Source organism: Cupriavidus sp. 8B (genome assembly GCF_054589115.1).
Genome location: NZ_BAAILO010000656.1, coordinates 1 through 41,303, shown reverse-complemented (window position 1 = coordinate 41,303; position 41,303 = coordinate 1). Strand labels below are relative to the sequence as shown.

At 64.3% G+C, this 41,303-nt stretch carries 38 protein-coding genes and 1 pseudogene; 18 read left to right on the top strand and 21 right to left on the bottom strand.

Annotated elements, in window-relative coordinates:
• The coding region (locus ACYP5B_RS52665; protein ID WP_459575441.1) for an acyl-CoA dehydrogenase family protein at positions 1 to 791 on the bottom strand (791 nt) is incomplete at its 3' end.
• 238 nt (positions 792 to 1,029) lie between these two features.
• Between ACYP5B_RS52665 and ACYP5B_RS52660 the strand changes: the two genes are divergently transcribed.
• The 7 genes and pseudogenes from ACYP5B_RS52660 to ACYP5B_RS52630 form a co-directional block, all read left to right on the top strand.
• Positions 1,030 to 1,965: an alpha/beta fold hydrolase gene (locus ACYP5B_RS52660; RefSeq protein ID WP_459575439.1), complete on the top strand. Its 936-nt coding sequence runs from the start codon at positions 1,030 to 1,032 to the stop codon at positions 1,963 to 1,965.
• Positions 1,962 to 2,636 carry an alpha/beta fold hydrolase gene (locus tag ACYP5B_RS52655; protein WP_318234562.1) on the top strand — a complete coding sequence of 225 codons (675 nt, stop codon included), beginning with the start codon at positions 1,962 to 1,964 and terminating at the stop codon, positions 2,634 to 2,636. Before ACYP5B_RS52660 ends, ACYP5B_RS52655 begins: the two co-directional genes overlap by 4 nt.
• Positions 2,633 to 3,970 carry an MFS transporter gene (locus tag ACYP5B_RS52650; protein ID WP_459575437.1) on the top strand — a complete coding sequence of 446 codons (1,338 nt, stop codon included), beginning with the start codon at positions 2,633 to 2,635 and terminating at the stop codon, positions 3,968 to 3,970. The genes ACYP5B_RS52655 and ACYP5B_RS52650 overlap by 4 nt, the downstream gene beginning before the upstream one ends.
• A 55-nt stretch (positions 3,971 to 4,025) precedes the next feature.
• A complete protein-coding gene (locus ACYP5B_RS52645; RefSeq protein ID WP_459575436.1) occupies positions 4,026 to 5,783 on the top strand; it encodes a long-chain-fatty-acid--CoA ligase in 1,758 nt (585 codons plus the stop codon).
• Positions 5,784 to 5,815: 32 nt separating this feature from the next.
• Positions 5,816 to 7,018: an acetyl-CoA C-acyltransferase gene (locus ACYP5B_RS52640; protein WP_400095413.1), complete on the top strand. Its 1,203-nt coding sequence runs from the start codon at positions 5,816 to 5,818 to the stop codon at positions 7,016 to 7,018.
• A gap of 65 nt (positions 7,019 to 7,083) precedes the next feature.
• Positions 7,084 to 9,165 (top strand): 3-hydroxyacyl-CoA dehydrogenase NAD-binding domain-containing protein, encoded by a 2,082-nt coding sequence (locus tag ACYP5B_RS52635; RefSeq protein WP_459575434.1) that lies wholly within the window; start codon positions 7,084 to 7,086, stop codon positions 9,163 to 9,165.
• Between the two features lie 37 nt (positions 9,166 to 9,202).
• Positions 9,203 to 9,325, top strand: a pseudogene (locus ACYP5B_RS52630) (SDR family oxidoreductase); the annotation flags it as partial.
• A gap of 142 nt (positions 9,326 to 9,467) precedes the next feature.
• Here ACYP5B_RS52630 and ACYP5B_RS52625 read toward each other — a convergent pair.
• The 7 genes from ACYP5B_RS52625 to ACYP5B_RS52595 all read right to left on the bottom strand — a co-directional run bounded on the left by ACYP5B_RS52625 (position 9,468) and on the right by ACYP5B_RS52595 (position 17,184).
• Positions 9,468 to 10,457 (bottom strand): lysylphosphatidylglycerol synthase domain-containing protein, encoded by a 990-nt coding sequence (locus ACYP5B_RS52625; protein WP_400095410.1) that lies wholly within the window; start codon positions 10,455 to 10,457, stop codon positions 9,468 to 9,470.
• Positions 10,454 to 11,308 (bottom strand): hopanoid biosynthesis-associated protein HpnK, encoded by an 855-nt coding sequence (hpnK, locus tag ACYP5B_RS52620; RefSeq protein WP_459575432.1) that lies wholly within the window; start codon positions 11,306 to 11,308, stop codon positions 10,454 to 10,456. Before hpnK ends, ACYP5B_RS52625 begins: the two co-directional genes overlap by 4 nt.
• 17 nt (positions 11,309 to 11,325) lie before the next feature.
• Positions 11,326 to 12,747, bottom strand: coding sequence for a hopanoid biosynthesis associated radical SAM protein HpnJ (hpnJ, locus tag ACYP5B_RS52615; protein ID WP_400095409.1), 1,422 nt, complete (start codon positions 12,745 to 12,747; stop codon positions 11,326 to 11,328).
• Positions 12,748 to 12,788: 41 nt separating this feature from the next.
• Positions 12,789 to 14,006, bottom strand: a complete 1,218-nt coding sequence (hpnI, locus tag ACYP5B_RS52610) for a bacteriohopanetetrol glucosamine biosynthesis glycosyltransferase HpnI (protein WP_459575429.1) — start codon at positions 14,004 to 14,006, stop codon at positions 12,789 to 12,791.
• A 244-nt stretch (positions 14,007 to 14,250) separates the two neighbouring features.
• Complete coding sequence (locus ACYP5B_RS52605) at positions 14,251 to 14,949, bottom strand: RraA family protein (RefSeq protein WP_459575428.1); 699 nt, start codon at positions 14,947 to 14,949, stop codon at positions 14,251 to 14,253.
• 12 nt (positions 14,950 to 14,961) lie between these two features.
• Complete coding sequence (locus ACYP5B_RS52600; RefSeq protein WP_318234550.1) at positions 14,962 to 15,936, bottom strand: Bug family tripartite tricarboxylate transporter substrate binding protein; 975 nt, start codon at positions 15,934 to 15,936, stop codon at positions 14,962 to 14,964.
• A 42-nt stretch (positions 15,937 to 15,978) separates the two neighbouring features.
• Positions 15,979 to 17,184, bottom strand: a complete 1,206-nt coding sequence (locus ACYP5B_RS52595) for a pyridoxal phosphate-dependent aminotransferase (protein ID WP_400095404.1) — start codon at positions 17,182 to 17,184, stop codon at positions 15,979 to 15,981.
• Between the two features lie 156 nt (positions 17,185 to 17,340).
• On the opposite strand from ACYP5B_RS52595, the gene ACYP5B_RS52590 reads away from it, so the two are divergent.
• Positions 17,341 to 18,258 (top strand): LysR family transcriptional regulator, encoded by a 918-nt coding sequence (locus tag ACYP5B_RS52590; RefSeq protein WP_400095403.1) that lies wholly within the window; start codon positions 17,341 to 17,343, stop codon positions 18,256 to 18,258.
• An 87-nt stretch (positions 18,259 to 18,345) separates the two neighbouring features.
• On the opposite strand, the gene ppc is transcribed toward ACYP5B_RS52590, so the two are convergent.
• From ppc to nac, 13 genes are all read right to left on the bottom strand, one after another.
• Positions 18,346 to 21,120 (bottom strand): phosphoenolpyruvate carboxylase, encoded by a 2,775-nt coding sequence (ppc, locus tag ACYP5B_RS52585; protein WP_459575425.1) that lies wholly within the window; start codon positions 21,118 to 21,120, stop codon positions 18,346 to 18,348.
• Positions 21,121 to 21,154: 34 nt separating this feature from the next.
• The gene (locus ACYP5B_RS52580) at positions 21,155 to 21,997 is read right to left on the bottom strand and encodes an ABC transporter substrate-binding protein (protein WP_318234546.1); all 843 of its coding nucleotides are present in this window, start codon (positions 21,995 to 21,997) and stop codon (positions 21,155 to 21,157) included.
• Between the two features lie 34 nt (positions 21,998 to 22,031).
• Positions 22,032 to 22,766 (bottom strand): amino acid ABC transporter ATP-binding protein, encoded by a 735-nt coding sequence (locus tag ACYP5B_RS52575; RefSeq protein ID WP_459575423.1) that lies wholly within the window; start codon positions 22,764 to 22,766, stop codon positions 22,032 to 22,034.
• Between the two features lie 24 nt (positions 22,767 to 22,790).
• Positions 22,791 to 23,537, bottom strand: coding sequence for an amino acid ABC transporter permease (locus ACYP5B_RS52570; protein ID WP_400095400.1), 747 nt, complete (start codon positions 23,535 to 23,537; stop codon positions 22,791 to 22,793).
• 3 nt (positions 23,538 to 23,540) lie between these two features.
• Positions 23,541 to 24,242, bottom strand: a complete 702-nt coding sequence (locus ACYP5B_RS52565; protein ID WP_318234543.1) for an amino acid ABC transporter permease — start codon at positions 24,240 to 24,242, stop codon at positions 23,541 to 23,543.
• 13 nt (positions 24,243 to 24,255) lie between these two features.
• The gene (locus ACYP5B_RS52560; protein WP_318234542.1) at positions 24,256 to 25,008 is read right to left on the bottom strand and encodes an SDR family oxidoreductase; all 753 of its coding nucleotides are present in this window, start codon (positions 25,006 to 25,008) and stop codon (positions 24,256 to 24,258) included.
• Positions 25,009 to 25,353: 345 nt separating this feature from the next.
• Positions 25,354 to 26,154 (bottom strand): LamB/YcsF family protein, encoded by an 801-nt coding sequence (locus tag ACYP5B_RS52555; RefSeq protein ID WP_459575421.1) that lies wholly within the window; start codon positions 26,152 to 26,154, stop codon positions 25,354 to 25,356.
• Between the two features lie 12 nt (positions 26,155 to 26,166).
• Positions 26,167 to 26,586, bottom strand: a complete 420-nt coding sequence (locus tag ACYP5B_RS52550; protein ID WP_459575419.1) for an acetyl-CoA carboxylase biotin carboxyl carrier protein — start codon at positions 26,584 to 26,586, stop codon at positions 26,167 to 26,169.
• A 1-nt stretch (position 26,587) separates the two neighbouring features.
• Entirely contained in the window at positions 26,588 to 27,580 is a 993-nt protein-coding gene (locus ACYP5B_RS52545) for a 5-oxoprolinase subunit C family protein (protein WP_459575417.1), read from the bottom strand.
• On the bottom strand, positions 27,577 to 28,236 hold the full coding sequence (gene pxpB, locus ACYP5B_RS52540; RefSeq protein WP_459575416.1) for a 5-oxoprolinase subunit PxpB: 660 nt from the start codon (positions 28,234 to 28,236) through the stop codon (positions 27,577 to 27,579). The genes ACYP5B_RS52545 and pxpB overlap by 4 nt, the downstream gene beginning before the upstream one ends.
• Positions 28,237 to 28,248: 12 nt before the next feature.
• Complete coding sequence (gene accC, locus ACYP5B_RS52535) at positions 28,249 to 29,616, bottom strand: acetyl-CoA carboxylase biotin carboxylase subunit (RefSeq protein ID WP_459575414.1); 1,368 nt, start codon at positions 29,614 to 29,616, stop codon at positions 28,249 to 28,251.
• 15 nt (positions 29,617 to 29,631) lie between these two features.
• Complete coding sequence (locus ACYP5B_RS52530; protein WP_459575412.1) at positions 29,632 to 29,856, bottom strand: acetyl-CoA carboxylase biotin carboxyl carrier protein; 225 nt, start codon at positions 29,854 to 29,856, stop codon at positions 29,632 to 29,634.
• A gap of 318 nt (positions 29,857 to 30,174) precedes the next feature.
• Entirely contained in the window at positions 30,175 to 31,116 is a 942-nt protein-coding gene (gene nac, locus ACYP5B_RS52525; RefSeq protein WP_459575410.1) for a nitrogen assimilation transcriptional regulator NAC, read from the bottom strand.
• Positions 31,117 to 31,310: 194 nt separating this feature from the next.
• Between nac and ACYP5B_RS52520 the strand changes: the two genes are divergently transcribed.
• From ACYP5B_RS52520 to ACYP5B_RS52475, 10 genes are all read left to right on the top strand, one after another.
• Complete coding sequence (locus ACYP5B_RS52520; protein ID WP_459575409.1) at positions 31,311 to 32,519, top strand: aspartate transaminase; 1,209 nt, start codon at positions 31,311 to 31,313, stop codon at positions 32,517 to 32,519.
• Positions 32,520 to 32,535: 16 nt separating this feature from the next.
• Positions 32,536 to 33,210 (top strand): RraA family protein, encoded by a 675-nt coding sequence (locus ACYP5B_RS52515; RefSeq protein WP_459575407.1) that lies wholly within the window; start codon positions 32,536 to 32,538, stop codon positions 33,208 to 33,210.
• 48 nt (positions 33,211 to 33,258) lie between these two features.
• Complete coding sequence (locus tag ACYP5B_RS52510) at positions 33,259 to 34,254, top strand: 2-hydroxyacid dehydrogenase (RefSeq protein WP_459575405.1); 996 nt, start codon at positions 33,259 to 33,261, stop codon at positions 34,252 to 34,254.
• Between the two features lie 8 nt (positions 34,255 to 34,262).
• On the top strand, positions 34,263 to 34,778 hold the full coding sequence (locus ACYP5B_RS52505) for a gluconokinase (RefSeq protein WP_459575404.1): 516 nt from the start codon (positions 34,263 to 34,265) through the stop codon (positions 34,776 to 34,778).
• A complete protein-coding gene (locus tag ACYP5B_RS52500) occupies positions 34,778 to 35,551 on the top strand; it encodes a glucose 1-dehydrogenase (protein WP_459575451.1) in 774 nt (257 codons plus the stop codon). The genes ACYP5B_RS52505 and ACYP5B_RS52500 overlap by 1 nt, the downstream gene beginning before the upstream one ends.
• Positions 35,552 to 35,567: 16 nt before the next feature.
• Entirely contained in the window at positions 35,568 to 36,602 is a 1,035-nt protein-coding gene (locus tag ACYP5B_RS52495; RefSeq protein ID WP_400095381.1) for an L-idonate 5-dehydrogenase, read from the top strand.
• A gap of 59 nt (positions 36,603 to 36,661) precedes the next feature.
• On the top strand, positions 36,662 to 37,792 hold the full coding sequence (locus tag ACYP5B_RS52490; RefSeq protein WP_459575403.1) for an NAD(P) transhydrogenase subunit alpha: 1,131 nt from the start codon (positions 36,662 to 36,664) through the stop codon (positions 37,790 to 37,792).
• Between the two features lie 11 nt (positions 37,793 to 37,803).
• Positions 37,804 to 38,127, top strand: a complete 324-nt coding sequence (locus ACYP5B_RS52485) for an NAD(P) transhydrogenase subunit alpha part 2 (protein WP_318234527.1) — start codon at positions 37,804 to 37,806, stop codon at positions 38,125 to 38,127.
• 11 nt (positions 38,128 to 38,138) lie between these two features.
• On the top strand, positions 38,139 to 39,563 hold the full coding sequence (locus tag ACYP5B_RS52480; RefSeq protein WP_459575449.1) for an NAD(P)(+) transhydrogenase (Re/Si-specific) subunit beta: 1,425 nt from the start codon (positions 38,139 to 38,141) through the stop codon (positions 39,561 to 39,563).
• Positions 39,564 to 39,945: 382 nt separating this feature from the next.
• Positions 39,946 to 41,052: a porin gene (locus ACYP5B_RS52475; protein ID WP_459575401.1), complete on the top strand. Its 1,107-nt coding sequence runs from the start codon at positions 39,946 to 39,948 to the stop codon at positions 41,050 to 41,052.
• Positions 41,053 to 41,303 lie beyond the last annotated feature (251 nt).

Genomic DNA, 41,303 nt, shown 5'->3' with positions numbered 1-41,303 from the left:
GGCGGGCGCTGGCCGCGCCCGCCGATGCCGCTGATCATCTCGCGCTCAAAGGTCAGCAGGTACTTGGCGATGGCCCAGCCGCCGTTTTGCTCGCCCACCAGGTTGGCGCGCGGCACCACCACATCGTCAAAGAAGGTCTCGCAGAACGGCGACTTGCCGGAGATCAACACGATGGGCCGCGCCGTCACGCCCGGCGTTTCCATGTCGAACAGCAGGAAGCTGATGCCGGTGTGCTTCTGCGCCGAAAAGTCGGTACGCACCAGGCAAAAGATCCAGTCCGCCTTGTCGGCGTATGAGGTCCACACCTTCTGCCCATTGACGACAAAGTGATCGCCGCGCTCGTCGGCGCGCGTTTGCAGCGAGGCCAGGTCCGACCCCGCGTTGGGCTCCGAGTACCCCTGGCACCAGCGGATCTCGCCACGGGCGATCTTGGGCAGATGCTCGCGCTTCTGCGCCTGCGAGCCAAACTTGAGCAAAGCCGGGCCAAGCATCCAGATGCCGAAGCTTTGCAGCGGCACCCGGCAGCCGAGCGCTTGCATTTCCTGGCGCAGCACCTTGGCCTGCTCGCGGGAGAGACCGCCGCCGCCATACTCGCGCGGCCACTCCGGCACCGTCCAGCCCTTCTCGCCCATGCGCGTGAGCCAGAGGCGCTGCGCCTCGGACTGGAAGCGGAACTTGCGCCCACCCCAGCAGATGTCGTCTTCGTTGCGCACGGGCTGCCGCATTTCGGGCGGGCATTGCGCTTCCAGCCAGGCACGTACCTCCTGCCGGAAGGTTTCCAGGTCATCCACGCTTGCCTCCTGTTTTTGGCTTGTCTTGTTTTGATTTGGTTTCGTTATATAAGCCCGACCCCGCAACGTCAATACTCCATTTCCTAAAACGGCAACAGAACACCGCAAGCAGCTCAAGAAGCGCGCACTGCCAGCATTTTCCGCCGATGTGATAGGATTCTCGAAAACATACCGTAACCACTAAACCGGCAAGAACACCAAGCCGGTCGGCGCCCGCGTGGCGCAACCAGGAGACAATGTGGAGGCTGAAGCCACCAGCGCGCCGCGCTGTGCCATCCCTGCCTTCCCCGGCGCCCGGGCGCCGGATCGCTCGCGCGCCGTCAGCGCGGACGGCATCCGCATCGCCGTCCATGAGTGGGGCCCGATCGACGCCACGCCGGTCCTGCTGGTGCATGGCGCCATGGATTTCGCGCGCACCTTCGATGTCTTCGCGCCGCTGCTGGCCGATGCCGGCTACCGTGTGGTGTCTTACGACCAGCGCGGCCACGGCGACTCCGAGCATGCCGACCTGTACAGCTGGGTCGCGGACGAACGGGACCTGCTGGCCGTGGCCGACTCGATCACGCGCGCGCCGCTGATCGCAATCGGCCATAGCAAGGGCGGCTCGTTGCTGGTGCATGCCATCCAGGCGCTGCCGCACCGGTTCACCCGCTTTGTCGCCATCGATGGCCTGCCCTTTCGCAATCCGCACGCGGACAGCGCCGTGCGCGACAAGAAATCGATGACCGCGCCCATCATCACGCGCTGGCTCGATACGCGCCGGCAAAGCCCGGGCCTCGCGCGCAAGCCCGGCACCCTTGAAGATCTCGCCCAGCGGCGCGCCCGGATGAACCCGAGGCTCGCCCATGCGTGGCTGTGCTACCTGGCCGCGCTCGGCGCGCGCCAGGATGCGGACGGCTGGCGCTGGAAGCTCGACCCGGTGATCGGCTCCTCCGGCTTTGGCCCCATGCGCGCGCGCTGGATGACCGACCGCCTGCCGGGCTTTCCCATTCCCATGCTGGCCATCTTCGGCACCGAGCGCGAGCCCATGGGATGGGATGCCACCGCGGCCGACCTGGCGCCGTACTTCCCGCCCTCGACCCAGGTGCAGGTAATGGCCGACACCGGGCACTTCATCCATATCGAGCGCCCGCGCGAGACCGCGGCGCTCATCCTGCCCTTCCTTCGTTCATGACCGTCTACCTGCGCCACAATCGCCTGCGCCTTGCCCTGCATCCGCTCAAGCCTGGCAGCGGGCCCGCGTTGCTGTTGCTGCACGGGCTTGGCGAGCGCTCGCCGGACACGCTGCCGGCGGAGTACGCCGGCTGGCCCGGCACCGTGCACGCGCTGGATTTCACCGGGCACGGGCTCTCGGACATGCCTCGCGGCGGCGGCTACAGCTGCGAGTTCCTGATGGCGGACGCGGATATCGCGCTGGCGCACCTGGGCCCGTCGACCGTGGCGGGGCGCGGGCTGGGCGGCTATATCGCCTTGCTGCTGGCCGGCGCGCGCCCGGAACAGGTGCGCGGCGCCATCCTGCGCGACGGCCCCGGCCTGGCCGGTGGCGGCACCGCCGCGCGCAATCCGTATATCCCGGTGGTCGACACCACGCGCACCGGGCCGCCCGACCCTTACGCCATTGCCGACCTGGCGACCGACGTACGCCCGCCAAGCTACGCGGCCAACTACGCGATGCTGGCCGCGCAGCATGCCGACACGCCGCAGCCGATCTCGATCTGCACCCGTGAGCGCCCGGATTGGCTGAAGGCGGTGACGGAACTGCTTTCGCTGGAGAAGGTGGAACTGGGCCAGGCGCTGCAACACTACGCATCCCAGGCGACCGTGCGCGGGGGCTCGCCGGCATGAAGGCGGAACTCGCCGCGAACGCCACCCTCGGCACAAATGCCGGACATGGCGATGCGCACGCGCTGGCGGAGCACAACTTCCACGCCCACGTAAAGCAGCACCTGCCGCGCAACGCGCGGGCCTACCTGATCCACGGCATGCTGGGCATGACCGGCTTCCGGCTGGTGACCGCCCCCACCTTCGTGCCGGCCTATATCTACCTGCTGTCCGGCTCCAAGCTGGTGGTGGGATGCGTGCTGTCCGCGCAGTACGCCGGCATGGCGATGTCCTCCATCTGGGGCGCGACGCAGATCGAGCATCGCCAGCGCGTGATGCCGCTGATCTACCTGGTGGGCTGGCTGGTGCGCCTGCAGATCCTCGGCCTGGGCTTGTCCGCCTTCCTGCTTTCTGGCGACGGCGCACTGGCCGCCGCCGCCGTGTTCCTGCTGCTGTTCGGCCTGTTCAACGGCGTGCAGAACGTGACCTTCAACTACCTCACGTCCAAGATCATTCCGCTGGGGCGACGGGGCGCGCTGAGCGCGTTGCGCAATTTCCTCGGCGGGCTGATCGCCGCCGCCGTGGCCTATCTCGGCGGCCGCTTCCTGGTGGGCGGCAATGTGTTCGGCAATGGCTACGCCACCACCTTCCTCGCCGCCTTCGTGCTCACCAGCCTGGGCATCTCCGCGCTGACCCGCATGCGCGAGCCGGTGCTGCACGATGTGCGCGTGCAATCGGGCTTTCGCAAGCGCCTGCGCGAAGTCCCGGCGCTGCTGCGCGCGGACAAGCACTACGTGCGCTTCTTCGTTGCCCGCGCGCTGGTGGCGTTCAGCATGATGGCGGTGCCGTTCTACGCCATCTACGTTGGCAGCCATCTGCCGCTCTCTGGCGCCACACTTGGCTACCTGAGCATTGCCTACCTGCTGGCGCAGACCACCAGCAACCTGATCTGGGGCCGCCTGGCCGACCGCCACGGATATCGGCTGGTGTTCCTGTGCAGCATCGGGCTGTGGGTGCTGTCCACCGCCGCGCTGCTGCTTTGCAATGGCCTGGGCGCGTTCCTGCTGGTGTTCTGCGGGCTGGGCGCCAGCTTTGGCGGCTACTTCCTGTCCGCGGACAACTTTGCGCTGGAGTTCGGCAACCGGCGCGACCGTCCCATGCTGCTGGCCGTGTGCGATACAGCCACCTACGCGATGATGGCGTGCGGGCCCATCCTCGGCGGCATGCTGGCCCAGGGGGTGCGTTTCTCGCTGGTGTTCGTCGCGGCCATCGTGGTGATGAGCATCGCCTTTGTGCTCGCCCTGCGGGTGGAAGAGCCACGCCGCCGCCCGCGGCCGCAGCGGGAGGGCAACGAGTAGCGCCAACCTAAAGCGTACAGGCTCACCAGGCTCAAGAGAATAATCAGGAGACAGGATGACAACCAGGACCTACCCGGAATTCAGCACGCACTACCCGCTTGTGCTCACCACGATCATGAAGCGGCCGGTGCGCATGTACCCCAACGAGATCGGTGTCGTCTACCGCAACCACGTCACCGGGGCGTATTTCCGCTTTACCTGGATGCAGTGGTATCGGCGCGTGGCGCAGCTGGCCAACGGCCTGCGCGGCGAGCTCAAGGTACTCGCCGGCATGCCCGGGGAGCCTGGCGAGCGCATCGCCACGATGGCGCTCAACACCCACCGCCACCTTGAGCTGTACTACGGCGTGACAGGCATCGGCGCCACGCTGCACCCGATCAATGTCCGGCTTTCTCCGCAGCACATCGTCTACACCATCCGGCACGCGCAGGACAAGATCCTCTTTGTCGACGACACGCTGATGCCGCTGCTCGAAGGCATCTACGACCAGATCAAGGATGTGGTCGAGCTGGTGGTCTATATGTCGGACAAGCCGGGCCTGCCGCCGACCCGCATCCCCAACATCGTCGAGTACGAAACGCTGATCGCCCGCCAGGCCGACACCATCGACTGGCCCGTGCTGCACGAGGACGTCAACGCCACGCTGTGCTACACCACCGGCACCACGGGCCAGCCAAAAGGCGCCACCTTCACGCATCGCCAGCTCTACCTGCTGACGATCCACATGATGGCGCAGCTCGCCATCGGCAACACGCCGGACCATGATATCGCCGACGGCCTCGGCGCGCGCCTGGGCGAAGGCGCGGTGCCGTTGCTGAACACCCCCATGTTCCACATCCACGGCTGGGGCCAGCCCTTCGTCGCCGTCTACAGCGCGCAGAAGATCGTGCTGCACGGCACCTTTACCGTGCAGGGATTCTGCGAACTGGTGGAGCGCGAGAAGGTGACCTCGGTAGGGATCGTGGCGACCATCGCTGCCATGCTGCTCGAATACCCGGACCTGAAGCAATACGATCTCAGCAGCCTGGTGCGCGTTAGCGTTGGCGGCGGCGCGCTGCCGCTCGGGCTCAAGCGCAAGCTGGAAGCCCTGATCCCCACCTTCCGCATGAGCTCGGGCTACGGCATGACGGAGACCGCGCCCACCATCGTCGGCTCGTTCATCAAGAAGACCATGGTCCACCTGGACCGGGACGAGACCGATGCGGTGCTGGTCAAATCCGGGCTGCCGATCCTTGGCGTGGAGGTGGAGGTCGTGGACAACGCAGGCAAACCGGTGCCCCAGGACGACCACACGGTTGGCGAGATCGTGGTGCGCGCGCCCTGGACGACCGAGCAGTACTACCGCAACCCCGAGAAAAGCGCGGAGCTCTGGCAGGACGGCTGGCTGCATACCGGCGACATCGCCAAGGTGGATGCCGAGGGCTATATCACCATCGCCGACCGCATGAAGGACGTGATCCGCAGCGGCGCGGAGATGGTGCCCACGGTGCTGCTGGAGAACCTGATCGCGATGGCGGATTTCGTGCACGAGGCGACGGTGGTCGGCGTGCCCGACCCGGTGTGGGGCGAGAAGCCCCTGGCGCTGGTCAGCGTGCGCACCGGCTTCGAGGCCAGCGAGGACAGCGTCATCGATTTCCTGAAGGTACACGGCGTCGATACCGGCAAGATCACCAAGTGGATGCTGCCCAAGCTCGTCGCCATCACGCGGGACATCCCCAAGACCAGCGTAGGCAAGTACAACAAAAAGCAGATCCGCGATGACCTGGAACGATTCCTCGCCATCGCCAAGGACGTTTCGCACCGCCATGGTTAAGCATTCCATCCCAACACAGCAGGAGCATTCCAATGCGTGAAGCCGTCATCGTTTCCACCGCACGTACGCCGATCGGCAAGGCCCATCGCGGCGCGTTCAACAACACGCAGGCGCAGGAACTCGGCGCCCACGCCATCGCGCACGCCGTGCAGCGCGCCGGCATCGATCCGGCGGAGATCGCCGACGTGATCCTGGGCTGCGCGGTGCAGCAAGGCTCGAGCGGCGGCAACGTCGCGCGCCAGGCGCTGCTGCGCGCGGGGCTGCCCGTCACGGTGTCGGGGATGTCGATGGACCGCCAGTGCGCCTCCGGGCTGATGGCGATTGCCACGGCCGCCAAGCAGATCATCGTCGACGGCATGCAGGTTACCGTGGGCGGCGGGCTGGAGTCGATCTCGCTGGTCCAGAACGACAAGATCAACCGCTATCGCGCGCAGGATCCGCAGTTGGTGCAGACCCTGCCGCAGATCTACATGACGATGCTGGAGACCGCCGAGATCGTGGCGCAGCGCTATGGCGTGAGCCGCGAGGCCCAGGATGCGTACTCGCTGCAGTCGCAGCAGCGCACCGCCGCCGCGCAGGAAGCCGGCCGCTTCGACGCGGAGATCGTGCCGATCACCACCACCATGCTGGTCACCGACAAGGTCAGCGGCGCCGTGAGCGAGAAGCAGGTCACGCTGGCCAAGGACGAAGGCAACCGCCCCGGCACCACGCTGGCCGACCTGCAGGCGCTCAAGCCGGTGTTCAAGAACGGGCAGCGCGTGGCGCAGGGCAGCTTCATCACCGCCGGCAATGCCTCGCAGTTGTCCGACGGCGCGTCCGCCATGGTGCTGATGGAAGCCAAGGAAGCGGAACGCCGCGGCCTGCAGCCGCTGGGCGCATATCGCGGCATGGCCGTCGCGGGCTGCGATCCGGACGAGATGGGCATTGGCCCTGTGTTCGCCATTCCCAAGCTGCTCAAGCAGCACGGCTTGTCGATGAACGACATCGGCATCTGGGAGCTGAACGAGGCGTTCGCCAGCCAGGTCCTGCATATCCGCGACACGCTGGGCATTCCGAACGAGCGCCTGAACGTCTCCGGTGGCGCGATCTCCATTGGCCATCCCTACGGCATGTCCGGCGCGCGCATGAGCGGTCACCTGCTGCTGGAAGGCAAGCGCCGTGGCGCCAGGTTCGGCGTGGTGACGATGTGCATCGGCGGCGGCATGGGCGCGGCCGGGCTGTTCGAGATTTTCTGAGGCTGGCGATTGCGCTCGCTTCAAGCCGCCTACACTCACACACCGACACTCTGGAGTCCACACGCATGACCGCCATCAACGCAGTCGCAGATCTCGCCATTGAAGGCGACATCGCCATCCTTACGCTCAACTCGCCGCCGGTCAACGCCTTGTCCGCCGCCGTCCGCGCCGGCATTCTCGATGGCGTCAAGCTAGCCATCGCCGACAGCAACGTCAAGGGCATCGTCCTGACCTGCGCGGGCAAGACCTTTATCGCCGGCGCCGACATCACCGAGTTCGGCAAGCCGCAGGTTGGCCCGTCGCTGGCCGACGTGCAAGCCGCGATCGAAGGCTCGCCCAAGCCCGTGGTCGCGGCCATCCACGGCACCGCGCTGGGCGGCGGGCTGGAAGTCGCGCTGGTCTGCCACTATCGCGTGGCGGCTCGGTCGGCCAAATGCGGCCTGCCCGAAGTCAACCTCGGCCTGCTGCCCGGCGCCGGCGGCACGCAACGCCTGCCCCGCATCGTCGGCCCCGCCAAGGCGCTCGACATGGTGACCTCCGGCGCCCACATCGGCGCGGCCGCCGCCGCGGAGATGGGGCTGTTCGACCTGGTGACCGATGACGCCGCGCTGCGCGCCGACGCCATTGCCTTCGTCAAGCAGGTCAACGCCGAGCAGCGCCCGCTGCGCAAGGTGCGCGACCTCAACGAAAAGGTGGAAGCCGCGCGCGGCAAGCCGGAGCTGTTCGCCGAGTTCCGCCGCGCCAACGCCCGCAAGTTCCGTGGCTTCGACGCGCCCGAATACAACATCCGCTGCATCGAGGCCGCAGTCAACCTGCCGTTCGACGAAGGCATGAAGGTAGAGCGCAAGCTCTTCATGGAGTTGATGAACGGCACGCAATCCGCCGCGCAGCGCTATTACTTCTTCGCCTCGCGCCAGGTCTGGAACCTGCCCGACGTGCCGGCCGACACGCCGACCATCGACGTGAAGAAGGTGGGCATCATCGGCGCTGGCACCATGGGCGGTGGCATCGCCATGAACATGCTCAATGCCGGCATTCCCGTTGTCATCGTGGAAACCGCGCAGGAAGCACTGGACCGCGGCGTGCGCACCATCCGCGCCAACTACGACAACACCGCCAAGAAGGGCCGCATCACCGCCGCCGATGTCGACAAGCGCATGGCGCTGCTGACCCCGACGCTGGAGCTCGGCCAGCTGGCCGACGCCGACCTGGTGATCGAAGCCGTCTATGAAAACATGGACGTGAAGAAGGACATCTTCGGCAAGCTCGACAAGATCGTGAAGCAGGGCGCCATCCTGGCCACCAACACCTCCGCGCTCGACGTCAACGAGATCGCCTGCGCCACGTCGCGCCCGGAATCCGTGATCGGCCTGCATTTCTTCTCGCCGGCCAACGTCATGAAGTTGCTGGAAGTGGTGCGCGGCGACAAGACCGCCAAGCCCGTCATCCGCACCTCGATGGAGCTCGCCCGCAAGATCGGCAAGATCGCCGCGCTGGTGGGCGTGTGCCCGGGCTTTGTCGGCAACCGCATGCTCGCCCAACGCCAGCGCGAAGCGCAGAAGCTCGTGCTCGAAGGCGCGCTGCCGTGGGACGTCGACCGCGTGCTGTACAACTTCGGCTTCCCGATGGGCCCGTTCGCCATGAGCGACCTGGCCGGCCTGGACCTGGGCTGGATCCGCGAGAAGTCCAGCAGCTCCACGCTGCGCGAGATCCTGTGCGAGATGGACCGGCGCGGCCAGAAGACCGGCGCGGGCTACTACGACTACGACGAGAAGCGCAACGCCATCCCCTCGCCCGTGGTCGAGCAGATCATCCGCGACTTTGCCGCCAGGCAGGGCAAGACCAGCCGCGTGGTCTCCGAGCAAGAGATCCTGGAGCGCTGCGTCTACCCGATGATCAACGAAGGCGCGAAGATCCTGGAAGAAGGCAAGGCGATCCGCGCTTCCGACATCGATGTGGTCTGGGTGAACGGCTACGGCTGGCCGGTGTACCGGGGCGGCCCGATGTGCTACGCGGACACGATCGGGCTGGACAAGGTGCTGGCAGCCATGAAGAACTTCGAGGCTACGCTCGGCGCGGACTTCAAGCCGGCCAAGCTGCTGGAGGACCTGGTTGCGCAGGGCAAGAAGTTTGGCGACCTGAAGTAAGCCGTTGGGGCACTACCTGTAGGTGTGCCCCCCCTGGCCGCTACGCAGCGTGACCGCGTCGCAGGAATTCGCCGATGCCGTGGTGTTCTTCCTGTCGCAGTGGGCGCGGGCCGTCACTGGCCAGAACCTGATTGCGGATGGCGGCCTGGTGAAGGGCTAAGCCCCTTGCCCGGTCGTCAGCTGGCTTGCCAGGCGGTCGCGGGCAACCAGCGCGGAGCCTGCGGCCTGATGGGAGGCATGCCACCGGCGCGCTCTGCTACCGTGCCACGACTGCGCGACTACACTACCAGGCGGCTACGCGGCTACGCGGCTGCGCGCCGCCAGCGCCGCAGCTCCAGCCACTGCCAGGACAACAGTGCCGGAATGCCGAACAGCACCTCGCGCGCGCGCTTGACCAGCGCCAGCGACAACGCCACCTGAGGATCGACGCCTAGCAGGTGGCCAAGCAGCATCACTACCGCCTCTTGCACCCCAAGGCCGGCCGGCACGAAGAAGGCCACGTGACGCACTGCCTGGGTCAGCGACTCGATGGCCAGCGCCTGCCAGAACGGAACGGGATGGCCCAGCAGCCATAGCGCGAACCAGACCTCCGCCGCGCCCACAGCCAGGCCGGCGAACTGCCAGCACAGCGCGGCGAGCAGTTCGCTGCGGCGCGCATTCAGGGCTCGGATCTGCGCGTCCAGCCGCGCGCCATCGATCATGGCGACCAAGCGGTGGTCTGTCCCGAACAAGCGCCGCGCGGCGCCTTCGAGCCGCTCGAACAGCGCGCTGTGGCGCAGCGAGAGCGCAAACATCACGGGCACCGGCAAGGACAGCAGCAAGCCGGCCAGCACCGCCCAGGCCTGGCCGCCGCCACTACCAAGTGCCAGCAGCAACAGCACCACGCCGAGCGCGGAGAACAGGTACTGCGCGAACAGCGTCACCATGACTTCCACCACGATGCTGGCGGTCACGGCGGTGGTATCCGCGATGCGCAGGCGGCTCAGGCGGATGCCAACCAGCTCGCCACCCACGCCAACCGTAGGCAACAGGCGGTTGACCGCCTCGCGCACGGTGGCCACCCACCACAGGAAGGCAAGGCTGGCGGACTCATCGGGATCGGCCGAGGTCAGCAAGACCCGCCAGCCTTGCGCGTCCAGCAGCAGCGGCAGGCCGTGAAAGGGTACGAGCAACAGCAGGGCCCAGCCCGCCTGGCCAACCATGCGGCCAATGTCGGCCGCGCCTTGGTGCAGCACGAGCGCGGTCAGGGCGAGTATGCCGAGCAGGCCGGCCAGGTAGATCAGGCGCTTCATGCGGGAGCCAGGGCGCCGGGCGCGCCAAAGATGTCTGTGAAGCCGCCGCGGCGCACGCCGGCGCGCTCGAGCGCCTCGCGCACGCGGGGCGACAGCAGCGCGGCCAGCTCGTCGGCATGGCGATAGCCACGCATGCTGGGCGCCACCTCGGCACCGGAGACCACGCTGGGATGCAGGTAGATCTCGCCCACGCCCGCCGGCAGCTGAGCCAGCGCGGCCAGCAAGGCGGCTTCGTCCATGCCGCCGCTATTGGCGATGCCAAGCACGTAGTCGTTGTGGGCGATGCCGGCCAGGTCCAGCCGCCTGCGCAGCAAGGCCAGCCAGGGCCGCAGCAGCAGCGGAGCCGCAGGCTCGCTGGGCAGGCGCATGGCGTGCAGGCCGAACTCGCGGCCGATCTGCAAGATCAGGGACAGCACGGTGGGATGCAGGTGGAAATGCTTGTGCGTGTTCACGTGGTCCAGCGTCAGCCCGGTGGCCGCGAACGCCTCGAACTGGGCGCGGATCTCCGCGGCCAGCTGGCGCCGCACATGCGGCAGGAAGAAAAAGCGCAAGCCGTCGCGCGCCATGGCCGAGCCGAAGCGGCCGTGCGCATCCACCAGCGCCGGGATGGCAGCCGGAGCCAGCACGGCCGGGCCATCGGCCAGCACCACATGCAAGCCCACGCGCAAGCGCGGCAGGCGCCTGGCGCGCGCCACCGCGTCGGCGGCCGCGCTCGCGCCCACCATCAGGCTGGCGGCGTTCAGCACGCCGTCGCGGTGCGCCAGCTCCACCGCTTCGTTGACGCCGCCATGCAGGCCGAAATCGTCGGCGGTGATGATCAGGGCACGCCGCGCCGCAGGGTCAGACGCCACAGGATCGCGCGCCAGGGTCAGGCCTCATGCGAGCGCAGGAAGCGGAAGAACTCCACCCCTTCGCGCAGGCGGCGCTTCATCATGTCCCAGCTGCCCAGCATCTCGCGCACGATCTCCCAGATCTTGCCCGGACGGAAATAGAAGCGCTTATAGAAGGTCTCCACGCCGTGGTAGATCTCTTCCTTGGACAGGTGCGGGTAGCTGATCGCGGCGAGCTGCACGCCCTTGTCGTTGACCAGGTTGATCACCTTGTTGTCTTCCAGCCAGCCGTTGTCCACCGCCTGCCGGTACAGCGTGGTGCCGGGATACGGCGCGGCCAGCGAGACCTGGATGGTGTGCGGGTTGAGGTCCTTGGCGTACTGGATGGTTTTCGCGATGGTCTCGCGCGTCTCGCCCGGCAGGCCGAGGATGAAGGTGCCGTGGATGATGATGCCGAGCTTGCGGCAGTCCTCGGTGAAGCGGCGCGCGATATCCGTGCGCAGGCCCTTCTTGATATTGAGCAGGATCTGGTCGTCGCCAGACTCGTAGCCCACCAGCAGCAGGCGCAGGCCATTTTCCTTCATGATCTTGAGCGTGCTGTAGGGCACGTTGGCCTTGGCATTGCAGGACCACGTCACACCCAGCTTGCCCAGCTCGCGCGCGATCTCTTCCACGCGCGGCTTGAAATCCGTGAAGGTGTCGTCGTCGAACATGATCTCCTTGACCTCGGGCATGTTCTCCTTGATCCATTTGACCTCGGCGATCACATTCTCCGGGGATCGCGTGCGATAGCGGTGCCCGCCCACGGTCTGCGGCCACAGGCAGAAGGTGCACTTGGAGCGGCAGCCGCGCCCGGTATAGATCGAGACGTAGGGGTGCTTCAGGTAGCCGATGAAGTAGTTGTCGATCTTCAGGTCGCGCTGGTAGACCGGCGCCACGAAGGGCAGCTCGTCCATGTTCTCGATCATCGGGCGCGGGCCATTGTGCTCCTGCGAGCCGTCCGGCAGCTTGTAGCTCAGGCCAAGCACATCCTTGAGCGGCTTGCCGGCAGCCACCTCCTGGCAGGTGTAGTCGAACTCCTCGCGGCACACGAAATCGATGGCGGGGCTGGCGCCGAGCGTGCCGCTGGGATCGACCGCGGGCTTGGCGCCTACCATGCCGATCATCACGCCAGGGTGGCGAGCCTTGAGCTCCTCCGCGAACTTGGCGTCGGTGGGAAAGGACGGCGTGCTGGTGTGGATGATGACGAGTTCATAGCCGGCGGCGATATCCAGCGTTTCCTGCACGCCCAGGCCGTCGGCAGGCGCGTCGAGCACGCGGCTGCCCGGCACCAAGGCGGCGGGCTGCGCCAGCCACGTCGGGTACCAGAACGATTTGATCTCGCGCTTGGCCTGGTAGCGCGAGCCAGCGCCGCCGTCAAAGCCATCGAAGGAAGGCACCTGGAGGAACAAGGTTTTCATAGCAGCCTCGGGGGATTCAAGCCGTTTGTCGAAAGGGAAGACTAGCGTTCCGGCACGCCATTGTCCGTCCCCTCCGTCATCAAGGGAAGGGGGCGAAGCGTGGCGCCAGCACCCTGGTAAGGTTCCATGCCCGCGCGCGGCTGCGGCGGCGCGTCGGGGGTGGGAGGGTCGCGCACCGGCAATATCCGATCGCGCCAGCGCACCTGCGAACCGGCCAGGGCGACGGCCCACTCCACAATCAGCAGCGTATCGCGCAGCGGCGCCATCAGCGCGGCGCCGAGGCCGCCAGCCAGGATGCTGCGCGCCAACCCGCCCACCAGCACCGCGGCCAGCACAAGCGGCTGCGGCGAGAGCCAGGCGGCCAGCGCCAGCATTGGCCAGGTGAACGTGATGAAGGTGAAGGCGAAGCCAGCCGGGTTCAGCGAGCGGATGGTGCGCATCCACCGCAATTCATGCGCCCACAGCTCGGCAAGACTGGATTCCGTCACATCGGTGCTGACCATCTCATCCGACAGCACCGTATCCAGCCCCTGGCGCCGAACCAGCTCGCCCAGCCAGAAATCGTCGGCCAGCCGGTTAGAGAGCGCTTCGAACCCGCCAATTGCGGCCAGCGCGTCACGCCGCAGGGCAATGGTGGCGCCAAAGGAAAAACTGCGGGAGCCGCCCGCGTGGGCGACTCGCACCGATGGCGCAAACCACTGATCGATGAAGCCGACCCCCAGGCGCGACCAGAAGCCGCCGATCGGCTGGCCGCGATACAGGCAAGTCACCACACCGACCCGGGCATCGGCCAGGGGGGCGGTGACGCGGGCAAGATAGTCCGGCGCCACGGCAATGTCGCTATCGGCGACCACCAGCCATGCGTGACGCGCGCTGGCGCACAGATTGATCAGGTTGCTGGCCTTGAGATTGCTGCCATGCACCCGTGGATCGATGACCAGGTCGATCTGGCAGGCGGGAAAATCGGCGCGCAAGCGCTCCACCACGCCGATGGCCGGATCGTCGGCAGCACGCACACCAAACACGATCTGGTAGGCGGGGTGCTGTTGTCGGCACAAAGTGGCAAGGTTTTCGTAGAGACGGGGCTCGGCGCCGCAAAGCGGCTTGAGCACGGTCACCGGGCGAACGCTCGCACTATCCGGGACTACCCCGGCGGCCATAGGGCCGGGCGAGGACCTTCGGCTGACCCATGCCGCCACCACGGCATATGCTGCCGAGAGCCATGCCACTGCAGGACCAGCGAGCGCGTCCAACGTCATTTCGGCCAGCCCTCGTTTTAGGGTGTTGACTAAAGCCGTACGGTATAGCGTGAATACTTAAGGAAGTATTAAGAGGAAATATGACGCAGGGAAGTAATTTCGTCTACTAGGGAGATGGCCAATGGCGTGGGGACAACGTGGGGTACTCAAATTGAACAAAAAAGATATTGACAACAATTCTTGTTGATTTTATCTATATCGGAAGCGTCAGGGCCGGGGACCGGGCCCTGCCCGACCACTACGATCAGAGCGCCTCGCCCGCCTTGAGCACGCCCGCCACCTGCAAGGACGTGTTAAGCCAGGCGGGGCGCAACGCCTGGCCGGACCGGATGCCGTCGATCCGCTTACGCTCCGCCTCCACTTTCTCTGCTGCCAGACCGATCAGCCCAGCCACCTTGTCGCGCTCGACCACCACCACGCCGTCGGCGTCACCGATGACGAGGTCCCCTGGCCTGACGGTGACGCCCCCGCATTGAATCGGATGGTTCACGCGGCCGGGTACGAGCTTGGTGGGACCGTTTGGATTCGTGCCCACGCAATACATGGGAAAACCCAGCTCGACAATCTCGTCGGCGTCGCGCGATGCCGCGTCCAGCACCACCGCTGCCACGCCAAGCGCCTTGCACTGGTTCGTCATGATGCTGCCCATCAGCGCGCACGACTGATCGCCCTTCCCGTCCACCACGATCACATCGCCAGGCTTTGCGAGCGCCATGGCGGCGTGGATCATCAGGTTGTCGCCCGGCCGGACTTCGACCGTGAGCGCGGGCCCGCAGAAGCGGCTCGCGCGATCGAGCGGTGCGATGCGCCCGTGCATGCCGCCGCGGCGCCCCGCCACATCCGCGAAGATCGAGGCGGCGAACCGAGATGCTTGCGCGATCAGGTCCGGGCGAACGCGTTCGAAGTCCCGGACCATATCCGGCAGGTTGCTCTCGTTGTCCATGTCGGGTTCCTATCAATTCAGCGTGACGTTGGCTTCTTTGATCACGCTGACCCATTTGCGCTTATCGGAGACCAGGAACTCGCGGAATTTATCCGACGTGCTGCCAACCACCTCCATGCCGTCCTGGCTCAGGCGCTGTGCGATCTCCGGCTGGCGCAGCACCTGCGCCACGTCGTGCTGCAAGCGCGCGACCACGCTGGCGGGGGTACCCTTGGCCGCGCAAAGCCCGGTCCACGCCACGGGGTCAAACCCGGGTACGCCAGACTCCGCGAATGTCGGCACGTCGGGCAGCGACTGCAGGCGCTGCAGCGACGCCACGCCAAGCACGCGCAGCTTTCCGGATTTCGCGTAAGGCAGGGAACTGATGGGCTGGTCGAAGATCAGGGAGACCTGGCCGCCGAGCAGGTCCGTCATGGCCTGGCCCGTGCCCTTGTAAGGCACATGGACGATGTTGATGCCGGCGCGCAACTTGAGCATTTCGCCAGCGAGGTGGCCCGCCGTGCCATTGCCGGACGAAGCGAAGTTCAGCTTGCCCGGATTGGCCTTGGCGTAGGCAATCAGTTCCTTGACGTTGTGGATGGGCAGCGCTGCGTTGACCAGCGCGATGTACGGCGTGTTGGCAATCAGGGACACGGGAATGATGTCGGTCTGCGGATCGTAGCTGACCTTCTGCAAGGACGGCTGGATGGACAGCATCCCCGTGGTGCAGATCATCAGGGTGTGGCCATCGGCGGGGGCTTTCAGCATGGTATCGGCAGCGATGTTCCCGCCGGCGCCCGGGCGGTTGTCGATAAGCACCTGCTGGCCCAGGACCTCGGACAGCTTGGGCGCCAGCAGGCGGGCGACGATATCGTTCGAGCCACCAGGAGAAAAGCCCACAAGGATGCGGATCGGCCTCGAGGGATACGCGGGCTCGCCATGGGCGGCCGTGGCAAGCAGCGGCAAGCCCGCCGCGACGAGGCGAAGACACTTCAGCAGAAAGTTCATGGTGCGCCCTGGTGGATGGATGGAAGGAATGTCGTGCAATGCCTAGCGAATCAATGCTGCGGCTGCAGCCTCGATCCGGCGGCAGCCCTCGTCCAGCTGCGCCATGCTGGCGGCAAACGAAAGCCGGAAATGCGTATCGACGCCATAGGCGGAACCCTGCAGTACCGCGAGGTCCTGCGAGTCCAGCAACCAGTTGACCCAGTCGTCGCTGGACCGGATCACCGTGCCGCGCGGCGTGCGCGCGCCGATCAGCGATGCGCACGACGCAAAGACATAGAATGCGCCGGCCGGCGCCTGGCAGTGAATGCCGTCGACCTGCCCGAGCGCAGCAACGACCCTGTCCCGGCGCGCCTGGAAGACCGCCTTGTTGGCCGCGATGAAATCCTGCGGGCCATCCAGCGCAGCGATCGCCGCGGCCTGCGCCACCGAATTGGCGCCGGAGGTGCTTTGCGATTGCAGTTTCACCATCGCCTTGATGAGCGGCGCCGGCGCGCCGGCGTAGCCGATGCGCCAGCCCGTCATCGCGTAAGCCTTCGAGACGCCGTTGATGGTCAGCGTGCGCGCCTTCAATGAAGGAGCGGCTTGCACCAGCGTGACAAAGGTGGCGTTGTCGTAGGTGAGGTGCTCGTAGATGTCATCCGTCATCACCCAGACGTGCGGGTGACGCTCCAGGACCTCGGCAATGGCGACCAGCTCCGCGCGGGTATAGGCGGCACCGCTGGGGTTGTTCGGCGAATTGAGGATCAGCCAGCGGGTCCGCGCGGAGATGGCCCGCTCGAGATCCTCGGGCGTGAGCTTGAACCCGTTCTCCGGCTGGCACGCCACGAACACCGGGACGCCACCGGCAAACAACGTGATATCCGGGTACGACACCCAGTATGGCGCGGGCACGATGACCTCGTCGCCCTGCTGCACCGTGCACATGAGCGCATTGAAGATGACCTGCTTGGCGCCGGTGCTGACGATGATCTCGCTGGCCGCATAGTCGAGCCCGTTCTCCCGCTTGAATTTTTGCGCGACGGCGTGGCGCAGCTCGGCGGTGCCGCCCACATCGGTGTAGCGCGTCTTGCCGGCGTTCATCGCGGCCCAGGCTGCCTCCCGGATGTGAGCCGGCGTCTCGAAGTCCGGCTCGCCGGCAGTGAGGCCGATCACGTCGCGTCCCGCCGCGCGCAGCTCGCGCACGCGTTGTCCCGCCATGGAGCTGGGAGATGGCTTGATTCGGTTAAGTCTGTCGGTGAGCTGGAGCATGAAGCGTCGCCATGGAAAGGATCTTGGGAGAAAAGTATCCGCCACCCCGGCGCTCCGGCAAAACGAGAAATCGGATTGCGCAAGTATTCCATTTTTTCGTGAGGATGGCATCGTTGGTGCGAGAATATGTCGCCGCGCAGAACCATCGGAATTCAAATGTCTGTCACGTTCAAGCAACTCGAGGCCTTCTACTTCTGTGTGACGCATGCGTCCTTCAGCTCAGCGGCCACCAAGCTCCACGCAACGCAATCGGCCATGTCCAAGCGTGTTGGCGAGCTGGAGGCGGTCCTGGGCGTGCAACTCGTCCATCGCACGCCAAAGGGCCTCGTGCCCACGCATGCCGGAAGCCGGCTCCTGATCCTCGCCGAAGAAGCCATGCGGCTGCGCGAGCGGATCGATGCGGAGGTGGGACAGGTCGACAAGCTCACCGGGACCTACCGGATCGGTGTCACCGAGCTCATCGCACTGACCTGGCTGACCAAGCTGCTCAAGGAACTGAAGAACCGGCATCCGGAGCTTCAATTGGAGCCCGTGGTCGATGCGGGCATGAACCTGTTCGAGAGCCTGGAGGCAAACAAGATCGACCTGGCGATCCTGCCGGGCACGTTCTGGGGCGAAGCCTACAAGACGGTGGAGGTGGGCCGCGTGGAAGACCTGTGGATGGCAAGCCCTACCCTCGCGCTACCCGACAGGCCGCTGCAGCCGGAAGAATTTGCCCAGTATCCAGTGCTGGAGCAATCCATCGGGTCCGCGAAGAACACCTTTTACGGCGCCTGGCGCCGCGAGCATGGATTCAAGTTCAAGAAGGTATTTGCGACCAACAGCCTGACCGTATTAAGAGCGCTGACCATCGAAGGACTCGGCATCAGCCAGCTTGCGCTGGACTACTTTGCCGCCGATATCGAGCAAGGGCTCTTGCGCGTGGTGAAAAGCGACCCCATGCCGCCGCCGCTGGTTTATTCCGCCGTGTACCGGGACGATGCCTTCAGCGCGGCACTGGATGTCATAGCCGAGGTCAGCAGGCTGGTGTGCGATTTCTCGCGTGGCCCGCATGATCTTGCGGTTGCGCGGTGAGCGCATCGCGCGCACATTGAATCGCAGTGCGCATCCTGTCGGGGAGCGGCGCAATAGGATGCGCACGGCGCTCCGCGCACGCCTCTGTCACCCGGTGTTGCGCAGGCCTGCGGCCACGCCATTGATTGACAGATGAATGCCACGTTGCACTCGCTCGTTCGCGGGATCGCCATCCACACTGTTCCGATAACGCCGCATCAGCTCCACCTGCAGGTGGTTAAGCGGATCGAGGTAGGGGAAACGGTGCTCGATCGAGCGCGCCAACGTGGGGTTATCGGACAGGCGCCGCTCTTCACCGGTAATTTGATATAGCGCCCGACCAGTGCGTGCGTACTCGTCCTGGATCAGCCCGAAGATCGTCTGACCCAGATGCTGGTCCTCGACCAACTCCGCGTATCGGGATGCGATGCCGAGGTCCGTTTTGGCCAGCACCATGTCCAGATTGGAAAGCATGGTGCGAAAGAACGGCCATTCTGCCTCCATGCGCCGAAGCAGCGATAAACGATCGGCATAGCCATTGCTGCCCAAGTCTCCCAGGTAGCGGTCAATCCCGCTCCCAAACCCGTACCAGCCCGGTATTGCAACACGGCACTGGCCCCAACTGAAGCCCCACGGGATGGCACGCAAATCCCCAATCGTCCAACTTGCCTTACGGGAGGCTGGCCGTGAGCCAATGTTGAGATCGGAAATCTCCCGGATTGGCGTCGCGGTGAAAAAGTAGTCAGAAAAGCCAGGGGTTTCATAGACCAGCTTTCTGTAGGCCATCATGCTGGCTTCGGATATCGCGGCCGCGGCCTGCAGGAAGATCGTGGGCGCGTCCTTTGAAGTCGGTAAAAGTGTCGCCTCCATGGTGGCGGCTACCAGGGTTTCCAGGTTGCGTATGCCGATCTCCGGATTGGTGTACTTGGAAGCGATCACCTCACCCTGCTCCGTCAATCGTATCTGGCCGCCTACCGTGCCAGGCGGCTGAGCCAGAATAGCCTGGTACTGTGGCCCGCCGCCACGGCCCACCGTACCGCCACGGCCGTGAAAAAGCCGCAGCGTGATCCCGTGCATTGCCTTCAGGGCATCGAAATGCTCCACCAATGCCAACTCCGCCGTGTATAGCTCCCAGTTGCTGGTGAAAAAGCCACCGTCTTTGTTGCTGTCGCTGTAGCCCAGCATGATGTCCTGCTCGGCCCCGGAACGCTTCACCAGGTCAGTGACACCAGGCAACGCATAGAAGGCCCGCATGATGGAAGCCGCATTGCGCAGGTCAGCAATCGTCTCGAACAGCGGCGTTACGATAAGGTCACAGGTTGCCGTCGGACTATCGAGCTCTCCGCGCATCAGCCCCGCTTCCTTCTGTAGCAGCAACACCTCCAGCAGGTCGCTGACGTCCCTGGTATGCGAGATGATGTAGTGCCGGATTGCGGGGCGGGCGTACCGCGCCAGAATCTCGCCGGCGGCTTCAAAAACCGCAAGCTCGGATCGAACCAGGTCCGAGTATTGCGCGCCCAACACCCGTAGCGGCCGAGCCTCCTTCAGCAGCCGCAGGAGCAAGATACGGCGGGAGGTCTCGTCGAGCGCCAGGTAATCGCTCTCCACCTGGGCCACCTTGAGGAGTTCCGCAAGCACGGCTTCGTGTTGCTCGGAACTCTGCCGCAGATCGACTGTGGCCAGGTGGAAACCGAAGACCTTCACAGCGCGCATCAGCGGCGCCAGGCGGGCCGCGATCAATGCCTCGCCCCGATGATCGCGCAGCGAGGACTCGATGATCCGCAAGTCAGCCAGGAAATCCTCGGCGCCGGCATAAGGGTTCTGGGGCGGCAGAGCGTGGCGTAGCGCTTCGGTGCCGGTACGCTCCCGCAGGGTCGCGGCCAAGCGAGAATACATGCCCGCCAAGGCGCGCCGGTAGGGTTCATCGTTGCGGTGCGGGTTTTGGTCCCCGGAGCGCTGGGCAAGCGCCGCCATCTCGTCCGTCACCGCAACCAGCATTTCGGACATCGATAGTTCGGCGCCAAGCAAGTGCACCTCCGTCAGGTAGTGGCGCAAGGCGGTCTCGGATTGCCGCGATAGTGCATAGCGAAGTGTTTGTGCATTGACGAACGGATTGCCATCCCGGTCGCCACCGATCCAGTTGCCCATGCGGAAAAAGGTGGCGATATCCTGGCCGGGCAGCGCCTTCTCGATGCTGCGATAAAGCCGCGGAACCTGAAGCAGGAAGGTGGAGCGGTAGTAGCCCAGCGCGTTCTCGATCTCATCCGCAACGGTGAGCTTGGTATAGCGCAACATCCGCGTCTGCCAGAGTTGCGTCACCCTTGCCCTCAGGCGTTCCTCGTTGTCGTCACGCTGAGCCTCGATGTGCAGTTGGTCTCGCTCCCTGACCAGGTCGGCGATGGCGCGCTCGGCATCCAGGATGCTCCTGCGCTGCACCTCGCTTGGATGCGCGGTAAGCACCGGCGAAATGTAGGCCCGGTTCAGCATGTTCGCAATGTCGGCGGCGCGCAGATCGGCCTGGGCTAGGCGCTTGAAGCTCAGGGCAAGGGAGCCAGTCTGCAAGTCGCCCCGGCGCTCATGAACATCGCGACGGCGCACATGGTGCTGGTCCTCCGCAATATTGGCCAGGTGCGAGAAGTAGCTGAATGCGCGGATCACGCTCAGCATCTGTTCGTTGGAGAGGCTCTTCAATAATTGGTCGAGTCTCTTGCCGGCGCCTTCGTCACGCTTGAGCCGGTATGCCACCGAGAGCTGGCGCACCCTCTCCACCAGATCGTAGACCTCCTTGCCTTCCTGCTCGCGGAGCACCTCGCCCAGGATACGCCCCAGCAAGCGAATGTCCTCAACGAGGGGGCGGTCCTTATCGGTAGCATCGTTCGTCATAGAGATAAGCGGGACTTGAGCGTCGAAAGTGATTTCAAGGAATGGGCGTGAATTTCAGTTCGCTCAAGGGGACGACCTTGTCTTCACGGACCATCTTGTATTCGGTGTTGGGGCCCAGCCACTTGTTCCAGAGCTGGTTGATCTCGCCTGCCTTGTCCATGGCCAGCAACGCCTCGTTCACCTTGGCCAGCAGCACCGGTTCGCCCTTCTTCATACCCACGCCGATCGGCTGATAGGTCATTGGCTCGGCGATCATCTTCAGCTCGATCCCACCGCTCTTCGACTGATTCACCAGCTTCGTGACCGTCATCGTGTTGGACACGATGCCCAATGCCTTGCCCTGCTGCACAGCCATATAGGCGGAGCCCGTATCCTGGAAGGTCACCGGGTCCGACCCGTTCATCTTGATCGACAACTCGGACGTCGAACCTTTGGCCGCCGCCAGGCGCTTTCCCTTGTAGTCGGCCTTGCTCGTGCCCGGATCGCTAGCCTTCACGGCTAGCATTTCCTTGGCGAGGTAGTAAGGATCGCTGAACTGGATCTGCTCCGCACGACCGAGCGTGTAGGCCAGATTCGCCACCGTCACGTCGACCCGACCCATCTTGACTTCGGGCACACGCGCCTCGACCGACAACGGGGTGATCTTGGCTACCACACCCAGGTGCTTTGCCAGCGTCTGGCACATCTCAACGTCAAAACCCACCATCTCCCGGGTTTTCGGATCCGGTGCAGCGAATGGAGGCACATCGGCGAAGGTGCCACAACGCAACTCCTTGTTCTTCTGTATCTCCGCCCATTGGTCGGCCAAGGCCGCAAAAGGAGCAGTGCCCAGGCAGGCGAGGACAGCCAGGCGTGCAGCGGTGGAATAAACCGACATATCAGACTCCTAAATATTAGGGAACAGGGATGATTCAATGCGAGCGCAGGTCCGACAAAAAGCGTTTTGCGCGGGGGTGCTGCGGGTCACGAAAGAAGGCATTCGGCTCGGCGACTTCCAGGATGGAACCGGCGTCCATGAACCACACGCGGTCGGCGACCTCTCGTGCGAAGTTCATTTCGTGCGTCACGCACATCATGGTCATGCCTTCGTTTGCCAGACTACGCATCACGGCCAACACCTCGCCGACCATCTCCGGGTCGAGCGCGCTAGTTGGTTCGTCGAACAGCATGGCGGGTGGCTCCATTGCCAGGGCTCGCGCAATGGCCACTCGCTGCTGCTGGCCACCAGAGAGCTGCGTCGGATAGGCGTCCGCCTTGTTTGCCAAGCCAACCCGTTCCAGCAGCAGCATTGCCTTTTCCCGAGCCTCAGCGCGACGGACCCCGCGTACTCGCATGGGCGACAGCACGATGTTCTCGAGCACCGAAAGATGGGGAAAGAGGTTGAAGCTCTGAAACACAAAGCCAATATGGCTGCGCACCTTGTTGAGCGCGTCGCTACTCATTGGCGCATGTACGTTATTTCCGTCGAACAGTATCTCGCCGGACCTGATTTCCTCCAACCGGTTAACCGTGCGGATGAGGGTAGACTTGCCAGAACCTGAAGGCCCGCAGACGACAACGACTTCACCCTTCTTGACCTCCGCGTTGATATTGTTCAAGGCACAGTAGTCGCCGTACCATTTGCAGACATTAGAGAACTTGATCATGTCGATGACTCAATTAGTGAGCACTTATGGTTCAACGGCCAACGGTTGGGGAGCAATCGATGTCCGAGTGGAGGCTTTCCCTGCCCGCTTGGCCGCGATTCGAAGCTCCAGTTCGCGAGCTGCACGCGTCAAGCTCCAGCACACAACGAAATAAATCACCGCCAGCAGGAAGAAGACATGGAAGGGCTTGGTCAGCAGCGCATTGTTGATCTGATTGGCCGCGAAAGTCAGCTCTGGCACATTGATCACGTAGCCAAGCGTTGTTTCCTTGATGGTCGAGACGAACTGCGCCAGCATGCTCGGCAGCATGTTGTAAAGCGCTTGCGGAAGGATCACCAAGCGCATGGCCCCAAGGTAGCTATGCCCCAAAGCCCGCGCCGCCTCCATCTGCCCTTTCGGCAGTGCCTCGATACCGGCTCGCACCACCTCGCAAAGGTAAGCGCCTTCGTAGATGACCAGCGTGCACAGCATCGTGGTAAAGCCTGAAACGTTGTGCCCGATCAGCAGTGGAACGAGGAAGTACACCCACAGGATGATCATCAGCAGAGGCACTCCCCGCACCACATACACCAGTGCCGTGGCCGGAGCACGGAGCAAGCGCCAAGGCGACAGTCGCGCCAGCGCCAGCAGTACGCTCAGCGGAAACGCAAGCAGGATACCGAGCACCGATAGAATCAGCGTGCAAGCGATCCCGCCCAAGGGTCCATTCGGGTACTGGCCAATCAGCAGCAGCAACCAGTTTTCGCGCAGGATGTCGATCAGTGTCGTCATGGTTCACCTCCCTGCCACGACGCGGAAGCGGCGGGCCAGCCAAGCACCGGCGGCCATGATCAGGAGCGAGAAGGCCAGATACATTACTGTCGCAAGCAGGTAGGATTCGAAGGCGCGGAAACTGGTGTTCTCGATCTCCTTGACCGCATGGGTCATCTCCGATACGCCGATGGCCATCGCCAGGCTACTGTTCTTGAAGAGCGAAACGCTGTGGTTGATCAGTGCCGGCAGTGCATTGCGCACAGCCTGCGGCATCAGCACATAGCGCATGGCGCCAAGGAAGCTATTGCCGAGTGCCCGGGCGGCCTCCTCCTGCCCCGGGGGGATCGCGCGAAGGCCGGAGCGCAGGTCCTCGCTGAAGTAGGCTGCCTGGCACAAGCCTAGTGCGACGATGGAAAACAAGACCTCGGCGTGATGCTCTCCAACCCACGCCTGCATCGGGTCAGGCAGCAGGCTGGAGATGCCGAAGTACCAGAGCATCAGTTGGACCAACGTCGGCACGTTACAGTGGTACGAGACATAGCCGGCAACGAAGCGCTCCGCCAGCCGGTTGGGCGTCAGTCGCAGCGTCAGCAACAGGAAGGCCAGCGCCATCGCCAGCGCCCAGGAGCCGCCGGCGATCAACAGCGTCATCTTTACGCCCTCAATCAGCATACGGCTGAACTCGGGGTTCAGCAGGATCGCCATCAGATCGAAGCCATGCATGATTCAGCCCCGCTCAGTCTTGCAGTGGTTCGGGGCGCATCGTAGAGAGGCCGCCGGGCACCTGCAGCGTCGGCGTGATCTCCATGTGCCCGATATTGACGGCGACCGGCGCGGCAATGGCAAAGGCGATTGCATCGGCGATATCGGCGGCCTGCGGCAGCTCGAAGCCCTTGACGAAGCGCTCATAGGTTTCGGCACTGTCGCCATGCACATGGGCGAAGATGTCGGTGGCGACGCGCCCCGGGCAGATCTCGGTGACACGCACGCGCTTGCCGTAGGCATCGATGCGCAATTGCCGCGACAGCATGCTCACCGCTGCCTTGGTCGCGTGATAGGTGGAGTTGCCGCCGAAATTGTATGCGCCGGCAATCGAACTGATGTTGACCACATGGCCGCGATCGCGCGCTACCATGCCCGGAAGCACCAGTCGGCACAGATGCAAGACCGCCCGCAAGTTCACGTCTACCAGGAGATCGATGCCATCGGCATCGGCGTTGAGCAGGGAGCCAGGGCGATCCACGCCAGCGTTGTTGACCAGGACGTCGAAGCTCACCTCCTTCGCCAGCTTTGTGATGCCAGCCAGGTCAGTCACGTCGATCGCATGCGGGATGCAGCCCGTACGCTCAGCCAGGGCGGCGAGCGCGTCCGCGCCACGCGCCAGGGCATGCACCTGCAGGCCTTCGCGACACAAACGTTCGACGACGGCGGCACCGATGCCGGAAGAAGCGCCGGTGACCAAGGCTGTTTTGTAGTCTGAGAAAGGCATATGAATCCTGTACGATGGCTTGATGTCAATTTATCGAGCGCTGGCCTTTTACGCCAAGATGGAATGTCTTTGGCGAGATAGGACCCTCTTATGTCGGGGTAACCCTAATACGAAGACCAGATACTACTAGCTGGAAATGCGGCTGCAAAAGCATGATGACCAGCTGTGCCGCTGCAAAATAACGCACCATTGCCGTGCGGCCATGCACGGTCAGGCGAGCCAAAATGGTGAAGACTTGGTGACCCGGACAGATCACGATCCGTAGATGTCGGTCCGGGCCTGCGCTTTCGTTCTGGCCATGCCACAAAATGGCGTGGGCACGACGCTATTCGGATTGGCGACCTATCAATACTGTTTAGATGTTGTTGCACCGGGAACGTGCGCGAGCTGCTGCGAGATCGGCACAATGCGGCCGCCAAGGGACTCGATTTCTTCTCGCAAACGTAGTGTGAGCGCTACAGCCCCGGGCGTGTCCCCATGGACAAGGATTGAACGCGGCCGCATCGGCAACGTGTTGCCGGTGTGCGTCACGACCGTGCCTTCCGTCAACAGGCGCCGCACGCGGGCCAGGACCCGCTCTTCGTCGTGGATCACAGCCCCGGGCAGGGCCCGGCTTACGAGCAAGCCTTGGTCGTCGTAGGCGCGGTCTGCGAGGAAGCTGACGGCGACGGGCAACCCGAGCCTGGTGGCCGCACCTTCGATCGCCTGGCTGCTGGAAGTGCTGACAATGAGGGTTGAATCAAAAGCCGCTACCGCATCCAGAAGTGGATCGGCCCACGCTGGATCGGCTGCTGCCTTGTTGCCGAGAGCGCCATGAAAACTCATGTGCGTCATCCGGCAGCCCCGCGCGCGGGCGATGCCTGCCAGTGCGCCGAGCTGGTACGTGACCATCGCCGCGAGTTCAGGCAGATCGATCTGCATAAGCCGCCGCCCGAAACCCTGCCGATCGGGGAAGCCCACATGCGCGCCTACATCGACGCCGCGCTGAAGCGCCAGGCGCACGGTACGGTCCATGATGAGCGGGTCACCGGCGTGGAAGCCACACGCCACATTGGCCGAAGAAATCAGCGACATCAACGCCTCGTCGTCGCCCATGCGCCACGGGCCATAGCCCTCGCCCAGATCGGCATTGAGATCAATTTCCATGTAAACCCCTGGTCAGGAAGCACTAAGTACCACGAGCGACGTGCCCCAGCCCACCACCGCGCCGTCGGGCTCCGGGATGTCCAGCACCACCGCCTCGTGCGGGGCCGTCACCGGCAGCAGCAACGGCCCGATCTGCAACAGGCCCAACGCCTGCGACGCGCGCACCGCAGAGCCCACGGCAGCGAGCGGGGCGCTGCGCTGGGGGTGCCGGTGACGGAACACACCTACGGAGGCAGCACGCACGATTTCGGGCGACGCGGGATTGCCGGCCGCTGTTGGCGTCTGCGTCGGCGTCGGCAACGCGACGATCTCTTGCACGGTGGCACCTTCGCGCCGCAGGCAAAGATGGACGCCCGGGCCTTGCAGATCGAGCTCGGCAATATCGGTTGCCGCGAGCCATGCGCAGAGCTGGCGAATGTGTTCGATTTCCATCTCAGCGCCCTCCTGTTGCGCTATGCAGACCTACCAGGCGCCGTACGTCGGCTAGCCACCCCTCGACTTCGTCCAGGGCGGCGACCGCCTCATCCCACGTGGTTTCGACAAAGCGCACCTGGCTGCCGATCGGCGCCTGCCCCAGCCGCCACAGGTCCGCTTCGATCACGGTGCCCAGCTTGGGGTAGCCGCCCGAGGGCTGGGCGTCGCGCATCTGCACGATGGGCTGCCCGCCGGGCGGCACCTGGACGACGCCGGGGACAATGCCATGTGAGCGCATTTCGATCGGTTGGCGCGCCGCCAACGACGGGCCGGCGAGCCGATACCCGTAACGGTCGCTCTGCGCGGTGATCTTCCAGGGCTGGGACCAGAAGCTGCGCTGCGATGCCTCGGTGTAGAGTCCATACTCCGCGGCAGGCAGCACGCGCATCGCCGCAGCGCCGTCCGCCAGCAGCGGCAAGCAGAATGCAGGCGGCACCAGACCGATGCCGGCGCTGCCAGCCCCCTTGCCAAGCCCCGGCGAGACTGCCTGCAGCACGTCGCCACGCTTCAGCGCACGCCCGTCGAGGCCGCCGAAAGCACCGCGCAATTGGGTGCTGCGTGACCCCAGGGCTACCGGCACGTCTACGCCGCCAGCCAGACAAAGATAGGCCCGGCAGGCGGGGATGGGACCAAGCTGCGGCACGCCCAGGCGCAGGGTCTGTCCGGCTCGGGCCTCATGCACCCACCACGGCAGCAGCGGCTGATCGTCAAGCTGCGCGGCACAATCCGCACCGGTCAGCGCGAAACGGCAGTCCTGTGTAAAGCGCGCCACGAATGGGAAGACCGGCACTTCGATGCCTGCCACTCCCTCGTCGTTGCCCAGCAAAAGGTTGCCGGCGGCCAGCGCAAGCGGGTCCATTGCGCCCGAAGTGCCGACTCCCCAACGGAGCGCACCCAGACGGCCCAGATCCTGGACGGTAGCCAGCGCGCTGGCAGAGAGGATCTCGATCATCGAATCACCTTCTCGACACGAAAGCGCAGTACGTCCCCCGGCTGCAGCAACGCCGGCGGGTGCCTCTGCGGGTCAAAAAAACACATCTCGGAGCTGCCAATGGTGTTCCAGCCACTAGGCCCATCGGAGGCCGAGACGCCTGTCTGCGCCCCGCCGATGGACACCGCGCCGCCGGGAATGCTCAAGACAGGCACCTTGCGTCGCGGCGTGGCAATGCGAGGGTCCATGCCGCCGAGGTAGCAGTAGCCGGGATGGCTGCCAAGCGCAAAGACGTGATAGAGCGGCGCGCTGTGACGCTCAACGATCTCATCCACGGACAGACCCGTGTGGTTCACCACGTCGGCCATATGCGGGCCCGGTGCTCCGCCATAGATCACTGGCAGCTCGATCAGGCGCCCGTCGCGAGCCAGCGGCGTGACGGCAAGCCAGGCCTCGCGCAGACGGGTTTCGATTTCCGCCAGCCTTGCCGGCGGGCGCATGAAGCTCAACATCAGGTTATTCATGCCGGGCACGGCTTCGCGCACCTCGGGCCATGCTTCGGCCTCCTGCGCCAGCGCCCACAGGCGTTGCTGGGTAGTCAGGCTCAGCTCACCTGGCGCTTCGAATAGCAAAGCCGTAGTGCCCAGGAGGCTGATGGTCCCCGTCTCGATGGTCATGCTCAAGATCCTTCAGTGCGTCTCGGCAGGCCGCGCGGCGCGCGCCTGCAGCCAACGTTCCAGGTGATGGATGTCGACCCCACCCTTTTCAAAATCCTCGTCCCGAACGATTTCCCGGTGCATGGGCAAGTTGGTGGCAATGCCCCCCACCTGCATCTCGTCCAGTGCCAGGCGCATGCGGGCCAGCGCATCCTCGCGGGTGGCGCCGTGCACGATGAGCTTTGCAATCATCGAGTCGTAGTGGGCCGGCACGCGATAGCCGGGGCCGGCATGACTGTCAATGCGTACGCCATAGCCGCCAGGCAACTGCCAGTCAATGATTTTCCCGGGCGCGGGGGCGAAACTGTCCGGGTGCTCTGCATTGATGCGGCACTCCAGCGCATGCCCCTGGCAGGTCACTTGGGCCTGAGGCAGCGTCAGGGGCTCGCCGCGTGCCACGCGGATCTGCTGTTGGACGATGTCGATGCCAGTGGTCATTTCGGTGACCGGGTGCTCGACCTGCAGCCGAGTGTTCATCTCGATGAAATAGAATGCCCCGTTCTCGTAGAGAAACTCGAAGGTACCGACGCCGCAGTAGCCAATTTGCCGGCAGGCCGCGGCGCAGCGCTCGCCGACCGCTGCGATCAGCGAGGGATCGATGCCAGGCGCCGGCGCCTCTTCCAGAACTTTCTGGTGCCGGCGCTGCAGCGAGCAGTCTCTGCTGCCAAGCCATAGCGCCTGGTTGTGGCCATCGGCTAGTACCTGGATTTCGACGTGGCGCGGGTGGGTCAGGAACTTCTCGATGTAGACTTCCGGATTGCCGAAGGCACGGCGCGCCTCTTCGCGCGTCAGCGCCAGCGCATCCAGCAGTCCCGCCTCTTGGTGCACGACCCGCATGCCACGTCCGCCGCCACCGCCCGCTGCCTTGACAATGACGGGGTAACCGATATCGCGCGCGATCGCCAACACCTCGGCCGGGTCCTCGGGCAGGGACGTGTCGGGACCCGGTACGCAGGGCACACCGGCTTCGCGCATTGCACGTTTGGCACTGACCTTGTCACCCATCGTGCGAATACAGGCGGCGCTGGGGCCAATGAATGTGAGACCCGCGTCAGTCACACGTTCGACGAAGCCAGCGTTCTCGGACAGGAATCCATAGCCGGGGTGGATGGCCTGGGCGCCACTGACGCGCGCCGCTGCCAGCAGCGCTGCCTGGTTAAGGTAGCTATGGGTGGGCGACGCTGGACCAATGCACAGGGCCTGGTCGGCCTGACGGACGTAGACGGCTTCACGATCAGCCTCCGAATACACAGCCACCGTGCGCAAGCCCAGCCCGCGACAGGCGCGCTGGATACGCAAGGCGATCTCCCCGCGATTGGCAATCAAGACAGTGTCAAACATGATGAACCTCGGCGCTCAAGCGAATCGGATCAAGGGTTGGCCGGCGTCCACTTCGTTCCCGGACTCGACCAGCACGGCCTCGACCATGCCGTCGCGCTCGGCGAGCACGGCGTTGAAGACCTTCATCGCTTCGATAACGCACACGGTCTGGCCGGCCTCCACGGTCTGGCCCGGCTGCACGAACGCCGGCTCGTCCGGCGACGGCCGCAGGTGCACGATCCCGAATAGTGGAGCCAGCAACTCACGCCCCTCCGGTACAGGGGGAACAGGCTCGGATGGCGGGGAAGGCAGCCCCAGAGACTGAGGCTGCGTACGGGGAAGGATCGGTGGGGGAGCGGGATCACCGCTAGCCCCCCCTGAGATATGCCGCGTAAGGCGCAACGTCCATCCGTGCTGACTGAAGCTCATCTCGGCCATGTCCGAGGACGCCATGACGTCGATGAGCTGTTTGATGTGCGTGAGATCCATGTGCGTTCACTTCATAGCTGTTGGTGAACACAGTATCGGCCTCTGCCCTTCAGTACCAAGACGGTTTGTCTGTGCCCCGATAGGAGCGTCTTATGACGCCTCCCGGTTCTCCGCCCGATCGCAGAGAAGCAGGTTACCCGCCAGCCCCGCGACCAATTCCAGCAGAATCTCCTTGATTGCCTGGGCCGGCTCGGACAAAGGCTGGTGGCCCGACTGGCACAACGCCAGCGGCGCCTCGATCACCGGCTCGACGATGCGGCACTGCCAAGCGTCGCAGGACATCGCCACCTCCCGCGCCATCGAGGCTGGCAGGATGGTCGCCCCCAGCCCGTCCGCGACAATCGCCTTCAGCGTGCTGGCCGATTCGATTTCGGCCAGCACGTGCGGCGCCATGCCGATCGCATTGAACGCTTCATCGACCAGCCTGCGCACCACGTTGTAAGGTCGCGCCAGGTACAGATCGATGTCCCCGAGCATAGCCAGCGGCACCTCATCCGGCGGCGCCGGCATGCTTTCGGGGCCGACCACATAGAGCGGCTCCTTCAGCAGCGGCAGGAACGAGAGCCCATGGACAGGCGTCTTGCCGCCGTAGAGCACCGCCATGTCCATGCGTCCGTTCATGATCAGTTCCGACAGCGTGCTGCCGTAACTCTCATTCAGGTAAAGCAGGATCCCGGGGTGGCGGGCCCGGACCGTGCGCAACAACGGCAAAGCCAGCGCTGCCGCGGCGGTTCCGGGCGCCAGCCCTACTGAGACTGCGCCTGAGAGGCCCTGTCCAGCCGTCTTCATCTCCACCTTTGCCTGATCGACCTGGCGCAAGATCGCCTGGGCATGCCGGTACAGCACTTTGCCCGCTTCGGTGGGGATCACGCCTTGCTTGGTGCGCAGCAGTAGCTGCTGGCGCACCTCGCCTTCCAGCGTTGCCATTTGCTGGCTCAAGGAGGGTTGTGCGACATGAAGCAAATCGGCTGCCTGCGTCACACTGCCGATGTCGACAATCTTTACGAAATACCTCAATCGCCTGAAGTTCAAGTTACCTCCTATCCGCGGGGATTTACAACCCCATTATCTTCTTGCTCGCAAGGGCTGAATACAGGAGGTTAGGGCATTAGCGGGTCCGCACCTATAGGTGTTTCCTATCTGGACATACTGGAGTCATCTTGGCCTTCCGCGGCCGCCGCGGCTACTGTTGCGCTTACCCTCCTTAATCGCAGCAAGGAACCCTCGTGAATACGTCCCGTATCGCCGCACGTGTCAGGCGCATCAAACCCTCACCCAGCACTTCCGCAGCGGACCGCGCCAACGAGTTGCGCCGTCAGGGCAAGTCCATCGTGAACCTTGTGGTCGGCGAACCTGATTTCGACACACCGGAACACGTCCGCCAAGCCGCAGTGCGGGCCATCGAGCAGGGTGCGACCCGCTATACGCTGATGGCCGGCACGGTGGAGTTGCGTCAGGCCATCGCCGACAAGCTTGCGCGCGAGAATGGCCTGGACTACGCGATGAACGAGATCATCGCCACCAACGGCGCCAAAAGCGCGATCTACAGCGCTTTGGCGATCTCCCTGGAAGCGGGAGATGAGGTACTCATCCCCGCCCCGTACTGGGTCTCCTATCCCGACATGGTGCTTGCCTGCGACGGCATCCCGGTCACGCTAGCGTGCTCGGAAAGCCAAGAGTTCAAGCTCACGCCGGCCCAGCTGGAAGGCGCTATCACCGAACGCACTCGCTGGCTCATCCTCAATTCACCGAGCAACCCGACCGGCGCCAGCTACACCCTGGCCGAGTATCGGGCGCTGGCCGATGTACTGGCCCGCCACCCGGACGTGCTGGTGATGACGGACGACATCTACGAGCATATCCGCTTCGACACGGTGCGCACGCCCCACCTGCTGAATGCCGCCCCTGAACTGCGCGAGCGCACGCTGGCCATCAATGGCGTTTCCAAGACCTACGCGATGACGGGCTGGCGCCTAGGCTGGGTGGCCGGTCCACGTGACCTGATCCAAGCGCTCGACACGTTCTTGTCGCAATCAGCTGGAAACTGCTGCTCAATCAGCCAGGCCGCCGCAGCGGCGGCCCTGAACGGCGACCAGCGCTTCGTCACCGAGAGCGTGGCCGTCTACAAACAGCGCCGCGACCAGACGCTCGCCCGCATCAACGAAATCCCCGGGCTGAGCTGCCGCGCGCCGGATGGGGCGTTCTATCTCTACGTCAACTGCGGCGGACTGATCGGCAAGACCACACCGGAAGACAAGAAGCTGCATGACGATGCCGACGTCGTCATGTACCTGCTCGAGCGCGAGGGGGTGGCGCTTGTCGCCGGGACGGCCTATGGCCTTTCGCCCTACTTCCGCCTGTCGATCGCCACCTCGCTGGACACACTCGAAGAGGGCTGTCGCCGCATCGAGCGCGCAGTCCTGGCCCTGTCCTGACCTACAAGAGAACGTGATGAGTACCTACAAAGCCATCCGCAAGAACCCCTCCGCCCCCCAGGCTGACGCCGCCCTGCTCGCCGCCTTGCGCGAACTGCCGGTCGCCGCGCTCAGCGACAGCATGCATCGCAACACGGGCACAGTCGGTCTTCAGCCCTTCCACAGACCGGTAGCGACCACGATGGCCGGCACTGCGGTGACCGCGCGATCGCGCGGCGGCGACAACCTCACCTACCTGCGAGCGCTTGAGTTCTGCCGGCCTGGCGACGTGCTGGTGATCGACGCCGGAGGCGACCTGCAGAACGCCGTCGTCGGCGGCATCCTCTCCCACTATGCGGCCAGCATCGGCGTGGTTGGGGTGGTGGTCGATGGCGCGGTACGGGATGTCTCGGAACTGCGGGAGCGCGAGTTCCCGGTCTACGCACGCGGCGTCACCCATCGCGGCCCGTACAAGGACGGGCCGGGCGAGATCAACGTGCCGGTATCGGTCGGCGGCATGGTTGTCCGCCCTGGCGACGTACTGGTGGGCGACCAGGATGGCCTGCTTGCCATACCGCCCGGAGATGTGCCGCTGCTGATTGAAAAAGCCCGCGCCGTACTCGCCGCCGAAGCCGAAACCATACGCGCCATGAAGGAAGGCCGCTGGGACCGCGCCTTCATCGATGCGTTGGAAGCCCGGTGCAACAACTGACCGCTCCCTTCCTTCCCGCCCCAACAACCATAGAGCAAGGAGACCCGTATGCGCCCTTCCGTCCTCGTCACCCGAGCGACCTTTCCCGATATCGCTGACCGGCTGCGCGAACATTTCGAAGTCACGGCCAATGCGGCCGACACGGTCTGGACCCCGGCCGAATTGATCGAGCGGCTACAAGGAAAGCAAGGCGTGATGAGCACTGGCAGCGAGCACATCGACGCGGCGCTGCTTGACGCCTGTCCTGGACTCAAGGCGGTATGCAACGTGGGGGTAGGCTACAACAATGTCGACGTGGCCGCCTGCACGGCGCGGGGCGTGCTGGTCACCAACACGCCGGACGTGCTCACGGAGACCACTGCGGACTTTGGCTTTGCGCTGATGCTCGCCACCGCCCGGCGCATCACCGAGTCCGAGCGTTTCGTGCGGCGGGGCGAATGGAGCAAGACGGGAATCTACGACCAGATGGTCGGCAACGATGTTCATGGGGCCACCCTGGGGATTCTCGGCATGGGGCGGATCGGCCAGGCCATCGCCCGGCGCGCTGCATTGGGCTTTGACATGCAGGTGATCTATCACAATCGCTCGCCGCTCGCTCCTGAGACCGCGGCCAGGACACGTGCCCGCTACGTAGACAAGGCCACCCTGCTGAAAGAAGCAGATCACCTCATCTTGGTACTTCCATATTCCCCGGAGGCACATCACACAATTGGCGCAGCCGAGCTTGCACAAATGAAACCTACCGCGACGCTGACGAACATCGCGCGCGGTGGCATCGTCGACGACGCCGCCTTGGCGCAAGCGCTGCGCCAAGGCACCATCGCAGCGGCGGGGCTTGACGTCTTCGATGGAGAGCCTCGTATCCACCCGGATCTGCTGACTGTGCCCAACGTCGTGCTGACACCGCACATTGGCAGCGCCTCGGTAGGCACGCGTCGGGCCATGGCTGCACTGACCGTGGACAACCTGATCGCTGCCCTCGGCCGCGGGCCTCGGGCCGGCCAGCCGCCGACGCCGGTGAACCCGCAGGTTCTGCAGCAGTAGAGGCCACCATGCCGATCAATAAGCTACTGGTGATGGGGGTCGCAGGCTGTGGCAAGTCCACGCTGGCTGCGCTGTTGGCCAAGGCGATGGATGCTGAATGGATCGAAGGCGACGACCACCATTCCGAGCACAACAAGGCGAAGATGCGCCAGGGCACAGCCTTGCAGGATGCAGACCGTGAGCCCTGGCTGGACAAGCTAGCAACCTTGCTGGCCGCGGCGCCCGGCGATGCCATCCTCACCTGCTCCGCCCTTAAGCGCTGCTACCGGGAACGGCTGCGAGAAGCGGTCCCGCACCTGCGCATAGTGCACGTCGACATCACGCTCTCGGAAGCGATTGCGCGGGTGTCCGCGCGCAAAGGGCATCTGTTTCAGCCAAGTTCGGTGGTCAGCCAGTTCGCCATCCTGGAAGCACCGGCAGGGGAACCTGGTGTGCTTCAAATCCCGGCCGACCAGCCGCTCGATGTGCAAGTCAGGCAGGTGCTGCGCTGGATCGCCGAAGAAACCTCGAGGCACGACAAATGATGAACCCAGATCTCAAGATGTTTGACCTGAGTGGCCGCACCGCCCTGGTTACCGGCGCAAGCAGCGGCATTGGCCTGGCGCTGGCCAGGGGCCTGGCTCGCGCCGGCGCACGGGTGGTACTCAATGCTCGTCGGAAAGACAAGCTGGACCAGGCAGCCGATAGCCTGCGGGCGCAGGGTGCCGACGTCCGCACGGTCTCGTTCGACGTGACGCAAAGCACGGCAGTGGCCGAGGGCGTCGCGTCGGTGGAAGCCGATGTGGGACCCATCGACATCCTCGTCAACAACGCTGGCATGCAGTGCCGCGCGCCGTTGGAGCAGTTTGAAGAAGCCCACTGGCACGAGTTGATGAAAACCAATGTCGACAGCGTCTTCCTTGTCGGACAGGCAGTGGCTCGCCACATGATCCCGCGCGGCCGCGGCAAGATCATCAACCTCTGCTCGGTGCAGAGCGAACTGGGGCGCCCTGGGATCGCCCCCTACACCGCCAGCAAGGGCGCGGTAAAGATGCTCACGAAGGGCATGGCGATTGACTGGGGTCCTCACGGGATCCAGGTCAACGGCTTGGGCCCGGGCTACTTCAAGACCGAGCTGACCCAGGCCTTGGTGGATAACGCGGAGTTCACCGCCTGGCTCGTGGGGCGCACGCCGTCGCGCCGGTGGGGCGACGTTGAAGACCTCATCGGCGCGGTCGTATTCCTGGCGAGCAATGCCTCCGATTTTGTCAACGGCCACATTCTCTACGTCGACGGCGGCGTGACCGCCACTCTGTAACTCACTGGAATTCACCATGGACGCTCTTGTCATCCACGGCGCCAACGATCTGCGCATCGAAGACGTTGTCACCCCCGATGTGCAGCCGCACGAGATACGCGTGCATGTCCGCTTTGGCGGCATCTGCGGCTCTGACCTGCACTACTACAACCACGGTGGCTTTGGTACCGTGCGTGTTAGCGAACCGATGGTGCTCGGCCATGAGGTAGCCGGCCGCATAGAGGAAGTCGGGCAAAACGTGCGCAACCACGCCAAGGGTGATCGCGTCGCGATCAGCCCAAGCCGCCCCTGCGGCCTGTGCCAATACTGCCAACAGGGTCTGCAGAATCATTGCCTGGACATGCGCTACTACGGCAGCGCCATGCGCACGCCACATGTACAAGGTGCATTCCGCCGTGAAATCGTTATCGAGGAAAGCCAGGCCCATCGCCTTGCCGATACGCTGAGCGACCAGGAAGGAGCAATGGCCGAGCCCCTGTCGGTGGCGCTGCACGCCGTTCGCCGCGCCGGTCCATTGCTGGGCAAGCGCGTCCTTGTGACCGGCTGCGGCCCCATTGGGGCGTTGATCGTGGTGGCGGCGAGGCGTGCTGGCGCGGCGGAAATCATCGTCACGGACATGGGTGCCTACCCTCTGCAGGCCGCCCTCGCGGTGGGCGCGGATGTGACGCTCAACGTCGCCGAACAACCCGAAGCGCTTAAGCCGTACACGGTCGACAAGGGTCAGATCGACGTGCTGTTCGAGGCCAGCGGCAATGAACGGGCATTGCGTGGCGCCATCGACGCCATGCGTCCCCGAGGCATCATCGTGCAAGTGGGCCTGGGCGGCGAGATGACGTTGCCCGTCAATGCCATCGTCGCAAAGGAACTGGATCTGCGCGGCGCCTTCCGATTCCATGAGGAGTTTGCGATGGCCGTCGAACTGCTGAACAAGGGACTGGTCGACGTGAAACCGCTGATCTCCGCCACCGTGCCGTACCAGGACGCAGGGCGCGCATTTGCGTTGGCGGCTGACCGCACGCAGGCGATGAAAGTCCTGCTGGACTTCCAATAACACCACCTCGGGCGCGCCGGCAGCGGCGTCGATCCCGAGACGCTTCCCTGGAGACCTGGATGTTGATAGGCATTCCGCTGCAAACCGCGGAGGGCGAGACTCGTGTCGCCCTCACGCCGGAGACAGCAAAGAAACTGAAGGCGCATGGCCACGTGCTGCGTGTGCAGACTGGCGCAGGCTGCGGGGCCTCGATCACCGATCTGGCCTATGAGTCCGTTGGCTGCGAGATCACCGATGCGGCCGGTGCATTCGGCTCCGACCTGGTGCTGACCGTTCGCCCGCCCGCGCTGGCAGACCTGTCCTTGATGAAGCCAAGTGCCGTACTGGTAGGCATGCTCGATCCCTTCAACAAGGACAACCTTGCTCGTCTGGCGGCGGCCGGCCTTACCGGCTTCGCGCTGGAAGCCGCCCCGCGCACCACCCGGGCACAGAGCATGGACGTGCTCTCATCGCAGGCCAATATCGCCGGATACAAGGCCGTCATGATGGCTGCCGACCGCTACCAGCGCTTCTTCCCGATGTTGATGACGGCTGCCGGCACCGTGAAGGCAGCCCGGGTGGTGGTTCTTGGCGTCGGCGTGGCCGGCCTGCAGGCCATCGCCACGGCCAAGCGCCTTGGCGCGGTGGTCGAAGCTTCGGATGTCCGGCCCTCGGTGAGGGAACAGGTTGAGTCCCTGGGTGCCAAGTTCATCGAGGTTCCCTACGAGACGGCCGAGGAGAGGGAGGCGGCCGAAGGCGCAGGCGGCTATGCCCGCCCCATGCCAGCCTCGTGGCTCGAGCGCCAGAAGGTAGAGGTCGCCAAGCGGGTGACCCAGGCCGACGTGGTGATCTCCACTGCGCTGATCCCAGGGCGAGCCGCACCGTTACTGATCACCGAGGAAATGGTGCAAGGCATGAAACGGGGCTCGCTGATTGTAGACATTGCCGCTGGCAAAGGTGCTGATGGCGTGAGCGGAAACTGCCCACTCACCGAAGCGGGCAGGACGGTGGTCAAGCATGGCGTGACCATCGTAGGCGAGACAAACCTGCCCGCACTCGTGGCTGCCGATGCATCGGCCTTGTACGCCCGCAACGTGCTCGACTTCCTGAAGCTGATTCTGCCCAAGGACGGGGGGCTCACGATCGATGAAAGCGACGACATCGTCGCCGCCTGCCTGGTCACCAAGGACGGAACGGTACTGAGAACCTGAGGAACATCACTATGGAAGCGGTCTCGCACACCATCATCAATCTCACCACCTTCGTGTTGGCCGTCTATGTTGGCTACCACGTGGTATGGAACGTCACGCCGGCCTTGCACACACCACTGATGGCCGTGACCAATGCCATCTCGGCCATCGTGATTGTCGGCGCCATGCTGGCAGCCGCACTCACCGAGACCACGCTGGGCAAGGTCATGGGGGTACTTGCCGTCGCCTTGGCCGCCGTCAATGTCTTCGGCGGCTTCCTAGTAACGCGCCGGATGCTGGAGATGTTCAAAAAGAAGGACAAGAAGCCTGCGGCTATTAGAGAGGGGGCCAAGTGAACCTGGATTTCATCAGTCTGAACGTGGTTACCCTGCTTTACCTGGTGGCCAGCGTCTTCTTTATCCAGGCCCTGAAGGGCTTGAGCCACCCCACCACTTCGATCCGCGGAAACCGCTTCGGCATGACCGGGATGGCCATTGCCGTGCTCACAACCGGCACACTGATCCTCAAGCTTGCCGGCGGGAGCCCGCTAGGCCTTGGCTATGTTCTGCTTGGACTGGTGATCGGGGGCGGTGCCGGCGCATTCATGGCCCAGCGCGTCGAGATGACCAGGATGCCGGAGCTGGTGGCCTTCATGCATAGCATGATCGGCCTCGCGGCTGTGTTTATCGCGGTGGCTGCGGTTGCGGAACCGCATGCTTTCGGCATTTCGCCCAAAGGCCACGCGATTCCGACCGGCAACCGGCTGGAACTCTTCCTTGGCGCTGCGATTGGCGCGATCACCTTCTCCGGTTCGGTCATCGCCTTCGGCAAGCTTTCCGGCAAGTACAAGTTCCGCCTGTTCCAGGGCGCCCCGGTGCAGTTCGCGGGCCAGCACATGCTCAACCTGCTGCTGGGCCTGGCCACCATCGGCCTGGGGGTCGCATTCATCACCTCCGAGAGCTGGCCGGCGTTCATCGCGATGCTGGCACTGGCCTTCCTCATGGGCGTGCTGATCATCATTCCCATCGGCGGCGCCGACATGCCGGTCGTGGTGTCGATGCTCAACAGCTATTCGGGCTGGGCGGCCGCAGGCATCGGCTTCAGCCTCAACAACAGCATGTTGATCATCGCGGGTTCGCTAGTGGGCAGTTCCGGTGCGATCCTGAGCTACATCATGTGCAAGGCGATGAACCGCTCCTTCTTCAACGTGATCCTGGGCGGCTTCGGCGGTGAGGCAGGCAGTGCGCAAGCGGGCACGATCCAGCAGCGTAGCGTCAAGAGCGGCAGCGCCGACGATGCCGCCTTTATCCTGGGCAATGCCGAGACAGTGGTGATCGTGCCAGGCTATGGACTAGCCGTAGCCCGCGCCCAGCATGCGGTCAAGGAACTGGCCGAGAAGCTCACGCACAAGGGCATCACGGTGAAGTACGCCATCCACCCCGTGGCAGGGCGCATGCCGGGCCACATGAACGTGCTGCTGGCTGAAGCGGAGGTGCCTTACGACCAGGTATTCGAGATGGAGGACATCAACAGCGAATTTGGCCAGGCCGACGTGGCAATCATCCTGGGCGCCAACGACGTGGTGAACCCCGCGGCGCAGCAGAAGGGCAGCTCGATCTACGGCATGCCCATTCTGGAAGCCTACAAGGCAAAGACCATTATCGTTAACAAGCGATCGATGGCCGCTGGCTATGCGGGCCTGGATAACGAACTGTTTTATCTGGATAAAACCATGATGGTTTTCGGCGACGCCAAGAAGGTGGTCGAGGACATGGGCAAGGCCGTGGAGTAACTACGCCACGGACAGAAGAGCGGGCCTCGCGCAAGCATAAGCCGACACTATTTCCCCATAGGCAAGTCGTCTTGGTCAGCAAAGGCGGCAAGGCGTTTAATTTCGAACAAGGCAAGTCACTTTGCTTTCTCGGCCCAGTCGTCACCACAGTAGGAATCATCAAGTAAAGGCCGCGTTCGCTTCGCCAACACCATCGCGGCACTGAAGTAGAGCGAACGCGGACAGTCCCAGGTGCGCACTGCGACCAGCGGGCTTCCAACCCTATTGGCCAGACACTCCGAATGTCAGCCACCCTTGTGCGCAAGGCGGCTGGGAGCGGATTCGTGCGTCCGGCAACCGAGCATCACAACAATGGCATGTAGCACACTGAAAGGGAGTGAAAATGAAAAAAACGCTTATGACCGCCGCTGTTCTCGGGACCATTTCCGGCGTGGCGCACTCGCAAAGCAGCCTGTCGCTATACGGCGTCATCGACGTCGGCATACGCTACAACACGCATCAAAATGCCGCCGGCGACAGCAAGATCGGCATGGGCAACGGCGGCCCGCTGTCGGGCAGCCGTTGGGGCATGATCGGCACCGAAGACCTGGGCGGCGGCAATAAGGCACTCTTCCAGCTCGAGTCCGGATTCACACCCGGCACCGGGGCGACCCAGCAATCGACACCGTCCGGCAATGCGCGCCTGTTCGGCCGAACCGCGCTCGTCGGCCTCTCGTCGCCAACCTACGGCGACATCACGCTGGGCCGTCAATACACGCTGGTCCACGAGATGGCGTTCCTCCATGACGTGTACGCCCTGTCAAACTATGTCGGCACACTCGGCTTCCAGGGCGCGGGACTTACCGGCGGCGGCCGGCTGGACAACACCGTACGCTATTCCTCTCCCACCTTCGGTGGCTTCAGTTTCAAGGGCGCCTACACGTTCGGCGAAATCGCTGGTGACGCCAAGCGGTTCTCATCTCCCGGCGTGGCGGCTTCCTACGACAATGGCCCACTGAGCGTCGGCGCGGCATTCCAGATCATCAACAATATCGGTGGGCTTACGCCAGCTACGACAGCCTATGGCAGCACGTACTTCGGCATCCTGATCCCCGACAGCACCCAAAAGGTGTTCACCGTAGGCGCGACCTACAAGATCGGCGCGGCCAAGCTATACGCCTCCTACATCTATAGCAACGTCTACCCGGCGGGCTACCGGAACGATTCGTTCTCTGCGGCGGTAAGCTACGCACTGACTCCCTCGCTTGAACTGAAACTGCCCGTCTACGTGGATTTGCTCAAGCACGGTGGAAAGAACGGCACACGCATCACCGGTGGCCCGCTGCTGGACTACAGCTTTAGCAAGCGCACCGATGTCTACGCGGGCGTCGACTATACAAAACTGACGGGAGCGTGGCGGACGCTGGCGGGTACACCGGGATTCACGCTGCCGGTCAGCGGACGCGATTCCGTGTTCGAAGCCACGGTCGGCTTGCGGCATAAGTTCTGACCAAACGGTGGCCTGGGATCGGCGTTCATTGCGGTGCCATGCCATTCATCAATTCTGGTTTGGTATAGCGGCCCCGCTGACGCGGGGGTGTCTTTTTTGGGCGGGGTTTTGATGCTTCTAGCTGCTGTCGCGGCTGTACGGGGTTGGCCGTTTTGGAACGTGTGAGATGTCACTTTTCTTTACTCGCCCTCCATGTCAGGATACTTGTCGCCTCGGTCTCCTTGGTGAAGCAAAATGGAGGGCGGTGTGCG

Excerpts from the sequence above, each read along its gene's own strand:
- ACYP5B_RS52515 (WP_459575407.1), top strand. The coding sequence starts at position 32,536 with ATGAGTACCTACAAAGCCATCCGCAAGAACCCCTCCGCCCCCCAGGCT.
- hpnJ (WP_400095409.1), bottom strand. The coding sequence starts at position 12,747 with ATGAAAACCTTGTTCCTCCAGGTGCCTTCCTTCGATGGCTTTGACGGC.
- ACYP5B_RS52600 (WP_318234550.1), bottom strand. The coding sequence starts at position 15,936 with ATGAACTTTCTGCTGAAGTGTCTTCGCCTCGTCGCGGCGGGCTTGCCG.
- ACYP5B_RS52555 (WP_459575421.1), bottom strand. The coding sequence starts at position 26,154 with ATGGAAATTGATCTCAATGCCGATCTGGGCGAGGGCTATGGCCCGTGG.
- ppc (WP_459575425.1), bottom strand. The coding sequence starts at position 21,120 with ATGACGAACGATGCTACCGATAAGGACCGCCCCCTCGTTGAGGACATT.
- ACYP5B_RS52485 (WP_318234527.1), top strand. The coding sequence starts at position 37,804 with ATGGAAGCGGTCTCGCACACCATCATCAATCTCACCACCTTCGTGTTG.
- ACYP5B_RS52655 (WP_318234562.1), top strand. The coding sequence starts at position 1,962 with ATGACCGTCTACCTGCGCCACAATCGCCTGCGCCTTGCCCTGCATCCG.
- ACYP5B_RS52475 (WP_459575401.1), top strand. The coding sequence starts at position 39,946 with ATGAAAAAAACGCTTATGACCGCCGCTGTTCTCGGGACCATTTCCGGC.
- ACYP5B_RS52595 (WP_400095404.1), bottom strand. The coding sequence starts at position 17,184 with ATGCTCCAGCTCACCGACAGACTTAACCGAATCAAGCCATCTCCCAGC.
- pxpB (WP_459575416.1), bottom strand. The coding sequence starts at position 28,236 with ATGACCATCGAGACGGGGACCATCAGCCTCCTGGGCACTACGGCTTTG.
- accC (WP_459575414.1), bottom strand. The coding sequence starts at position 29,616 with ATGTTTGACACTGTCTTGATTGCCAATCGCGGGGAGATCGCCTTGCGT.
- ACYP5B_RS52570 (WP_400095400.1), bottom strand. The coding sequence starts at position 23,537 with ATGACGACACTGATCGACATCCTGCGCGAAAACTGGTTGCTGCTGCTG.
- ACYP5B_RS52605 (WP_459575428.1), bottom strand. The coding sequence starts at position 14,949 with ATGGACAACGAGAGCAACCTGCCGGATATGGTCCGGGACTTCGAACGC.
- ACYP5B_RS52500 (WP_459575451.1), top strand. The coding sequence starts at position 34,778 with ATGAACCCAGATCTCAAGATGTTTGACCTGAGTGGCCGCACCGCCCTG.
- ACYP5B_RS52625 (WP_400095410.1), bottom strand. The coding sequence starts at position 10,457 with ATGAAGCGCCTGATCTACCTGGCCGGCCTGCTCGGCATACTCGCCCTG.
- ACYP5B_RS52550 (WP_459575419.1), bottom strand. The coding sequence starts at position 26,586 with ATGGAAATCGAACACATTCGCCAGCTCTGCGCATGGCTCGCGGCAACC.
- ACYP5B_RS52635 (WP_459575434.1), top strand. The coding sequence starts at position 7,084 with ATGACCGCCATCAACGCAGTCGCAGATCTCGCCATTGAAGGCGACATC.
- ACYP5B_RS52495 (WP_400095381.1), top strand. The coding sequence starts at position 35,568 with ATGGACGCTCTTGTCATCCACGGCGCCAACGATCTGCGCATCGAAGAC.
- ACYP5B_RS52645 (WP_459575436.1), top strand. The coding sequence starts at position 4,026 with ATGACAACCAGGACCTACCCGGAATTCAGCACGCACTACCCGCTTGTG.
- ACYP5B_RS52580 (WP_318234546.1), bottom strand. The coding sequence starts at position 21,997 with ATGTCGGTTTATTCCACCGCTGCACGCCTGGCTGTCCTCGCCTGCCTG.
- ACYP5B_RS52545 (WP_459575417.1), bottom strand. The coding sequence starts at position 27,580 with ATGATCGAGATCCTCTCTGCCAGCGCGCTGGCTACCGTCCAGGATCTG.
- ACYP5B_RS52575 (WP_459575423.1), bottom strand. The coding sequence starts at position 22,766 with ATGATCAAGTTCTCTAATGTCTGCAAATGGTACGGCGACTACTGTGCC.
- ACYP5B_RS52505 (WP_459575404.1), top strand. The coding sequence starts at position 34,263 with ATGCCGATCAATAAGCTACTGGTGATGGGGGTCGCAGGCTGTGGCAAG.
- ACYP5B_RS52490 (WP_459575403.1), top strand. The coding sequence starts at position 36,662 with ATGTTGATAGGCATTCCGCTGCAAACCGCGGAGGGCGAGACTCGTGTC.
- ACYP5B_RS52590 (WP_400095403.1), top strand. The coding sequence starts at position 17,341 with ATGTCTGTCACGTTCAAGCAACTCGAGGCCTTCTACTTCTGTGTGACG.
- ACYP5B_RS52640 (WP_400095413.1), top strand. The coding sequence starts at position 5,816 with ATGCGTGAAGCCGTCATCGTTTCCACCGCACGTACGCCGATCGGCAAG.
- ACYP5B_RS52560 (WP_318234542.1), bottom strand. The coding sequence starts at position 25,008 with ATGCCTTTCTCAGACTACAAAACAGCCTTGGTCACCGGCGCTTCTTCC.
- ACYP5B_RS52565 (WP_318234543.1), bottom strand. The coding sequence starts at position 24,242 with ATGCATGGCTTCGATCTGATGGCGATCCTGCTGAACCCCGAGTTCAGC.
- ACYP5B_RS52510 (WP_459575405.1), top strand. The coding sequence starts at position 33,259 with ATGCGCCCTTCCGTCCTCGTCACCCGAGCGACCTTTCCCGATATCGCT.
- ACYP5B_RS52650 (WP_459575437.1), top strand. The coding sequence starts at position 2,633 with ATGAAGGCGGAACTCGCCGCGAACGCCACCCTCGGCACAAATGCCGGA.
- hpnI (WP_459575429.1), bottom strand. The coding sequence starts at position 14,006 with ATGACGTTGGACGCGCTCGCTGGTCCTGCAGTGGCATGGCTCTCGGCA.